The 57,671-nt window shown below is 52.5% G+C and carries 44 protein-coding genes and 1 tRNA gene (2 of these 45 running past the window's edge); 10 read left to right on the top strand and 35 right to left on the bottom strand.

Annotated elements, in window-relative coordinates:
- Together NQF89_RS04390 and NQF89_RS04385 are read left to right on the top strand one after the other, a co-directional pair.
- Positions 1-2,086 carry the 3' portion of a hypothetical protein gene (locus NQF89_RS04390; protein WP_266137604.1) on the top strand. It extends 863 nt beyond the left edge of the window, so only the last 2,086 of its 2,949 coding nucleotides appear in the window; its start codon lies off the left edge, out of view; the stop codon is at positions 2,084-2,086.
- The gene (locus tag NQF89_RS04385) at positions 2,086-4,752 is read left to right on the top strand and encodes a hypothetical protein (RefSeq protein WP_266137603.1); all 2,667 of its coding nucleotides are present in this window, start codon (positions 2,086-2,088) and stop codon (positions 4,750-4,752) included. The genes NQF89_RS04390 and NQF89_RS04385 overlap by 1 nt, the downstream gene beginning before the upstream one ends.
- Here NQF89_RS04385 and NQF89_RS04380 read toward each other — a convergent pair.
- The 5 genes from NQF89_RS04380 to NQF89_RS04360 all read right to left on the bottom strand — a co-directional run bounded on the left by NQF89_RS04380 (position 4,749) and on the right by NQF89_RS04360 (position 11,246).
- Positions 4,749-5,564 carry a nucleotidyltransferase domain-containing protein gene (locus NQF89_RS04380; protein WP_266137602.1) on the bottom strand — a complete coding sequence of 272 codons (816 nt, stop codon included), beginning with the start codon at positions 5,562-5,564 and terminating at the stop codon, positions 4,749-4,751. The two genes, NQF89_RS04385 and NQF89_RS04380, sit on opposite strands and share 4 nt — an antisense overlap.
- A 137-nt stretch (positions 5,565-5,701) precedes the next feature.
- Complete coding sequence (aspS, locus tag NQF89_RS04375) at positions 5,702-7,522, bottom strand: aspartate--tRNA ligase (RefSeq protein WP_266137601.1); 1,821 nt, start codon at positions 7,520-7,522, stop codon at positions 5,702-5,704.
- A 153-nt stretch (positions 7,523-7,675) separates the two neighbouring features.
- Complete coding sequence (locus tag NQF89_RS04370) at positions 7,676-8,626, bottom strand: GNAT family N-acetyltransferase (RefSeq protein ID WP_266137600.1); 951 nt, start codon at positions 8,624-8,626, stop codon at positions 7,676-7,678.
- A 149-nt stretch (positions 8,627-8,775) separates the two neighbouring features.
- A complete protein-coding gene (locus NQF89_RS04365) occupies positions 8,776-10,386 on the bottom strand; it encodes an FAD-dependent oxidoreductase (RefSeq protein WP_155579145.1) in 1,611 nt (536 codons plus the stop codon).
- A gap of 59 nt (positions 10,387-10,445) precedes the next feature.
- Positions 10,446-11,246, bottom strand: a complete 801-nt coding sequence (locus NQF89_RS04360; protein ID WP_155579144.1) for a DUF2076 domain-containing protein — start codon at positions 11,244-11,246, stop codon at positions 10,446-10,448.
- 183 nt (positions 11,247-11,429) lie between these two features.
- On the opposite strand from NQF89_RS04360, the gene NQF89_RS04355 reads away from it, so the two are divergent.
- Entirely contained in the window at positions 11,430-12,326 is an 897-nt protein-coding gene (locus NQF89_RS04355; protein ID WP_266137599.1) for a glycine--tRNA ligase subunit alpha, read from the top strand.
- Positions 12,319-14,421 carry a glycine--tRNA ligase subunit beta gene (gene glyS / locus NQF89_RS04350; protein WP_266137598.1) on the top strand — a complete coding sequence of 701 codons (2,103 nt, stop codon included), beginning with the start codon at positions 12,319-12,321 and terminating at the stop codon, positions 14,419-14,421. Before NQF89_RS04355 ends, glyS begins: the two co-directional genes overlap by 8 nt.
- Positions 14,422-14,505: 84 nt before the next feature.
- Here the strand turns inward: glyS and NQF89_RS04345 are convergent, their stop codons facing one another.
- The 9 genes from NQF89_RS04345 to NQF89_RS04305 all read right to left on the bottom strand — a co-directional run bounded on the left by NQF89_RS04345 (position 14,506) and on the right by NQF89_RS04305 (position 24,075).
- Positions 14,506-15,165, bottom strand: a complete 660-nt coding sequence (locus tag NQF89_RS04345; RefSeq protein WP_266137597.1) for a LysE family translocator — start codon at positions 15,163-15,165, stop codon at positions 14,506-14,508.
- 30 nt (positions 15,166-15,195) lie between these two features.
- Entirely contained in the window at positions 15,196-16,350 is a 1,155-nt protein-coding gene (gene rodA / locus NQF89_RS04340; protein ID WP_099026165.1) for a rod shape-determining protein RodA, read from the bottom strand.
- 9 nt (positions 16,351-16,359) lie between these two features.
- The gene (mrdA, locus tag NQF89_RS04335) at positions 16,360-18,294 is read right to left on the bottom strand and encodes a penicillin-binding protein 2 (protein ID WP_155579142.1); all 1,935 of its coding nucleotides are present in this window, start codon (positions 18,292-18,294) and stop codon (positions 16,360-16,362) included.
- A gap of 71 nt (positions 18,295-18,365) precedes the next feature.
- On the bottom strand, positions 18,366-18,926 hold the full coding sequence (locus tag NQF89_RS04330) for a hypothetical protein (protein ID WP_155579141.1): 561 nt from the start codon (positions 18,924-18,926) through the stop codon (positions 18,366-18,368).
- 51 nt (positions 18,927-18,977) lie between these two features.
- A complete protein-coding gene (gene mreC / locus NQF89_RS04325) occupies positions 18,978-19,913 on the bottom strand; it encodes a rod shape-determining protein MreC (protein WP_155572890.1) in 936 nt (311 codons plus the stop codon).
- An 82-nt stretch (positions 19,914-19,995) separates the two neighbouring features.
- Positions 19,996-21,042: a rod shape-determining protein gene (locus tag NQF89_RS04320; RefSeq protein WP_155572889.1), complete on the bottom strand. Its 1,047-nt coding sequence runs from the start codon at positions 21,040-21,042 to the stop codon at positions 19,996-19,998.
- A gap of 220 nt (positions 21,043-21,262) precedes the next feature.
- The gene (locus NQF89_RS04315; protein WP_266137596.1) at positions 21,263-22,834 is read right to left on the bottom strand and encodes a 2-isopropylmalate synthase; all 1,572 of its coding nucleotides are present in this window, start codon (positions 22,832-22,834) and stop codon (positions 21,263-21,265) included.
- Positions 22,835-23,027: 193 nt separating this feature from the next.
- On the bottom strand, positions 23,028-23,876 hold the full coding sequence (locus tag NQF89_RS04310; protein WP_155579139.1) for an N-acetylmuramoyl-L-alanine amidase family protein: 849 nt from the start codon (positions 23,874-23,876) through the stop codon (positions 23,028-23,030).
- 52 nt (positions 23,877-23,928) lie between these two features.
- Positions 23,929-24,075 (bottom strand): hypothetical protein, encoded by a 147-nt coding sequence (locus NQF89_RS04305; RefSeq protein ID WP_155572886.1) that lies wholly within the window; start codon positions 24,073-24,075, stop codon positions 23,929-23,931.
- A 334-nt stretch (positions 24,076-24,409) separates the two neighbouring features.
- On the opposite strand from NQF89_RS04305, the gene NQF89_RS04300 reads away from it, so the two are divergent.
- Positions 24,410-27,187 (top strand): Rne/Rng family ribonuclease, encoded by a 2,778-nt coding sequence (locus tag NQF89_RS04300; RefSeq protein ID WP_196424578.1) that lies wholly within the window; start codon positions 24,410-24,412, stop codon positions 27,185-27,187.
- Positions 27,188-27,294: 107 nt separating this feature from the next.
- Here NQF89_RS04300 and NQF89_RS04295 read toward each other — a convergent pair whose 3' ends face one another.
- Together NQF89_RS04295 and xseA are read right to left on the bottom strand one after the other, a co-directional pair.
- The gene (locus tag NQF89_RS04295; RefSeq protein WP_266137595.1) at positions 27,295-27,642 is read right to left on the bottom strand and encodes a hypothetical protein; all 348 of its coding nucleotides are present in this window, start codon (positions 27,640-27,642) and stop codon (positions 27,295-27,297) included.
- Positions 27,643-27,666: 24 nt separating this feature from the next.
- Positions 27,667-29,202, bottom strand: a complete 1,536-nt coding sequence (gene xseA / locus NQF89_RS04290; protein ID WP_407652348.1) for an exodeoxyribonuclease VII large subunit — start codon at positions 29,200-29,202, stop codon at positions 27,667-27,669.
- A gap of 75 nt (positions 29,203-29,277) precedes the next feature.
- Between xseA and purD the strand changes: the two genes are divergently transcribed.
- On the top strand, positions 29,278-30,516 hold the full coding sequence (gene purD / locus NQF89_RS04285; protein ID WP_266137594.1) for a phosphoribosylamine--glycine ligase: 1,239 nt from the start codon (positions 29,278-29,280) through the stop codon (positions 30,514-30,516).
- A 55-nt stretch (positions 30,517-30,571) separates the two neighbouring features.
- On the opposite strand, the gene NQF89_RS04280 is transcribed toward purD, so the two are convergent.
- Genes NQF89_RS04280 through polA form a run of 3 tightly spaced genes read right to left on the bottom strand, consistent with a single transcriptional unit; the run spans position 30,572 to position 34,751 of the window.
- Positions 30,572-31,246 (bottom strand): HAD family hydrolase, encoded by a 675-nt coding sequence (locus tag NQF89_RS04280; RefSeq protein WP_099026176.1) that lies wholly within the window; start codon positions 31,244-31,246, stop codon positions 30,572-30,574.
- An 11-nt stretch (positions 31,247-31,257) separates the two neighbouring features.
- The gene (locus NQF89_RS04275) at positions 31,258-31,923 is read right to left on the bottom strand and encodes an SCO family protein (RefSeq protein WP_266137593.1); all 666 of its coding nucleotides are present in this window, start codon (positions 31,921-31,923) and stop codon (positions 31,258-31,260) included.
- A 23-nt stretch (positions 31,924-31,946) separates the two neighbouring features.
- On the bottom strand, positions 31,947-34,751 hold the full coding sequence (gene polA, locus NQF89_RS04270) for a DNA polymerase I (protein WP_266137592.1): 2,805 nt from the start codon (positions 34,749-34,751) through the stop codon (positions 31,947-31,949).
- Between polA and NQF89_RS04265 the strand changes: the two genes are divergently transcribed.
- Positions 34,681-35,829, top strand: a complete 1,149-nt coding sequence (locus NQF89_RS04265) for an alpha/beta fold hydrolase (protein WP_266137591.1) — start codon at positions 34,681-34,683, stop codon at positions 35,827-35,829. The genes polA and NQF89_RS04265 overlap by 71 nt on opposite strands.
- A gap of 67 nt (positions 35,830-35,896) precedes the next feature.
- Positions 35,897-35,973, top strand: a tRNA-Arg gene (locus NQF89_RS04260).
- A gap of 74 nt (positions 35,974-36,047) precedes the next feature.
- On the opposite strand, the gene NQF89_RS04255 is transcribed toward NQF89_RS04260, so the two are convergent.
- Positions 36,048-41,309 carry a type ISP restriction/modification enzyme gene (locus NQF89_RS04255; protein ID WP_266137590.1) on the bottom strand — a complete coding sequence of 1,754 codons (5,262 nt, stop codon included), beginning with the start codon at positions 41,307-41,309 and terminating at the stop codon, positions 36,048-36,050.
- A gap of 325 nt (positions 41,310-41,634) precedes the next feature.
- On the opposite strand from NQF89_RS04255, the gene NQF89_RS04250 reads away from it, so the two are divergent.
- Positions 41,635-42,063, top strand: coding sequence for an EamA family transporter (locus NQF89_RS04250; protein ID WP_266137589.1), 429 nt, complete (start codon positions 41,635-41,637; stop codon positions 42,061-42,063).
- Positions 42,064-42,117: 54 nt separating this feature from the next.
- Here the strand turns inward: NQF89_RS04250 and NQF89_RS04245 are convergent, their stop codons facing one another.
- The 11 genes from NQF89_RS04245 to NQF89_RS04195 all read right to left on the bottom strand — a co-directional run bounded on the left by NQF89_RS04245 (position 42,118) and on the right by NQF89_RS04195 (position 53,072).
- The gene (locus NQF89_RS04245; protein ID WP_155572877.1) at positions 42,118-43,548 is read right to left on the bottom strand and encodes an amino acid permease; all 1,431 of its coding nucleotides are present in this window, start codon (positions 43,546-43,548) and stop codon (positions 42,118-42,120) included.
- Positions 43,549-43,678: 130 nt separating this feature from the next.
- Entirely contained in the window at positions 43,679-45,208 is a 1,530-nt protein-coding gene (locus tag NQF89_RS04240) for an alginate export family protein (RefSeq protein WP_266137588.1), read from the bottom strand.
- A 250-nt stretch (positions 45,209-45,458) separates the two neighbouring features.
- Positions 45,459-46,988 (bottom strand): alginate export family protein, encoded by a 1,530-nt coding sequence (locus NQF89_RS04235; RefSeq protein WP_230880580.1) that lies wholly within the window; start codon positions 46,986-46,988, stop codon positions 45,459-45,461.
- Between the two features lie 176 nt (positions 46,989-47,164).
- Positions 47,165-48,205 (bottom strand): SDR family oxidoreductase, encoded by a 1,041-nt coding sequence (locus NQF89_RS04230; RefSeq protein WP_323670731.1) that lies wholly within the window; start codon positions 48,203-48,205, stop codon positions 47,165-47,167.
- Positions 48,206-48,292: 87 nt separating this feature from the next.
- The gene (locus NQF89_RS04225; RefSeq protein WP_266137587.1) at positions 48,293-49,534 is read right to left on the bottom strand and encodes a glutamate-5-semialdehyde dehydrogenase; all 1,242 of its coding nucleotides are present in this window, start codon (positions 49,532-49,534) and stop codon (positions 48,293-48,295) included.
- Positions 49,535-49,559: 25 nt separating this feature from the next.
- Positions 49,560-50,210: an invasion associated locus B family protein gene (locus NQF89_RS04220; RefSeq protein WP_196424576.1), complete on the bottom strand. Its 651-nt coding sequence runs from the start codon at positions 50,208-50,210 to the stop codon at positions 49,560-49,562.
- A gap of 35 nt (positions 50,211-50,245) precedes the next feature.
- Positions 50,246-50,932, bottom strand: coding sequence for a hypothetical protein (locus NQF89_RS04215; RefSeq protein ID WP_266137586.1), 687 nt, complete (start codon positions 50,930-50,932; stop codon positions 50,246-50,248).
- Between the two features lie 116 nt (positions 50,933-51,048).
- Positions 51,049-51,408 carry an invasion associated locus B family protein gene (locus NQF89_RS04210; RefSeq protein WP_266137585.1) on the bottom strand — a complete coding sequence of 120 codons (360 nt, stop codon included), beginning with the start codon at positions 51,406-51,408 and terminating at the stop codon, positions 51,049-51,051.
- Between the two features lie 24 nt (positions 51,409-51,432).
- Positions 51,433-51,666 (bottom strand): hypothetical protein, encoded by a 234-nt coding sequence (locus tag NQF89_RS04205; protein ID WP_266137584.1) that lies wholly within the window; start codon positions 51,664-51,666, stop codon positions 51,433-51,435.
- 135 nt (positions 51,667-51,801) lie between these two features.
- Positions 51,802-52,395 carry an invasion associated locus B family protein gene (locus tag NQF89_RS04200; protein ID WP_266137583.1) on the bottom strand — a complete coding sequence of 198 codons (594 nt, stop codon included), beginning with the start codon at positions 52,393-52,395 and terminating at the stop codon, positions 51,802-51,804.
- Positions 52,396-52,532: 137 nt separating this feature from the next.
- Positions 52,533-53,072 (bottom strand): HdeD family acid-resistance protein, encoded by a 540-nt coding sequence (locus tag NQF89_RS04195; RefSeq protein ID WP_266137582.1) that lies wholly within the window; start codon positions 53,070-53,072, stop codon positions 52,533-52,535.
- 156 nt (positions 53,073-53,228) lie between these two features.
- On the opposite strand from NQF89_RS04195, the gene gpmA reads away from it, so the two are divergent.
- A complete protein-coding gene (gene gpmA, locus NQF89_RS04190; protein ID WP_266137581.1) occupies positions 53,229-53,936 on the top strand; it encodes a 2,3-diphosphoglycerate-dependent phosphoglycerate mutase in 708 nt (235 codons plus the stop codon).
- A gap of 12 nt (positions 53,937-53,948) precedes the next feature.
- On the opposite strand, the gene NQF89_RS04185 is transcribed toward gpmA, so the two are convergent.
- The 4 genes from NQF89_RS04185 to NQF89_RS04170 all read right to left on the bottom strand — a co-directional run.
- Positions 53,949-54,830, bottom strand: a complete 882-nt coding sequence (locus NQF89_RS04185; protein WP_155579122.1) for a GIY-YIG nuclease family protein — start codon at positions 54,828-54,830, stop codon at positions 53,949-53,951.
- Positions 54,831-54,999: 169 nt separating this feature from the next.
- On the bottom strand, positions 55,000-56,223 hold the full coding sequence (locus NQF89_RS04180) for an SMP-30/gluconolactonase/LRE family protein (protein ID WP_266137580.1): 1,224 nt from the start codon (positions 56,221-56,223) through the stop codon (positions 55,000-55,002).
- Between the two features lie 84 nt (positions 56,224-56,307).
- Complete coding sequence (locus NQF89_RS04175) at positions 56,308-57,372, bottom strand: asparaginase (RefSeq protein WP_230873245.1); 1,065 nt, start codon at positions 57,370-57,372, stop codon at positions 56,308-56,310.
- Positions 57,373-57,435: 63 nt separating this feature from the next.
- Positions 57,436-57,671, bottom strand: the end of a protein-coding gene (locus NQF89_RS04170; RefSeq protein ID WP_266137579.1) for an aspartate-alanine antiporter-like transporter. The gene runs 982 nt beyond the window's last position; the window shows 236 of its 1,218 coding nt (coding positions 983-1,218); the start codon falls outside the window, past its right edge; the stop codon is at positions 57,436-57,438.

The raw sequence follows: 57,671 nt of genomic DNA, 5'->3' as shown, positions 1-57,671 counted from the left end.
CGATAATAAGCTGATGGGCGGCAGCGCCACTAGCCTTTCCAGAGATGTATGGGAACTTGAGGAACAATATCTCCTGAAGATTATCCCCCCACAAAACCGTATTGCTATGCTGCCCCTCAGTGGTATCATCCAACAAACAAGAGACGGTAATAAAGACATTATTTGTATCAAAAATACTTACGACAGCACAAATGATGAAGATAAAAACAAGATAGATGAGTGGGTAAGTAAGCATATTAATCGCCTCCTTCTAAATGGACACGATACCACCCCTCATCCCTTTTTTGATATTATTTCCCGCGAGCATTTACGTATCGTTATTGATTACCTCTATGCCCTAGACAATGAAACAACCACCACGGCACGACAAGCGGTCCAAAAAGTATTTGAAGCCCGCCTACGGCATGCAGGGATAGACGTACAACACCTCGCCTATACAACAGCTGAGGACACACGCTTTACTGTGTTTCGCTGGCTTGCAGGGCAAGATGCCCCCGCAAGCTTAGGCTTGTTTGGGGTCCCTAATGATTCGAGAAAAGCAGTAATTGTACACTGCCTTGCCCTAGCCCTTGCGCAAGAGCTGGACCAATCACTTTACGCAGCTTTCAGGACTCTCTTGACCGTCAATCTCCCCATTCAAATGATGCAGCGTGGCGATTATACAATTCCCCTCGTTCGCACTGCCATGGTTGACTTCCTCTGGTCAGATACAGGCACGGATAGCAGCCTCTTCGAAATCATCGCTCGTATTGGTAGTATCAGTCGTCTAGAGAGTATTTCTAACAAACAAACCTCTATCGGCACAACAAAAGCTAGTTGCTTCGGCTCAGTCGGCATTTTAAAAAAACCCAGGGATAGGCTTAGCACGTTAGGCTTGATGTTTGGATTTACTGTTTCAGGTCAGGACGCCTCTCTAAGAAAGATTCATATTGGACATTTCCAGCCAGATAACACTGAATCCGGGAACAGCCCAAATAATACCAAACCAAATAATGGTGATAATCCACCCCCCGGCTTTAAGCTTAAAGATAACAATAAAAAAAATGGGCAGCCAATATACCTCTCTAGAAAATGGCTCTCTGATGTTGAAGCGGCTGCTCAGCCATTTACCAACAGAGCCATTGAGCGCGGCATAGCGTGGTTTACGATCGGCGACATCATTGCACGCAGTGGAAAATTCGGCGATATTCTGAAGCTTATTTATTATAAACGGTACGCCCTTGATGGCGCAGAATACGATTCTATTTCGGCATTTTCTCTCTTCGCCGCTATCGTAGAGCTTTTAAGGAATGACCTCTCACCTGATTCCTTCATGAATGAATTGTTCAAAAAAAGGAATCGTCTAGATACCGTACCCGCCTTTTCCATCAATGATAATAATGAAATAACCAATTCTACCTCTACCCCCCCTAATGAAGATGATGAGGACGATAAAGACGATGATACCTCTTCAGGTAATGCTGGGAATGACGCTTCCTTTAACAATTTTGTTGAAAAAATAAAAGAGTGGCGAGAATCATCGAAAGAATATTTCAACTGTTCAAGGAAAAAAGATGATTTTCATATCTCTCCCACCATGCTCGGAGAAATAGCGAATCAAATACACGCACAACTTATCTCCCTGGACGCGGAAGTCCGCGAGAACTGGCAAACTGGGCTTATCCTACAACGCCAAATCACAAATATTCTCCATGTCCTTATCACGGCCACATCCAATAGCCAGTACCGTGTCGAAGCTCCCAAACATACAGACAAGCCTCTGATTCGTGCTCTAAGTCGAACCACAAAAGAATCCCCTCTTCATCCCCTTGCAGCGTCCGTCCTCTCCTGCCCGCTCATATGGATTTTTTTACCACCAACCGTTCGAACAAGGAGTAGAACACCGTTATATAAAGCAGCCGAAAACGCCCTAATCATCAGTAATTTTCCAACAAAGGAGCATTCAATCGATGATTTCCTCACCCCACCCTCTTTCAATATTTTAATTGGCCGCATACATTCAAGAAGTAATAGCGATACCGTTGGACAAATAGGATTCTTCAAAATCCTCAATGTAGTGCCACGTTACTATCCTAGTTCAAAATAATGGATTACTACTCTCGAGATGCTCTTCTAGAAGACCACCTTATTGCTCTCGCCAAAGCAAGCTTTTCTCACACAAGCTTGCTTACTCGGCTGAATCAATTCAACGCCAAGGATTATGGTCCCAAGGTCCTAAATGCCTTTTGGAAGCAAAAAAATGAACGTAAGGACATAGAGAGGATCTTCCTAGAAGACCGCTTCTTGAACTTTCGACAATTATACTCGGCTCTCACGGATGAAGCCATTGAGAATAAAGTCGCTTGGCTTATCGAGGCGTTGGGCAAAAGCACCTTCCCCCTCAAAAAGGAGGAAATCAACAACCCTATTTCCTCTCTCCCTTTCCTCCTCCAAAAACTGGGGGACGTCTTTCTAGTCGAAGGTCATGATAAAACGCTACGGGTTCATTCCCATTTGCTCGAAAAATGGCAGGACCTTATCCTTGTCGTTCCGCCTCTTCTCATTATAGCAGGATGGCTGACCAGACATTGCCCTGCCCCCACCAAAGGCAGTGCGTCCTACAACTCTTTATGTGTTACATATTATACGCGTATACAGCATTTACTATGCGATAGTACCCTCCCCATTGATAATAACCCCTTTATGGACCATTTGTGCCGCGATATAGGGCTAGAAGAAACACACATGCACCTCAATGGAACTACTGAGGCTGAAAAAGTATGGGTCGATGGGCTGAAAAATCATCAAAAAATCATAGCCGGTCTCACTCATAACAGCTCCTCTGAGGGCGGCATATCTACCCCTATCGGCAATGGAGTCGCCCGTCTCTTAAAACAAGAAGAACACGCCCTAACCCCAAAAATACTCCATAATAGAATTATCCATGCGGCGGCTCTTAAAAGCTATCTATTAGAAACCTCTGAAAATAACTCTTTTAACGCACAAGAGGCTCTCTCTGAGGGGGATTTAGCGTGGTCAAGCCGCTATCTCAAAGCCATACGTACCCCTGCCTATTCTAACCTGCACATTACTGCGAGAGAGGCCATACGGCTGGCATCTATTATAGATCGCCTTACTTCTAAAGAATCATCCTCTTTTGAGGGCATCTGCTTCTTTTTTTATGTATTAGTCCGTGCCCAATTTTGTCGTCTTCTTGTCCAACAAAGCAATCAAAACGGTTTTGACCAATTCCAATATATTACAAATAATGATCTGCGCGAAGAAACAGAAAAAACATATACAGAGCGTTTCCGACAAATAGAACGTGGTACTCAAAAGTCTATCAGCTTCTTAGAAGGGCGTTTCGCCCCTAAAGTAACACCAGAAAAGAACGCTAATATTCTTTATCAGATTCTACGTGGCTATTCATATTTTTTAAATGAAACACCCCAAGGTAAATCCCGTGACAATCCCAAAAGGAACTTCTGTGGTGCTTCACAACCACCTATTTCTCTCAAAAATTATTTGGACATAACTAAAGACTTTGAAGCGGAAAGAAGTGAACGCCATACCCAACGCCGTCTAAGGTTAGGGCTTACCGCCCATTTTATAAAAAAGCAGGCTACAAACAAAAGAAAGGTTCCTACATTATGCAGAAATAGTAACGTCCGTTGTGATGCGGATCGTTCTGCCCGGGCTCTCCTCAAGATATTAGATCAAACACCTGGTCTCTACGACCTTATCTCAGGTATAGATGCTGCCAGCAATGAGCGTCACGCTAGCCCTGAGGCCTTTGCTCCTGTCTTTCGACGAATGTATCGTAAGGGCATTAAACGCAAGACGTATCATGTCGGCGAAGATTTCTGCCACCTTGCCGCCGGAATCCGGGCAATCAATGAAGCTGTCTTTTTTCTAGATCTTTCTTCAGGATGTCGCATCGGCCACGGTACCGCTGCCGGACTCAATCCCCAGCATTGGTGGGACGCTGTTGGTGGCCGCATCGTCCAACCCTGCGAAGACAGATTAGATGACCTCGTATTCGCTTGGGGTACTCTAAAAGAAAAAGCACTCCTCCTCGATAGACTTCCCCTTCTAGATGAAGAAATAAAAAGGCTAGCTAGCTATATCTGGAACGATACTACCTTAACACCAGATCTATTATACCGTGCCTGGAAACTACGTTACCTAGACCCACTTGTACAAGATTATCATTATGATGACCCTGCTATCAAATATGACCGTTATTATGATGTTGATAGTAATCTCCGCCAAGAAAAGTTACTGCACAAAAAAGCAATGAATGACTTCCCTGCATACCAACATTATCTAAAACGTCATCAGATAAATAAACTCAAAAAACAGGACTACGGCCCCCTGTCTCGTTCTCAAGAACTAATACCTATACGACAGGAAGATAATATCTTAACCACAGAAATATTATCCACATTACAGGAACTCACTATCAGCTTACTGCAAGAACGCCACATCGCCATCGAAACACTACCAAGCAGCAATATTAGAATTAGTATCCATAAAAATTATGCAGACCATCATATCACCAACTGGCTTGGCTATGGCCATCTCACACATTTACCCAATATCGTTGTTGGGTCTGATGACCCGGGGATTTTCGCCACAAGCCTCCGGATGGAATATGCCCATCTCTTTAGAGCATTAACGATGCTTCAGACAACACAACCGCTACCCCACATAAACGCCGAAGATATACTCAAACGACTTTGTGCTACTGCCCAACAATACCGCTTTTCCTAAAACGGCACCTTCATCATGGCTCGGAACAAAGCCTCGGCCTGCTTTTGCACGTCTTGCTTCGGTTTGGGGAAGGGGCGGGCCTCGGCATGGGCGAATTCGGCTTCGATAAGCTCATTCACCGCAGGGATGGAAGGGCCGCTCTGCTGCTCCCGGCTTCTGGATTTAAGAGGCAGCAACTCCCGGATAGGCCCCAATACGGAGCGTGGCACGTCACAGCCCTGACAAAGGGCTTGAAAGTTCATCGGAGGTTGGCCCTGCCCGTGCAGGCGCATCCAGCGTAACGCCATGGCCGGGCGTAGCGCGTAAAACAGCCGCTTATAACGTGTTGTTCCATCCTGTTGGAAGGCACGCTTCCAGCTATTACGCCCTAGATTTAGATAATGAAGTTGGCAGCTTAATCCCGCTTCAATCTGCTGGGCAAAGGCGGCAAGCTCATCAGCTTGTGCTTGCCATACATAACGCACCGGGCTGACTAACCATTCCAACAAAGTGGGATTAGGTTTCATCAATAGATTCAGGGCCTTGCGTATATCCCAGCCATTTACGTCCAAATCATCAGAGATAGGCATCTCAATCACATCCCGGCCTGGCGTTAAGGACAAATACCAATCCAACCGATGGCGATAGATAAAGCGCACATCATAATCACTATCTGGCGAGGGGAACCCCCATGCACGGCTGCCACTCTCCACAGCAAACAGGATCTCCACATCATGATCCTGCTCAATCTGTCGCAAGCTGGCCATGACCTCCGCCCGCACCGCTGGAGCAATTTCCGGCACGTAATCCGGCATCATCTCATCAAAACTCACGCGCCGCTCCTTCTTTCCCCTCCCCAGAATGGCCCAGACCATCACAAGAAGACATAGCCCCGCTACAAAAAAGCCGAGATGGACTTACCATCCCGGCCTTTATCTCACCACCTAAACCATCCACTCAAGGCTGTAACTCAGCCCTTCTTTTCCGCCGCGTTACCGCTGGAAGCAGAAGGTTTCGGCTTAGGCAAGTCCAGCTTGAGGGAAAGCTCCTTCAAGCGGGCTGGCTCGACCGGTGCAGGAGCTTCCATCATTAAATCCTCCCCGCTCTGATTCAGCGGGAAGAGAATGACCTCACGAATATTCGGCTCATCAGCGAGCAGCATGACGATGCGATCCACACCCGGTGCCGCACCACCATGCGGCGGAGCACCATAGCGGAAGGCATTGAGCATCCCACCAAAGCGCGCCTCCACAACATCAGGGCCATAACCTGCAATCTCAAACGCCCGTAACATCACCTCTGGCAGATGGTTACGCACCGCCCCGGAGGATAGCTCCACACCATTACAGACAATATCATACTGATAAGCCTTGATGCTCAACGGGTCCTGCGTATTCAGGGCCTCCAAGCCACCCTGCGGCATGGAGAACGGGTTGTGGGAGAAGTCAATCTCTCCTGTTTCCTCATTACGCTCATACATGGGGAAGTCCACCACCCAGCAGAAGCGGAAGGCATTTTGCTCAATCAGCTCTAGGTCTGTCCCGATCTTCGTCCGCACTACGCCAGAGAATTTGGCGACCTCATCACCCTTCCCTGCCACGAAGAACACAGCATCACCGGCCTTCAAGCCGCACATCTCACGGATTTTCGCAACGCGCTCGGCTTCCAGATTTTTGGCAATTGGGCCTTTCCCGCCTTCTTCATCAAAAATAATATAGCCAAGACCACCAGCCCCTTGGTCCCGCGCCCAATTATTAAGTTTATCGAAGAAGGCACGAGGACGGCTGCCCGCACCCGGCGCCGGGATCGCCCGCACCTGCCCACCAGAGGCAGCAATACGCGCAAATAACCCAAAGCCAGAGCCTGCAAATTGCTCCGTTACATCCTTAATAATCAACGGGTTACGCAAATCCGGCTTATCGGAGCCATAATCGCGCATCGCATCCGCATAGGGAATACGGGGGAAGGCCCCTTCGGTAATCTTCCATCCCTCTGGGGTAAACTCATTAAACACGCCCGCTAATACTGGCTCTAGCACTGCGAAAATATCTTCCTGCGTGGCGAAAGACATTTCAAAATCCAGCTGATAGAACTCGCCGGGACTGCGATCCGCACGGGAAGCCTCATCACGGAAACAGGGAGCGATCTGAAAGTAGCGGTCAAACCCCGCCACCATCGCCAACTGCTTAAATTGCTGCGGAGCCTGCGGCAACGCATAGAACTTACCCGGATGCAACCGTGCTGGCACGAGGAAGTCCCGCGCACCCTCTGGGGAGGAAGCTGTAAGAATAGGGGTTTGGAACTCAGTAAAGCCCTGCTCGACCATACGGCGGCGCAAGCTGGTGATAATCTGGCTCCGCAAGACGATGTTGCGGTGCATCTTCTCACGCCGGAGGTCGATATAACGATATTTCAGGCGTAAATCCTCAGGATAATGCTCCTGCCCCGCCACTTGGAAAGGCAGCACCTCCGCACGAGATTGCACATCAATCTCGCTGGCACGAACCTCCACATCCCCTGTTGGCAAGGCGGGGTTACGCTGCCCATCCTCACGCACCACGACCTCACCGGTGACGGTGATGACGCTCTCCACCCGCAAACGCTCGGCTTTTTCGAGCAATGCCCCCTCAGAAGGGATGACAATTTGCGTCATGCCGTAATTATCGCGTAGGTCGATAAAGAGCAGCCCGCCATGGTCCCGCTTGCTATGAACCCAGCCAGAGAGCCGTACGGTCTTGCCTGCATCATCAGCACGCAGGGCATTGCAAAGATGGGTACGGTACTGGTGCATGAATCTCAAACCTCGTTATTATCGTCTCTAACGGCATAAGGTGCCTTACGCCATCCTGACGCAGCATCCCTCTTCTCGCTGCTTCCTACCTGAAAAACTAAAAAAACGCCAATCTTAATCCGTCATTGCTCCTGCTATGGTAGAGAAAGAGATTCAATAAAAATCATAATTGCCATGTTTCTTGATGATGTATTTCTTAACCGTATCAATGATGTAACATTTTATATTATACGCCCATGTACCGAAGCGGATTTCCGGCCGGGAGACTGGCTTTTGCCCAAAGCTCGCTAACATTTTTGCTGTACGAACAGAGCCAAAACCGTCAAAATCAAAAATCAGATGCCGCTCTTTGGCTTGCTTCATCGCCTCCCAAATAAGCAACATCGTCATGCCCGGTACTCTAGAGCAATGACAGCGTGCCGATTGCCAAAAATAAAGCGTCTGCTCGTCCCATATTAATAATGCGGCAGAGACAAGCCTCTCTTGCTCATAAGCATAGAGGGCCATCGCCTGGTCACGTTGATAAGCAGCATCAAACAACGCCTTTAACAGGGGGAAATCATGATGATTATGCGGCAATTCTCGTTGTACTAGGCCAATAAATCTTTCACAATCTCCCGCCTGCTGAACAGAGAGCTTCTTCTCGGCTGTCCTAATAAGATTACGCGTTTTATGGTCACAATCATGCCAAACAGCCTCCAATGGCTTCTCCGGCATAATGCGAAAGGTAAAGTCATGCATGACCTTAAACCCCGCTAGACGAAAGGCCAGTAAGGACTCATTATCCGGGTCTACAAAAAATTGAACCCCATCATGCTTGGGTAAACGCGCGATTGTTTTTTCAACAACGTGCCGAATATTTTGTTCATGTCGAAATGGCTTAGAAGGCGGGAGCGATAAATGCGGGCCTAATATCCGCGTATATTTCGGCATCCTTATAACGGGAGAACCTAATTTCTTTTTTACAATGAATGGAAAATGAGACACAATTTTCCCACCCATCTCAATATCGATAGATGAAAATTGCCCACGGCTTGCTAGCTCCAACCACCAATCTTGATGAAAAATAGATAGCGGCTTTGATATTAAAGTAGCATCAACCATAAGAAACACTTTATTAATCATGTTTAAAGATAGGTAGAGTTGTAACATTAAATTGTAGTAAGTTATACTAATAATTATTTTAATTTCTTATAGTCTTAGGCTATGCGGCTCGGCTTTCATCCTCCTACTATCTCTATCTAAAGGGCCGTTTATACAATACGCGTCCTAACCTCTCGCGCCACAAATCCTTCAAAATCCACGGCAGCGCGTGCCATCGCTGCAGAACGGCCTGAGGAGACTAATGCAACAACTTTTTGACCCTTCATATAAGCGGCCATAAAATCAAACCCGCCGAGGTCACCCTCAATCAAAACATGATCAAAGCTCTCACCCCAACCTAAATATTCCAGCTTTTTGCCAAATTGCTGCGTCCAATACCACGGAACAGGCATAGGCTGGGGCGGGAGGCCTAAAATACTCCGTGCTGCTGCACGGCCCTCACATTGGGCAGGACGCCAATGCTCAATCCGACATAATGCTCCATTCCGCCGGAACGCAGCCACATCCCCAGCCGCATAAATACCGGGGCGTACCTGCATAGTATCATCTACGATAATACCCCCTACCACGCCCTCATCCTCAATATGAGAGGGCAAAAAATCCCGTGATGGCTTATTCCCAACGGATACAAGCACATGCGTGCAATTAAGCACCATACCATCACCCAGCTCCACCCCCGTGACGCGCTCTGTCCCGTGGATGCCCACAACGGCGGTATCTGTCACAAAGGCAACGCCATTATCCTCATGCAGACGGCGTAGAATCTGCCCAACTTCGCGCCCCCATTGCCCCTCCATAGGGAAAGGACGCTCTGTTGCAATGATGGTCACCCCAGCCCCTTTTTGCCGCAGAGCAGAAGCTGTCTCTAACGTTGTAAGCCCACAGCCTATGAGGATAACGGCTTGGTCTCCCGTAATCTCCTCGGCAATCTTCCACGCATCCCGTACCGTATGGAGGGACATCACCCCCTCAAGCTCTATCCCCGGTAATGGCGGCAAAATGGGCCGCCCCCCTGTGGTGATAAGGATGTGGTCAGCACTATACCGCTTGCCTTCCTCTAAAAGGACTTCCTTTTTCTCACAATCCAGCGCAACGACCTTGCCCCGCATACGGGCAATTTCATGCCGTGCATAAAAAGCTTCGCTCAAAAGAGGGGAGGGTTGAACTTTCTCCCCCCCACCGAGGAAGACCCCTTTGCTCAAAGCCGGACGTTCATAGGGCAAAAAACCCTCATCCCCAATCAAGGTAATGCGCCCTGCAAAACCTTCTTCCCGCAATGTATAAATCGCACTCGCCGCAGCTGCCCCAGCCCCTACGATGAGGACCCTCTCCTCCTCTCCGCTCTGTTCAACCGGTTTGCGAGACATCGGGTGCGCCCCTACAAGAACACGCCCCTCCACCTGCCGGACCGGGTAAACCGGCAAATGTGAAAAAGCGATAGGCTCTTTCAGCTTACCATCTCGTACCCCAAAGACAGCTTTATGCCATGGGCAAACAACCACATCCCCATGCACAGAGCTACGACAAGCCAAGTCTCCGCGAAATGTCGCACCCTTATGCGGGCATCGCCGCCCGATAGCGTGGATATCATCCCCCATCCGCACAAGCGCAATAGACTGCTCTTGTAGCGTAATGGGCAGGATGTCTCCTTCACGCACATCCTCTATCGCGGCGACATCATAAAGGGTTTGGTCCGGCACAGGAGAACCAGCCCCTCGCGTTCCTGCTTCCTGAACCACTTGAGGAGCTTTCTCCACCATCGCGCCCTAATCCCTTTTCATACCGCAACGCTACTATCGCCCTCTATTGATAAAGAAGCTTAGAAGAAATCGTCCCGGTCCGCATTATCATCAGAAAAATCTTGTGGGCCGAAATCTTGTGCGCCAAAGCCCCCAGCATCTGTCCCACTACCACCAAAAGGATCTGTCCCTTGTGGGCCGTTAAAATCCCCATTCGCACCATCGCCATAATAATTATTGACGATGGTTGTCTCATTACCAAAATCGGCCCCCGTCCCGGCGGCACCCTCATGGGCCCCATGCTCACCAGAGAACAGCCCCTCCAACGCATGTGCTGCCATCATACCACCAGCGACACCGGCTGCTGTTGTCAAAGCCGAACCTAAAAAGCCCGAACCAGAGCGTGCAAACATCCCCGGCTGATAGCCCGGCGGTGGGGCATAAGCCCGCCCCATTTCCGGCGCAGCCGCCCCAGAGGCTGGGCCCCAACCCGGTGGCAACGCTGCCCCACGCGGCGGCGGCGTAGCAGGACCACGGCCAAACAACCCGGAGAAGAATCCACCAGACTGCCCCCCTTGCGTACTCGATTGCGAGGCCGTTTGCTGCTGCAATAACGCTATCTCCCCTCGTGCTTGCTGGAGCTGCATCTCAAGCTCACGAATACGCGCTTGTGCTTGGGCTAATGCCGCCTCCTGCACAACAGCAAGCTGCGTGATGCGGTAGCGCGCCTCTGGGTAACGCTGAAAGGTCTCAGCAATATAGCGGTCCGCCTCTGGGTCAATAGGGGGCAAGCTAGCTGGCCCTTGACCATTTGGCAGCCCTACCCCGCCCCCAACACGAGCAACAAAGCGGCTTATGAGATCACGTTCTTCCGAATTCATGAATAAGCTATCCTTCATCAGGCAAGGGCTATAGCGGCTAGGAAGACCGCCCTTATTGCCCCATAAGATAGGATACTGTTCCCCACCCCTGCAAGGCCCCTCCTCCCCTCATGCCAAAATTGCCTTCTAGCTGCTAGCGATTATGCCGTTCATCCTATAGAGTAGGCGCAACGCTTTACGTTTATGGAGCCTCGTGAATTGTCCGCATCCCGGCCCCCTTGCTTTCAGGAACTTATCCTGCGTCTTCATCAATTCTGGTCTCAAAAGGGCTGTGCCATCCTTCAGCCTTACGATACCGAGCTTGGCGCAGGCACACTCTCGCCACATACTACATTGCGCGCTCTTGGCCGTAAGCCTTGGGCTGCGGCCTATGTGCAGCCATGCCGCCGCCCCTCTGATGGTCGCTATGGGGAAAACCCCAACCGCTTACAGCATTATTATCAATATCAAGTTCTGCTCAAACCCACACCGCAAGAGAGCCAGGACCTCCTGCTTGAGAGCTATCGCGCGATCGGGATCGACCCAGAGAAGCACGATATCCGCTTTGTTGAAGATGATTGGGAGAACCCCACAATCGGCGCGTGGGGCCTTGGTTGGGAAGTCTGGTGCGATGGGATGGAGGTGACGCAATTTACCTACTTCCAGCAGGTTGGCGGCATCCCAACGGTCATCCCCTCTACCGAGCTAACTTACGGGTTGGAGCGGCTAGCTATGTATGTGCAAGGGGTGGAGAATGTCTATGACCTCGACTTCAACGGTCGGGGCCTCACTTACGGCGATGTGTTCCTCCGGGCTGAGCGTGATTATTCCCGCCATAATTTCGAGCTTGCCGATACGGATATGCTCCTTGCCCAATTTAACGCTGCCGAGGCTGAATCCATCCGCCTCTCTGAAGCCGGTGTGGCCCAGCCAGCTTATGACCAATGCTTAAAAGCCTCCCATCTATTTAACCTCTTAGATGCGCGCGGGGTTATCTCCGTCTCCGAGCGTGCTTCTTATATTGGGCGTGTGCGTACATTAGCAAAAGCCGCCTGCGAAGCTTGGCTTGCTGGAGATGAGGAGGACACCACCCATGGCTGAATTGCTACTTGACCTTTTTTGTGAGGAAATCCCCTCCGGGATGCAAGCCCGCGCGGCAGAGGACCTTACCCGCTTGCTAGAGCAAGCCCTAGCCCCCCTCAACCCCCGCACTATACGCGGTTTTTACGGGGCACGTCATATTGCCGCTAGCCTAGAGGTGGATGAGAGCATCCCCGCGCGCACCCTCTCCGAGCGTGGACCGCGTGAGAACGCGCCAGAGAAAGCCCTCGCTGGTTTTTGCCGTAAACATGGTGTCTCCCCCGATGCTCTAACAAAAGAGAACGGCTTTTGGGTCCTCCATCGCACGCTCCCGCCCATCAATGCAGCAGCTCTCATCGCCGAGCAGCTACCAGAGCTATTATGGAAGTTCCCTTGGCCTAAGGCGATGCGTTGGGGCAATGGTTCGCTCTTTACATGGGTGCGCCCGCTTCATCATATTGCCTGTGTGTTGGATGGGCAGACCGTCCCCTTCAGCCTTGCGCGTCAGGATGATGATGCTCATGGCCTTACAAGCGGCAATGTGACAGAGGGTCACCGCATCCTCTCCCCCGGCACGTTCACCATCACCAATACGGCGCAATGGCTGCGGGATTTAGAGGCTCGACATGTCATCCTTGATGAACAAAAACGCGCTGATCTCATCCGCAATGGTGTGCATAAATTAGCCGAGGATAAAGGCTTAAAGCTCGTTGAGGATGAAGGGCTTGTCCAAGAAGTCAGCGGGTTGGTGGAATATCCCGTACCTTTGCTCGGCCGCATTGATGATGCCTTTATGGACCTTCCGCCAGAGGTGATGCAGGTCTCCATGCGGGTAAATCAACGCTATTTTGCCCTGCGTACGCAAGAAGGCAAAGCGGCTCCCTATTTTGCCTTTGTCGCCAATCAAAGCTTCACTGATGCAGGGGCCCTCTGCATCGCGGGGAATGAGCGCGTCCTACGCGCCCGCTTTGCTGATGCCCGGCATTTCTGGGACCTTGACCGCAAAACCAAACTCGCAGAGCGTGTCGCTGCGCTAGGGGCTGTGACCTTCCATGCTAAGCTTGGCACGCAAAAAGAACGTGCAGAGCGCATCGCCACTTTAGCGGGTCTCATCGCCACAGATATGGGCCTTAATGAGGAGCAGATAGCCCACGCTAAGCGGGCGGGCCTGCTCGCTAAAGCAGACCTAACAACGGGCATGGTGGGTGAGTTCCCTGAGCTTCAAGGCGTCATGGGGGGCTATTATGCGGCCCATGATGGTGAAGCCTCAGAGGTGGCACAAGCTGTTGCTGAGCATTACATGCCCCGCGGGTTGAACGACCAAACAGCTAATGCGCCCATCTCCATCGCCGTTGCTCTCGCTGATAGGCTGGATATGCTGGCAGGCTTCTTCACAATTGGGGAGACACCCAGTGGCTCTGGCGACCCTTACGGGTTGCGCCGCGCCGCTTTAGGCGTCATCCGCACCATTCGTGATAATGGCCTCCGCCTAGACCTTGGCCACCTGCTCTCCAAAGCGGCTATCCCTCATGCCAGCAAGGCTGGCAAGGATTCCGCTCTTGAGGATATGGATGGGTTCTTCATCGATAGGCTGCGCGTCCAACTGCGTAATGAGGGCCGCCGCCATGACGTGCTGGATGCCACATTGGCCGTCACGCAAGCCCTAGAGGGCACAACCCTCTTTACGCATTTAGATGGTGACCTCGTCCGCCTGCTCAACCGGGTGGAGGCTCTCTCTGCCATGATAGGCACAGAGGATGGGAAGAATCTTCTCGCCGCCTATCGCCGTGCCAATAACATCCTCCGTATTGAGGAGAAAAAAGACGGCCCCTACGCCCCCACGCCAGAAGCACATCTCTATGTGCAGGAGGAGGAGCGTGCGCTAGATGACGCCCTTAAAGAGGGTGGGCCTATTATTGATGCCCATTTAAAGGAGGAGGACTTCACCAGCGTTATGCAGCATCTTGCCGCTCTACGCCCGGTGATCGACCACTTCTTTGAGGCTGTCACGGTAAATGCAGACGACGCAGCACAACGCAGCAATCGCCTGCGCCTCTTAAAACGCTTTAGCCAAAGCGGGCGGCTCATTGCTGATTTTAGCAAGATTGAAGGCTAAACCACCCTTCATCACACTTTCAGCACATCATTATAAAGGCCGGTGGGGTTATGGCCCTAACCGGCCTTTTTATGTCCGTTCTTATCAAGGAGCGACAGGACTATGGGTGAGGAATATCTTCGCCCCAAACCCGATAAACACAAGCCCAGTAAGCCGATCAAGCCGCCGCACCACCACCGGCTTATTAAAAAACCGCGCTAAAGGCACAGTAAGAGCCACTAGCAGCCCTAGCCAAATAAATGTCAATAAGGCCTGAATCACCACCTGTACTAAGGTAAAAGCCACAATATTGGCATCTGGTGGGATGAATTGTGGGAAGAACGTCACCACAAAAATCCCCGCCTTAGGGTTTAGCAAGTCCGTCAACACCCCTCGGCGGAAACCGGACCAAAAATCGTGACGAGATGTAAGGGGGGGACGAAATGTCGTTGGCGGAGACGTTGTCAACGCGGCCCTGGGATGAAAGAGCTGAGAGCAGCCTATCCATAATAAATACAATGCCCCCACACATTTTACGATGAAGAAGGCTTTGCTAGAGGCAGCCAATAATGCCGTCAGCCCGAAAGCGGCCGCTAAGCCCCATATGGTTAGCCCGAGCGCGACGCCAAAAATGGCCCCTACCCCAGCGCGCCGCCCCTCTGCTGCGGCTGTCCGTAAAACCATGATGGAATCCAACCCTGGCGTAATGGTGAAAAGTGCGCCAGCGGTCGTAAACGCTAATAAGGGGAGAAGCCACGCATGCATAAAGACCGACTACCTCTCACGCTTATTGCTTTAATCAGGGTCATCCCGATGGACCCAGCTTGATAAAAGCAGGCCAAAACCAAACATCATTGTCAACATAGCCGACCCCCCATAGGAAATAAGCGGCAAAGGCACCCCACCGACAGGGATAACCCCCATCACCATAGAGAGATTTACAACACAATATAAGAAAAAATCCATCGAGATACCCAGCCCGACCAGCCGGCCAAACCGATTACGGCATCGCAGTGCAATTAACATCCCGCTCATTGTGATGAGAAAGAGCAGGCCAATCACCAACACACCGCCCGCATAGCCCCATTCCTCACCAATCATGGTGAAGATAAAATCCGTCTGCTTTTCTGGCAGGAAGCTAAGCTGGCCCTGCGTGCCATGCATATAGCCTTGCCCCCAGCGACCACCCGCCCCAAGGGCAATCCGCGATTGTAGGATATTATACCCGGCCCCTAACGGGTCATGCTCAGGGTGTAGAAACGTATCAATCCGCGCTTTTTGGTAATCATGCAGGTGGCTGTAAAGAAACGGCCCTAAGAACGGGATAGGCGCAGCCAGCAGGATGATTAACCACCAGCGCATCCCTGCGGCAAAAAAGAGCGAGGCCCCAATCACACCCACAATGGTTGCCGTGCCAAGGTTAGGCTCCTTTAACACCAACACGACAGGAATAGCCGTTAAAATCGCGGGGATAATCAAGCGCAGCGGATTTCCCATCCGCTCCCGCCCTATCCGGTAAAACCATGTTGAGAGCATCAACACCAGCGCGATTTTAGAAAACTCTGAAGGCTGAAACTGAAAGCCCCCCAAATTAATCCACCGCTCTGCCCCCTTACCCACATGGCCCATTTTCAACACCAGAGCCAAAAGCAAGATGGACAAACCATAAATCGGGATGGAGAGCATCCGCAAAACGCGCGGGCTAGCAAGGGCTACCCCCAACATCATCAAAAGCCCAAAGCCAAAGCGTATAATCTGCGGTTGAGCAAAGGCTTCCGCACGCCCGCCACCTGCTGAATATAAAGCGATATACCCAACACCAGCCAAGCAGCACACCAGCAGAACAAAAAACCAATTAATCTGCCATAAACGCGAGAACATGCGCAGGTTAGGCTCTGCTCGCAATAAACGCCGCGCTGTGCGAGGGACAGTAAAATCCTTGAGGGACATAAGCCTCCCCTACTCGCTTACATCATCAGCGCGTGCCACAACCCCGCGCGAGAGTGACGTCCGATTAGCAGGGTCTCTTACCAACGTATCGGTCATAATCTGCGCGGCCAGCGGGGCGGCCTCTGTCGCACCAGCATTACCATGCTCTACAACGACCGAAACCGCATAACGCGGGTTATCATAGGGTGCAAAACAGATGAACAACGCATGAGGGCGATACTGCCACGGCAGATTCATAGAGTTAAAATGCCCGCTCTCACGCAAAGCGCGGGGAACATTACGCACCTGTGCCGAGCCCGTTTTCCCCGCCATTTGTACACCGGGGAGGTTTAAACGCGCTTGGGGAGCCGTCCCTTGTGGCTCATTCACCACCGCGAACATCCCACTCCGCGCAGCTATGAGAGAATCCTTCGCAAAGGGCAGAGGAGGAATATCCTCCGGCACAAGCTTCTCACTCACCGTCCGAACAAGATGGGGTTGCACCATCCGCCCCGTAGCTAAGCGAGATGTATATGTGGCCAAAGCCAGAGGCGTTGTTTGCACCAAGCCTTGCCCAATCCCCGCATTAACGGTGTCACCGCCATTCCAATGATGCCCATGCTGCCGCCGCATCTCTGGCGTGGGGACAGAGCCCGCCCGCATATGGGGAAGCTCTATGGGTAAATGGCCACTTAGGCCTAAGCTAACAGCAGCCTCGTGAATCGCATCCATCCCACAACGGCGCGCTACTTGATAGAAATAAACGTCACACGAATATTTCAACGCCTGATGCAGGTTAATAGAGCCATGCCCATAACGGCTCCAACAATGGAAGCGCACCCCGCCCATGTCGTAATAACCCGGACATGTAAAACGCTCCGAAGGGGTAATGGCATGGGCCTTCAACGCCGCTAATGCTACGGCAGGCTTAAAGGTAGAGCCCGGCGGATAAAGACCGGACACAGCTTTATCCACCAACGGCGTAGCGGGGTCGGTAATTAAGCTATTCCATTGCGTACGGCTAATCCCGCCATCAAATAAAGTAGGGTCGAAAGAGGGCGTGCTGACCAGCCCCATCACCTCCCCATTGCGGCAATCCATCACAACCGCACTCGCCACACGCTCGCCAATGCGTTCTCTGATGCGTGTTTGCAGCACTGTATCTAGCGTCAAACCTAGCCGCGCACCGGGTTGGCCTTCTACACGTTCCAACTCGCCCATCACACGGCCATAGGCGTTGACTTCCATCTCCACCGTGCCGGGCTGGCCCCGCAGCGTAGCCTCTTGTGTTTGCTCTAACCCCCCACGGCCTATCTTCATCCCCGGCAGAGCCAATGCGGCGTTATGCTGCACATCAGTCTCATTCGGCGGGGCAACATAGCCGATAATATGAGACATCAGCTCTTTAAACGGATATTCACGCGTGGTGCCGACATCAATCAACACACCCGGCAAGCTCGGTGCGTTTAACCCCAAGCGTGCCACATCATCCCATGTGAGAAACTCTTTTAACGTCAGCGGCACATAACGGCGAATATGTTTGCGGTCCCGCTCTATACGAGCCCGATCCCGCTCATCTAGCGGCACAATGGTGGCAAACCGATCCACCACCGCCTGGAGGTCCGTTGTCTCCTCCACCATCACAAGAGCGCGCCAATTTGGCTTATTCCCCGCAACGAGCACACCACAACGGTCGTAAATCTCCCCACGTGCGGGCGATATTTGCCGCCGACTCGTCCGATTACGGCGTGCTTGCTCCTTTAACGTCTCACCGTCTACAACCTGCAACTTATAAAGATGATGCGCCAGAGTGCCCATAACGCCCGCCTGCACAGCTAATATCAACAGCGCGCGCCGCGTAAACATACCCCCCCCGACAACCTGTTCTTCTGTAAAAGATAGGTCGGCCGTAGGACTACTCCGCTTCCGAAATAGCGAGCCGGGGTCATTACGCCAGAGGGACATCCAGACTAAACACTTAAAGAAGGATTAAAAAAACAGAAATCAAGCTACTTAAGCTATATTTACACAGCCTATTATAATCTGTCATGCTTTTCCATAACGGAAAGGCCCCATAGATAAAGAATATGCAAAAAAGGGTAACTCCCCACTGCCAAAGCCTCTTGAAATACAATCGGATAGACCGAGAGTGCCCCCCGTACCCGGATGACCATTAACACCCAATTTGTCAAAGCTTCCCCAAGGACGATTAGCCCATAAAGACTCCACGCCAAAAGAAAACCCCGGCGCGATAAACCAACGCGACAACCATGAGCAACGCCATAGGCAACCAGCATCCAAAATAAGAGAACACCTGGCGGATTTACACTGAATAATTCCACCACCAAACCACCGCAGAACAACCCCACTAATGGCATAAAAGCAGGCCGATAAAGCGACCAAAACCACACCGTCCCCAGGACAAGAGCTACCTGCAACTCCATCTGCCCCAAAACCCTAAAGGGAGCAGAGAGAATAATCGCCAGTACCACCATAATGATACAAGGGAAGAGCTTTCGCCTTACCCGAACCATAAGCTTGCGCTGCCGTGCCCCCTCCAACGCGTCATGGTCTAGCCCGCTATGCTCAAACCGCATCACCACCCCCTTGCATCCCCTTAGCGCACCTTTTACACGCCCCTTGTCTCATCATCCATTTTGTAAGGATGAGAATGGCAAAAACCGGCGTAGATTCTGCCAGCTTGAAGGCGTGTTCCCATCATGTTGCTCTGGTAAAAGCGGCGGTTTCTCCCGCACACGGTCAGAGCTAATTGGCCCCTCCGGCATGAAATCACCATCAAAAATACGCACAAGGTCCAAATGCTCCAAAGCAGCATCTGGCACCACAACCGCCTGGCCCGGTGCAAGATAATGGACACGCCCTACTGCAATACCACCCGTTAACCCTGCTGTTTGTGCCCGCGTTACCAAATGCTCCCCCTCCTCGGGGTGAATATTTTGGTTATAATACATCAGACGTGGGTAAGGCGTATTATCACCTATCATCATCGCATCACCGCCGCTATTTTGCAGCGTAACGGGGATACGACTTGCCGCATCTTCAATGAGCAACACACGGACCACCTGCGGGCCGACTTCGCTCACCCGCCCGACAAGGCCAACCTCGTCTACGGCAAGGCTACCTGCTGTAACGTGATGCCCCCCGACACCCAGCAACACAGCGCGCAAATAAGGGCCGCTCTCATCACGCACGACCCAGCCACTTACATAATCCCGCGCGCCTTCTGCCCCCCAATGGAGGACAGATTTTAAACGGGTATTTTCTTGCTTGAGTGTTTGCGCCTCCCCATACCAGTAAGCGAGCTTACGGTTCTCTTTGCGTAAGCGGGCATTCTCCGCCAAGAGGTCGCCAACACCTTGTAATGTGAGCTGCCATTTATGAAATTGTCGCTGCGGAAATAATAACGCCTGATATACTGGCCCGACTTCCCGCACCGCAGCCATGCGCATCCGCGCCATTTTATCAGACCATATCTGCCCCGCTAGAATGATTCCCACAGCCACAAACACGAAGGCCGGTAGAACCAACCCCGATAAAAGCTGACGTGTATGGATGGAAATCATGAAAAAGCAGCTCCTCCCCTCTTACCCTCTTTGTAGCACAAAGTGAGCGGCAGGCTGAGCCTGCCCCAGCGAGGCCCTATTATCAATACATGCTGCTCAAAACGCTGCGGAGCTGCTGCATTTGTTCCAACGTCCGTCCTGTCCCCACAGCTACGCAAGAGAGCGCATTCTCTGCAACAAAAACTGGCAAACCTGTTGCGTTTCGCAACACATCATCAAGGCGGCGCAACAACGCCCCCCCGCCAGAGAGAACGATGCCCTTCTCAACAATATCCGCTGCTAGCTCCGGCGGTGTATGTTCCAGCACCGTAGCCACAGCATCAATAATATGGCCTACCGGTTCTTCCAACGCTTCAGCAATCTGCGCCTCACTGACGACAATCTCACGCGGGACGCCATTGAGCAAATCCCGCCCCTTTAAAGGCAGGGTCCGTTCCTCCCCTTGGGAGTTCGGATCAAAAGCCGCAGCCCCGAGGTCAATCTTAATCCGCTCAGCAGAGCTTTCACCAATCATCAGATTATAATTGCGGCGGATATAAGCCATAATGGCCTCATCCATTTGGTCCCCCCCAACACGGACAGAGCGTGCATACACAATGCCGCCGAGGGAAATCACGGCAACTTCTGTCGTGCCGCCACCAATATCAACAATCATGCTGCCGGAAGGCTCCGTCACAGCAAGGCCCGCACCGATAGCCGCCGCCATAGGCTCCTCAATCAAATATACCTTACGGGCCCCAGCACTCTCCGCACTCTCCTGAATCGCACGGCGTTCCACCGCAGTGGATCCAGAGGGCACACAAATTACAATCTGAGAGCTGAAAAAAGAACGGCGATTATGCACTTTGCGGATGAAATGCTTAATCATCTCCTCCGCACTCTCAAAATCGGCAATCACCCCATCACGGAGGGGACGGATGGCTTGAATATTTCCCGGCGTACGCCCCACCATCAACTTGGCCTCATTACCCACGGCCAAAACTTGTCTGCGCCCGCGTACCTCTGTGACAGCAACAACGGAAGGCTCACTCAACACAACACCACGCCCCTTGACGTATACCAAGGTATTGGCAGTGCCAAGATCGATCGCCATATCGGCGGAAATGAGCCCCAACAGACGAGAGAACATTCAAAACTCCTGGCAGGATGACCCCGCTTTTACGAGGATAAAGAAAATGGTCCGAATACCATTCACAGCATTCGCCGCGGATTATAAAGCTCCATGATAGTTCAGCAAGGCCATATTCCCGCTTCTGCATGTTTTTTTCGCAGAAAACCCGGCTCATTAATAAGCTGTTATATTCAGATGCCCTTTGACTTTACAAAAACGGGGGCCGTAGCCCTCGCCTTTAAGCAACTTCCTCAGTCGGCTCTCCACGCAGACGCTTCACCAACAGCTTATTGAGCGCATGGATATAAGCCCGTGTCGCAGAGACAACCGTATCGGCATCACTGCCTTGCCCATCCACAAGACGGCCCCCCTCCTGCAAACGCACCGTTGTACGTGCCTGAGCATCCGTCCCTTCGGTCACATTCGCTACCGAGAACAACGCCAAGGTCGCCTCATGCGGGAAGGCCTCACCTAACGCACGGAAAGCCGCATCCACCGGGCCATTCCCCGTTGCTGTGACGTGCCGCGTTTCCCCGTCAATCTCCAGCGTCATAACAACATGAGCGGCATGCTCCGTCCCGCCCTTCAGCTCCAAAGAGATGAGGCGCACACGCTCATGATCCCGACTCTCATCATCAACCAAGGCCCGCACATCATCATCAAAGACAATCTTTTTCTGATCTGCCAACGCCTTAAAGCGTTGGAATGCCGCGTTGATTGTCTCCTCTTTCAGGTCATCATAACCCAGAGCCTTCAATTTATCGCGGAAGGCAGCCCGACCAGAATGTTTACCTAACACCAAGGAGGTACTCGTCCAGCCCACGCTCTCCGGCGTCATAATCTCATATGTTCCAGCATGTTTAAGGATGCCATCTTGATGGATGCCACTCTCATGGGCAAAGGCGTTACGCCCCACAATGGCCTTATTGGGTTGGACATCAAAGCCTGTAATGGTCGCCAGCAAACGCGACATCCCTAACAGCCGTGGCGTCTCAATCCCCGTCTCCATACCGTAGCGATCATGCCGAGTCCGCAACGCCATGACGACTTCCTCTAGTGCTGCATTACCTGCGCGCTCGCCAATGCCGTTAATCGTACATTCAATCTGGCGGGCTCCCCCCTCAACAGAGGCCAGCGTATTGGCCACAGCCAAGCCTAAATCATTATGATTATGGGTGGAAAAAATCACCTGATCCGCCCCCGGGACACGCTCCTTCAACATCGTGAAGATGCGCTCCATCTCATCAGGGGTCGCAAAGCCGACTGTATCGGGGATGTTAATGGTCGTTGCCCCGTTCGCGATGGCTGTTTCCACACAACGGCACAGAAAATCCGGTTCCGTCCGGGAGCCATCCTCAGCTGACCATTCAACATCATCTGTATAGCGGCGGGATTCCTTATTGCCGAATGCTATCAGCTCCAACACGCGCTCCGGCTCCATCCGCAGCTTGTACTTCATATGCAGAGGCGAGGTGGAAATGAAGTTATGAATCCGCCCCCGGCGCGCACCTTTAATCGCCTTACCAGCGGCCTCAATATCCCGCGCAGCACTACGGGCTAACCCACAAATGACAGGCCCATCTACATGGTCAGCAATTTGTTTTACGCTTTCGAAATCACCTTCCGAAGCGGCGGGAAAGCCTGCCTCAATTACATCAACCCCCAGCGTAGCCAAAGCATGGGCCATACGCAGCTTCTCATCCAGATTCATGGAAAAGCCGGGAGACTGCTCGCCATCGCGCAAAGTGGTATCGAAAATAATGATACGTTTATCGTCAATACGGCCAAAGGAAGGATGCTGAAAAGACATGATGTCGTCCCTATTTCTACGTTTACTGATAGATTATTTAAGAGAAACCCCCTGAACGCGACAGGCCATCTGCCTGCCTATACGGCATTCAGGGGGTTATAAGTCGTAGAAAGAGGAGGGTACGAAACTTTATCATTACCGCGGTAGCCTATCCTCTCTGTTACAAAAACACAAGAGGGCAACGCGGCATCTTTCACAACGTAGCGTTTGTACGGCTTTGAAAGTAATGATCGATGGCCTGCTTCATCGCTTGGGCTACTTGTGTTCTATGCGCAGCGCGGCGCAATGCTTGCTCATCTAAATGGTTGGACATAAAGCCCATCTCTACCAACACTGAGGGAATATCGCCCGACTTCAACACCCGAAAGGCCGCATGGCGCGAGGGGTGATGCAGCAACTGCACCCGATTCTGAAACGCCTGAATCACACTCGCGGCCATATGAGCCGAGCCACGCCGTGTTTCCTCATGAATCAGGCTATTCAAAATCGCTTCAACCTCAGCTGGCACACCCCCTATCCCTGCATGACCTGCAAAACGGTCCGCACTATTTTCCGTCTCGGCTAATGCGGCTGTTTGTTTGTCCGAGGCATTGCCGGATAATGTATAAACACTCGCCCCGCGCACCTGTGGTTGATGCAATGCATCGGCATGCATAGAGATAAAAAGGGCTGCCTTATGTTTATGCGCAAGCTCTACACGCCCTGCTAAGGGGATAAAATGGTCATCACTGCGGCTCAACACGACCTGATATTGCCCTGAGGCCAGCAACATGCGCCGTAGCTCTGTCGCGGCGGCGATGGCGATATGTTTCTCATACGTTCCAGAAACACCAATCGCACCGGGGTCTTTGCCCCCATGGCCGGGATCCAACATGATGACAGGCTTGGGCGGGGGAGCATGGCGTAAAATAGCCGGAGCGTGTAAAGGGTGCCGCCCTGCTGCCTGCACTCTGTGTATGCAAGAAGACGCCCCAGCAAGGGCTGTAACAACCCCACCTCGCGCGGCCTTCAGCATAAAATAGCGGCGTGTCAGCTCACTCATGCCCGTCTCTTTGCCCTTCACGATGCGCCGCCTCCTCTTAACTATGCGGCGATTATAGCCCATAACGAACAATACAGACTATAACTCCCCTCTTGCCAGAGGCGATAATTTGCGCCATGCTCACCAAGCGGATGCCGATTAGCATAATGCGCCCCTTCCGTTTGAGACGCTGGGCAGCATTATAGTGAGAGCGGCTCACGCTGCAAAAATGCGCTTCATACCGTTTGGTGTCGAAAGCCTGAGGCAGTTGCCCTCAGTACGCTCACACCCTGGTGGAGGGTCCGCATCTATAATTAAGCGCAATCGGCCCGGAGGCATCACATCTCGCAGGCAGGTTGCATGATAATCCCGGTGGCAGTGTCTGCTACCAGCATGTTTACCAGAGGCTGCAATGCTGTTCTGTGTTCTTTATCACGGTGTGCCGCGTTATACTAAGCCTAACGCCACAAACCAGACAGGATGCTGCCCTCTGTTGACCCAGACAATCGGCGCAAGCAGGGCAATGACCCGTGCGCCACGGAGTCCCATCCTTCATGACTAAGCAAATGCTCATCGATGCCACACACGCAGAGGAAACCCGCGTGGTGGTTATGAATGGTAAGCGCGTTGAAGATTATGATGTTGAAACATCAGCGCGCCGCCAGCTTAAAGGCAATATTTACCTTGCTAAAGTTATCCGTGTAGAGCCAAGCTTGCAGGCTGCTTTTGTGGATTATGGCGGTAATCGCCATGGCTTCCTCGCTTTTAGCGAAATCCACCCTGATTATTTTCAAATCCCTGTTGCTGATCGCGAAAAGCTCCTCGCCCTCCAAGAGGAGGAATATAACGCAGAGCAACGCGAACAGGATGACCCCCTCGCAGAGGACGACCGTACAGAAGACACCCTCGCTGAAGATAACGGCGATGATGATAATGACAGTGACGATGTAAGCCCGGAAATTGTCAGCGGCGAGCATGATACTGGTGATGAACATAGTGCCAGCCGCCGCATGGCGCGTTTTCTACGCAATTACCGCATCCAAGAAGTCATCCGCCGCCGGCAAGTAATCCTTGTTCAGGTTGTAAAGGAGGAGCGTGGTAATAAAGGAGCTGCTTTAACGACCTATCTCTCCCTTGCGGGGCGTTATGGTGTGCTCATGCCCAATACCCTCCGCGGGGGCGGTGTGTCGCGTAAAATTACCTCCGAAACAGACCGGCGGCGTTTACGCAGCATTGTAAACATGCTGGATCTCCCCCCCACAATGGCGATGATTATCCGCACCGCCGGGGCAGGCCGCCCGGAGACGGAGATTACGCGGGATTGTGAATATCTCCTCCAACTCTGGGAAGATATTCGCACTCATGCGCTTACCTCTATTGCCCCTGCTTTAATTTATGAGGAAGCAAGCCTCATTAAGCGGGCTATTCGTGACCTCTTTACCCGCGATATTGAGACCGTATTGGTTGATGGAGAGGAGGCGTGGAAAAATACGCGGGAGTTTACACGCCTGCTGATGCCCCATAACGCCAATCGCATCCGCCTTTGGCAGAATAGAGGGCAAAATCTCTTCGCTCATTATCAGGTAGAAAGCCACCTTGATGCGATGTTCTCCCCCACTGTGCGGTTGGAATCTGGGGGCTATCTCGTCATCAATCAAACCGAAGCCCTTGTCGCTATTGATGTCAATTCCGGTAAATCCACCTCCCAGCGCAATATTGAGGAAACCGCCCTCCGCACAAATCTGGAAGCCGCTGAGGAAGTCGCCCGCCAACTCCGCCTGCGTGACCTTGCCGGGCTGATTGTCATCGACTTCATCGATATGGAAAGCCGCCGCCATAATAATCAGGTGGAAAAACGCCTCAAAGATGCCTTACGGTTGGATAGAGCGCGGATTCAGATAGGCCGTATCTCTCATTTCGGCCTTTTGGAGATGTCGCGCCAACGCCTGCGCCCCTCCATTGCTGAGAGTATGCTCAGCCCCTGCCCGCATTGCCAAGGCACTGGCTCCATCCGCGGGGTGGAGAGCATGGCCCTGCAAGTACTACGCAATATAGAAGATGAAGCCAGCCGCCGCCGTGCTTCGGAAATTGTCGTGCATGTTAGCCCGAATATCGTCCTTTACATGCTTAATAGCAAAAGGGCGGCTATTAGCGGGATGGAGCAACATCACGACATGACCATCCGTTTTGAGAATGATAGCAGCCTCCCCGCAGGGGAGCTCCGTATTGAGCGTGTTGCCCCACGCCATAATCATCACAAAGCCACACGCAGTGATAATCCAGTCACGACAGTGCGCACGATTGACATTGCTCATGAGCCCCCGGCTTCTCACACTACAGCATCTGATGAGACACCCTCTCCTGAAGCTGAAAGCGATAATCAGGAAGGGACCTCCCGCCGCCGCCGGCGCAGACGGGGGGGCCGCCGCCGTGAGGAGGATGCCCAAGACGCTCTCAACTCCATAAATGAGGAGACAGCTATGCCTAACCCGGCAGAAAGTGACGACCGTACAGACAGTGACCGTGCCCTTATGCCCGGACGCCGGCGCACGAGAACACGGCGTGTCACCACGAATATAGAGGGCCAAGCTCCACAACAAGACGCGCAGGAGCGGCCTGACCGCCGTGGGCATGCAGCCTCTCGCCGCCGCCCTACACGCCAGCGCGATGAGCAGCCCTTCCAAGAAGAACCATCTGCTTATCAAGGACCAACGCCGGCTAATCCCTTCCATAATGCAGGGATTGATATTTTCGATATGATGGAGCAGCAAGAGGCACGTCATACGGCCCCGGCTCATCCTCAAGAGGAGCCTGCGGAAGACCCCGCCCCAACCACACGCCACCGCAGGCGCGCTCCATCACGGGATGAAACCAACGGAGTAGAAGACGAGACAACCTCTCGCCGGCCTCATACACCTCGCCGTCCCCCAACACGCAGCCGTATTGTTACGGACCAAGAGGCAGAGGATGAGGAGAATCACGTTGTAAAAATCTCCGCTCGTCCCGCCACTGCTGATGAGGATGGGGAGACGGCACCGCGCCCACGCCGCCCACGGCCCCCTCGCCGCACGGCAGCAGCGCGCACCACAACAGCGAAGGAGCCTGTAACAGAGGAAGCATCACCCGCGTCCCTTGATGAGGCCCCTGCGGAGAACACCACCCCACCGCGCAAACGCCGCCCTACCCGGCGGAAGAAGGCTGATGAGGCCCCTCCCTCTGCACCAGAGCCAGTGGAAGCCACCTCCTCTGCCGAAAATATCACCGCACCGCAGCCGGTGAATATTGATGAATCCAAGCCGAAGAAACGACGTGTGGGGTGGTGGCGGCGTTAAGTCGCTACATCCCCCAAAAGATACGAGGCTTTTAAATAAAAAGACGGCTGGGGTTCTCCTATGCCGTCTTTTTTAGGCTGTTATTACGATGCACGCGCACCTATTCTTTAGCGGCAAACGCTATTCGTGCCATTTTCCGCGATGAAGGTTCCTGTCAATGGCTGAAAACAGGCATTACGCGTACAGTTATTGCCTGTCCCAAGGCTGCTCGTATAAATCGCTCCGCCTATGGCGGCTTGCTCATGCAGGGCCGTGCCACATAGCGGGGTCGTCACTGCTGCGGAGGGCAGATTCATCTTCACCCGGTTGGATGCAGGATTAGAGGGGCCTGTTGGGGCCCCTGCAAAACTCTGAATCTTAGGACGCTCTGCCGCCGCCCGCTCCTGTTGGGAGGGCTGGCTCGCACAGCTTGTGAGTAAAAGACCTATCCCCACTATAGCTCCATAATAACGCATCGGCCCCTCCTTCATATCACTTCATTATAATCCAAGTTCACCTTGCGTGTCTTCCCATTGGGCTGATGCTATGGTGGTCTTCTCGCGCGTGCTCGGCACAATGCCACTACGCCCTGCTCCACCCTCATTAGGCTCTAGCTTAGCTTGTCTTGCACCGTCTGCAAACGCAAGCTGCACTGCACCCCCTTGAGGTAAAGCCGCCGCGTGCGTCACTGGTCGTCCCTTTGCATCCTGCACCAGCACATAACCACGCTCCAACACCGCACGGGGAGAGACAGCCTCTAAATGCCGCGCTACCCCAACAAGCCGCTCTCGTTGTACAGCACACTGCCCTTGAATCACCCTAATTTGCAACGGCATCCGCATAAGACGCATCTGGCAGCCCTGCCAAAAACGCTCCCACCCTGCCTGCAACCGCCCCGCCTGCCCCTCCAGCAAACGATGACGCTGACCAAGAACCGTCTCCATTGCCGGGAGGTGAAATGCCGCCTCCCCCAAGCGTGCACGCGCACGCATCACAAAGCCCGGTAAGGCAAGCTCCAACCTTTGAGCGCGGTCATCCAAACGCATACGTGCCGTATCAAGCAGACTAGGCAAGTCCGGCATACGCGCGGCCATTGCTTGCAACTGCAAGCTCTGCTTTTGCAAAATACCCACTAACCCGCTTGAAAGGCGCGCTGCCCGATGGGCAAGGTCTGCCACAAGCTCCGAGCGCACAGGCACGGCCATCTCCGCCGCGGCAGTCGGTGTCGGGGCCCGGCGGTCGGCTGCATAATCTACGAGGGTTGTATCGGTCTCATGCCCCACGGCGGAAATAACCGGCAAGGGGCACGCCGCCACGGCCCGTACCACGGCTTCATCATTAAAGGCCATGAGGTCCTCTAACGAGCCACCCCCACGCGCCACAATCAACACATCTGGCGGGTGGGGAAGCTGCCCCATCGCCTTAACAGCATGAGCAATTTGCTGTGCTGCTCCCTCCCCCTGCACGGCAACGGGCCAGAGCAGAATCTCACGAGGGAAACGGCGGGCAATAGTAGTGCAAATATCATGCAAGACCGCACCAGAGCGTGAGGTAATCACCCCAACACGATGCGGCAGAGAGGGGATAGGCTTCTTCCGCTCCGGCGCAAAAAGCCCTTCATCTCGCAGGCGCACCCTTAGGGCCTCTATTCGCGCGAGCATGGCCCCTTCCCCGGCAAACTCCATCCGCTCAATAATCAGTTGATAGCTCGACCGCTCCCCATAAGAGGAGATGCGCCCAGTGGCGATAACCTCTGTCCCATTTTCTGGCACCATACCAAGGCGAGAGGCATTGCCCCGCCAAATCACCCCAGCAATCTTCCCCCCCTCATCTTTGAGGGAAAGATAAATATGCCCAGAGGCATAACGCTTCATCTCCGTGATTTCCCCACGGACGCGCACACGGCCAAAGCTTCCCTCCAGCACGCGCTTAATGGCGGAAGAAATCGCCCCAACAGAATATTCGGGGATGTTACTCCCCGCCGAAGTAGCATTTTGCGGCTCTTGGGCAGAAAAAAGAAGGTCTCGTTCCATCATCCTGCTATTCTATGCTAAATGAGGGGCAACGTAAAAGCGGCTATCAACACCGCAGGCTCATATAAAGGAAACAGGATGCGCGTACTTCTTGTTGGTTCTGGCGGGCGGGAACATGCCCTCGCTACCGCCATTGCCCGGTCCCCTCAGCTCAAAGCCCTCTTTGCCGCCCCCGGTAATCCCGGCATAGCAGAATGCGCCCGTTGTGTCCCTATTGCAGCTGATGATATTGCAGGCCTTGTAGAGTTCGCCAAAAAAGAAGCGATCGACTTGGTCGTCCCCGGGCCGGAAGTCTCCCTCGTGGCGGGGTTAGCCGATGCATGTAAAGAGGCTGGCATTGCCTGCGCTGGTCCTTCCAAAGCGGCAGCGGCCTTAGAGGGCAGCAAGGCCTTTACAAAAGAAGTGGCCGATGCTGCGGGCATCCCCACCGCACGCTGGCAGCGTTTTGATGCTAATAGCAGCATAGACGCCGCCAAAGCCTATGTGCGTGAGCAAGGTGCGCCGATTGTCATCAAGGCCGATGGCCTCGCTGCGGGCAAAGGCGTTGTTGTGGCACAAAGCGTTGATGAAGCCCTCGCCGCCATCGATCATCTCGGCCTCCCCCTCGTCATTGAGGAATGTCTTACAGGGCGGGAAGTATCCCTCTTTGCCTTTTGTGCAGATGATAAAGCCAGCCTGATTGGTGCCGCACGGGACCATAAGCGCGTTGGCGATGGCGATACTGGCCCTAACACAGGCGGGATGGGAGCCATCTGCCCCCCACCGGATTTTGACCGCGCCGCACAAGAGGCCGCATTAGACCTCACTGTCCGTCCCATGTTGGCTGAGATGCTCCGCCGGGGCACGCCCTTCCGTGGTGTCATCTTCGCAGGCTTGATGCTGACAGAAGAAGGACCAAAGCTCATAGAATATAATGTCCGCTTTGGTGACCCAGAGGCCCAAGCCCTGCTCATCCGCTTAGAGAGCGACCTCCTCCCCGCCCTCAAAGCCCTCGCAGAAGGCACCCTCTCTGAGGAGAGCATCCGCTTTACAGACCAGCCCTCCCTCTCCCTCGTGCTCGCGGCTAAAGGCTATCCTGATGCTCCGGTAAAAGGGGGTGTCATTTCTGGCTTAGACCGCACCGCACAACTCCCCGGCGTTTCCATATTCCACGCAGGGACAAAGCTAGAGGGCGATAAATTGGTGGCGAATGGGGGGCGCGTGCTGACCATCTGCGCCACAGCCCCCACAGCAGCCAAGGCGCGCTCTCGCGCTTATGAGGCCGCAGCGACTATTCAATGGGCTGATAAAATGCTCCGCAGCGATATTGGGCTCTAAAGCGGCATAATAGGTGATACCCCCCCACCCCCTTACCGGCGGGCGGGGGCCTCCCTTAGCTCTCCGTCTTTGCTAACAGGGTCGGAAGCTCCCACAAACTATCAATATGATATGTAGGCTTTAACGCCTTACAGACCTCTGCCACACCATGGCCGTAGCTGGCCCAGCAGACATCCATACCGAGTGTTTGGGCAAAGCCGATATCGGCCGTTGTATCCCCCACCATGAGGAACCCCGCTGCGGGGACGGAAGGAAATAGCGGGGCCAGACGATGCTGAAACACCTCTTGCTCTGGCTTACGCGGTAGCCCTTCTTCTGCACCGAGGGTGACCTCAAAAAACCCATCAAGCTGGAACCGTGCCAAACTATGACGCAAGGTTGGCCCATGCTTGTTACTAAGGGCCACCAACCGATAGCCACGCTGCTTTAAAATAGGCAAGACCTCATGCACCCCATCATACAGGAAGGTCTCCTCCGCATCCGCTTGGGCATAACGCTTCCGATAGGCTGCGACATAACGCTCGGCTTCTTCGGGGGAGCTATCATTGACTAACCCCTTATAAAACCCTTGGAGCGCATCGCCCTTACCTAACCGCTCTGCCAGCTCCGCAGCGGAGGGCGGGGTACGGCCAATGTCCTCAAAAGCTTCGCGCAAGCTCCTAATAATAGCCGGGCGTGTTTCAGCCAATGTGCCATCATAATCAAGTAAAAGAACAGGATAACGTAACATAGCGGCGGTCCTTATTGGCTCTTTTGCTGAGGGTGAGCCATGAGGTGCTCTAACCCAGCCGTCAACGCCGTTGAATCATGCGTAACAGGGAGCATCCCAACATAATGGCCCTCTGGGTCCATGACCACAAAGGACGGCGCAGGCTTATAATATCCAGTCCCCCGCTCCTGCTCATAAGGGGCATGGAACAAGCGCGTCATCGCTTGGGTCATGTTCTGGGTCGCAAAAACGGGGAAGATATGCGGGGCCACCCCCATGACATAATCCTTCAACCCATCAGAATCCTCCGCCTTTGCATCTAAGGATACAACAAGGGGGAGGACCTTCCGGCCCTGTGCCTTCATGCTCATAAGGGTGGCATCCAAAGCCTTTAAAGGCGGCTGGCATTGGGCAGCAGGGCAACGCGGGTCTACAAACCACACCACCATCCACGCCCCGCGGAAGTCCCCTTCCGTCACCATTCCCCCCCCAAGGGAAAAGACACGGAAAGAGCCACCAACCTCATTACCCTGTTTATGGAGCCGCGCCCCTTCATCATGACCAGTGGAGAGATAATACCCCCCCAAACCTAACAACCCCGCGACCAGCAGCAAACCCGCTATAACCGCCCCAATCTTCCAACCTAGATATTTTTTTGGCTCCACCCCGCCCGTACCGTCACTCTGCACGTCCATCATGCTCCTTACTATGACCTCAAACCTCAATGAGCCTCAGCCCAATTATCCCCAAGCCCCGTCTCCACCACCAAGGCTACATCCTTTAACGAGGCCGCTTGTTCCATCACACGCTTTACCAAAGCGGCTGTTGCCTCAGCGTCCTCATCGGGGACTTCGAACAATAATTCGTCATGCACTTGCAACAACATACGCGCTTTTAACCCGGCCTCAGCCAAAGCACGCGGTACCTGCACCATCGCTTTTTTGATGATATCCGCCGCCCCGCCCTGCAAAGGCGCGTTAATCGCCTGCCGCTCCGCATAGGACCGCTGCGCTGCCTGCCGCGCTTGCATCCCCGGCACATAACAACGCCGCCCAAAGGGGGTCAGGACATAACCCTTCTCGCGCGCTTCTTCCTTCATCGCCTCCATATAGGTACGGATGCCGGGATAACGCTCAAAATACGCCTCAATATAACGTTTGGCCTCCCCTTGGGGCACCTGCAACTGACGCGCCAACCCAAAGGCTGAAATACCGTAAATAATACCGAAGTTAATCGCCTTCGCCCGCCGTCTCGTCAACGCATCCATCCCTTCTAAGGGGATATTAAACACCTCGGACGCTGTACGGGCATGAATATCCTGCCCATGACGAAACGCATCTAATAATGGGTCAATCTGCGCTACCTGAGCCAATAAACGCAGCTCAATTTGACTATAATCCGCAGAGAGCAGCTTATGCCCCGGTGCTGCCACAAAAGCCTGCCGAATACGCGCCCCTTCCTCCGTGCGGATGGGAATATTCTGCAAATTCGGCTCATTGGAGGAAAGCCGCCCTGTTGTGGTTGTCGTCATCTGGAAGGTCGTATGCACACGCTGGGTCTTCGGCTCCATCAGCTTAAGCAGCGCATCCGCATAGGTGGATTTCAGCTTTGCCAAACGCCGCCAATTTAGGATAGCCGTTGGTAAATCGTGCCCTTGTACAGCAAGCTCCTCCAACACGCGGGAATCTGTCCCCCATGCGCCGGTTTTCGTCCGCTTGCCCCCCGGCAGACCCATCTCATCAAACAGGATTTCCCCTAATTGTTTAGGCGAGCCAATATTAAAGGGCCGCCCGGCGCGGTCATAAATCCCCTCCTCCATCTCCGCCATGCGTGTTGCGAAATCTTCCGAGAGACGGCGCAATTCCTCCGCATCCACACGGATGCCAGCATCCTCCATCCCCTCCAATACGGTGATGAGGGGGCGTTCCATCTCCTCATACAAGGCGGTGGCTTTCTGCCGTGGTAAGGTCAGGCGCAATATCTTCCACAAACGCAATGTTACATCCGCATCTTCCGCCGCATAAGCGGTTGCTTTATCCAACGGAACTTGCGTAAAGGCGATGCGATTCCGCCCCGTGCCCGTAACATCATCATACGAGATGGGCGTATGGTCTAAATGCAGGCGGGAGAGCTCATCCATCCCCTGCCCATGCGCCCCAGCAGACTGCGCGTAAGACAGCAGCATCGTATCATCCAGCGGCGTAATGACCTCCAATCCCGCACGGCGCAAAATCGTGAGGTCATATTTCGCGTTTTGGAAAATCTTCAACACCGCCTCATCAGCCATCAATGGGGCAAGCAGGGCGAGTGCCTCTTTTACAGCGAGCTGCTCCCCAACAGGAGCCTCCAACGTGCCTTCATGACGGAACGGCACATAGCACGCCTTCCCCGGTGCAATAGCGAGAGACAAACCCACAATCTCCGCCGTGCGTGCATTCAGGCCCGTTGTTTCCGTATCCACCGCAACAAACCCAGCCTTATAAGCAGCCTCCACCCATTGTTGAAGTGCCTCCTGCGTTGTCACCGTCTCATAAGGGCCAAAGGGAGCCTCACTGCGAGGCACCATATCGCCCTCCACCTCAGCCTCGCCACTAGAGGCTGGGCTCACATCAGGCTTATGCCGCGCTGGCGAGCGGGCCTTGCCCCCAAAACCCATGCGTTGAAGAATGGAGGAGAAGCCCATGCTCTCCAGCCAATGCCGCAACGTCTCGGCATCAGGTTCGCAGGGACGTAGCTCATCAACCGGGGTCGGCACAGCGACATCATCCGCTAATAAAACCAACTGGCGGGAAATACGGGCCCCCTCGGCGTGGTCAATTAGGTTCTGCCGCCTTTTAGAAGGCTTCATCCCCGGTGCGGCCTCCAACACCGCCTCTAGCGAGCCATATTCATTAATCAACTGTGCAGCCCCTTTTGGGCCAATGCCCGGCACACCCGGCACATTATCGGTAGAATCCCCCATGAGGGCTTGCACATCCACCACTTTATCAGGCGTTACACCGAACTTCGCTTCAACCTCCGCTAAGCCGATGGGCTTTTGCTTCATCGGGTCCTTCAGCATCACCCCCTCACGCACAAGCTGCATGAGGTCTTTATCGGAGGAAATGATGGTGCAATTCCCGCCTTGCTCCACCACCAACCGCGCATAAGTTGCTAGGAGGTCATCCGCCTCCCAGCCGGGTAGCTCAATCGCAGGGATGCCGAATTGGTCCGTCGCTTGGCGAATGAGGTCGAATTGCGGGCGTAAATCCTCCGGCGGCTCTGGCCGATGGGCTTTATATTCAGGATAAATATCGTTACGGAATGTTTTGCGCCCTGCATCGAAGATGACAGCCATAGGCTGGCCCTCATGCTCCTTAATGAGGCGTGAGAGCATATTGGTAAAGCCATAAACGGCATTAACAGGCACACCCTCCGGGTTGGTCATCGGGGGGATGGCAAAAAAGGCACGGAAGATGAAGCCAGAACCATCCACCAAAACCAGATGTGTGTTTTTTGATGTCACGCCGTCCCTCTCCCTTGCCATATTGGGCACGTTACTTTTGCTCTATAGGCTCTCTCTAGCGGATTTCCGCCGCTTTAAAAACGCCTCACATGCCGATAAGGCTGTATTTCTCCCTCTCATGCTCTGTTATGCGCTATGTCTCACAGGGTGCAGCACGGGGCCGCGCCCGGAAACATGGCCTCACAGCCCTACAGAATCCGCCTTCATCCTCGCGAGCCTCTCCCTCCCGCTCTCCGATGGTAAGAGTGCGCCCATACGGCTTTACACGCCACCCCAAAACAAGCCCCTACGCGGGGTGATTCTGGCCTTTCACGGCTTTGGGGATAGCCGCGATGCGTGGGAGGTTATGGCACCACCCTTAACGCAGGCTGGGTTCCTCATCGTTGCCCCTGATATACGCGGCTTTGGGGCCTTCCCCACATCACGGACATGGAGCAACACCCAACGCCTCATTGCTGATAGCCTAGCAGAGGCCCAATGGTGCCAGCAACAATGGCCCAAGCAACCGCTTTACCTAATGGGCGAGAGCATGGGGGGTGCTATTGCCCTCCTCACCAGCACTGCACTGCATGCCCCCCACCCCGCCGGGTTAATCCTCCTCGCCCCAGCCATCATGACATTAGGCCAGCCATGGCAAAGCCTTTTGGAGGGCTGGAATCTCATCACCCCTCAAGCTCGCCTAACAGGGGCCCATATGCCGGGCCACCATATTGCAACGCGCAATATCAAAGCCCTCCGTCGCATGTTTTTCGACCCTCTCACCCGCCATGGCACAACCGTCCACGCCCTCCGGGGACTAACGCATCTGATGAGCCATGCCACCCAAGAGACCCCAAAACTACACACACCCACCTTGCTGATATGGGGTGATCGCGACCAATTTGTCCCCGCCTCTGCCACGCGCCACCTTATCCAGAGATCACCCCAAGGCCTCCTCCGGCTAGATGAACTCCCCCATGGCTATCACCTCATCTCCCGCGAGCCGCAGAACCGCCCTGCCCGAGACATTCTCTCATGGCTTGAGCAGCCGGGGCATTTCCTCCCCTCTGGCGGGGATAATGCTGCCACCATGTGGCTTTGGCTGAAAGAAACACGCTGATATAGATGAAAAAAGAGGCCACAAGGGCTAGGCAAACACATCTCTTACCGTTAAAAGAACGGCCAGCGGACCCGTAGCTCAGCTGGATAGAGCGTTGCCCTCCGAAGGCAAAGGTCGCGCGTTCGAATCGCGCCGGGTCCACCATCCAACAGTCCTAAAAGCAAAGACGTTAGGGGCGTATTTCAGCCCCTTGCTAGCCTCTTACCGTTGTCTTTCTCTCACAACGCCATCTTAGGCAACGTGGCTAGCACCTCTCTCGTCTCTAATGCCACATGCAGCACTTTTAAAAAGAGCAAGAGGGGCCATTTAGGGTCTTGAGCTTCGGCAAGAGCCCAATCGTTCGGATCATTGGTGATGGTGGAGCGTTTATCAATCTTGACCTGCTGACGATCCATCACCCACTCAAGAGCAGATTTGCCATTGACCTGATATTCATAGGCTTCCAGCGGAATACCTGTAATCTCGATGTGATTATTATAAATCAGATGGGTTTTGTCAGGGATGCGCTTGCCATCCTCACCACGGGTTTTGGCAAAGGCCATCTTCTCGACACGATAAAGCTGCTCCTCCGTAAGGCCCGCTTTGGTTTTGATATGCACATGCGTAGCATCATCCAGCGCGAAATAAGGCACCGCCGCCTCATACCCCAAATGAAGCTCCGCAAGCGCCCGCCCTGCTTTGGAAAACGCCCAGAAGTCATCCTCCGCCTTTACGCAAGGGATACGGGGGAGTTCCTTGGAGAGACTGGTGGCGTAATGGCTGCGATAATCCGGGGTATGAAGCAGACCATAGATGTAATAAAATACATCTTCTCCATCAAACTGCGCCTTGGGCCATGCTTTACGGAAATAGGCCATGCCCTCTGGCGTGATAGCACTTTTCTTTTTGTAACGAGCCGCGCTTGGCTCCTCCATCCCCCCAAACATATCCCCTTCAGGCTGCGCAGTTTTTATGGGTTCATAATGATAGAGAGGGAAGCATTGTCCATTAAACATTACCTGTAAATCAGGAATTACATTTGAAATGAAAAAAGAAGGGTTCGTATTACCTACACCTGTTACACAAATCACCTTATTCTCCATCCCCACTTCTGGGAAGATTTTGGGAAGTTGATAGACTCTTTCATTCAGCCTGCGACTAAAGAAAAGGACTTCCTTCGTAAAAGGACGGTACATGCCAACACGCATCTCCCCATCGGAAATGGATAATGGCTTATCTGCTACTACTGTATCCTGTAAACCACTTGTCCAGCTCAGTGCCGTTGTTGCAAAGTCAGGAGAGCGTTTCAATTCGTTCAGCCGAGCCTCTTTCTTACCATGAGGCAAAAGCTCATTGAGCCGTTCCCGCTCAGCTTCGTAAGTCGCAACTTGTTGCTCTATACTCTGTTGGATACGCTCTTGAGAGAAGTTCCAAACCCAGGCATCACGAGCAGTAGCCAAACCTAAAGAATATAAGCCAAAAATACTGTGCTCACCTTTTTTGCTGCCCATCGTCATAAAGACCGAGAAGCTGTCATCTCTCTGGTTTAACCAGTCGCCATGCTCATCAGGTGTCAATGTCTGCCAGCGGCGGAACGTGCCATCAGGGTTGGTTTCTTGCCCCGCATCTGAGGCTTCGCTCGGGATAGCTGCGATAGACCCAAAGCGATGCAGCCAATGGAACTTATCTGTCTCTGGGGCGTTGCTCAGCTCTGCCCCGGCGCGGGCATATATCTCCTGCGCTGTAAGATAGTCACCAATATCGCAGAAATGGATTTGGCCTTTGCCTGTATGAGTCTTTTTGCGGGCTAGAATGGTGATGGCAATGGCTGCTGAACTACCCATGCCAAAAATTTGGCCTCCCTCCTTCTTTGCTCGGTCACCTGCTGTCTTCTGTCCACGCAAACCTCTTAGGTGGAAAATCCAGATTTCGGAAAATTCACTTTCCAAAGCGTTACGGAGACCTGAACCAAGTGCACTTTCTAAGAATCCTGCATTAGATACAAATCCTACGACCCCCTGCTCTCCTATACGATCAGAAGCCCAGCGAATGGCACGAATATAACTATCGTATAACTGCCTTATACTTGTTGCTTTAACCCCTGCAGCGTAGGTTTCCGCAATCCGTTTATCGAGATATTCATATTTATCATTCTGGGCCTGTCCGGCTTTACTAGCCCCCGCAGAATAAGGCGGGTTGCCCATAATCACCCGGATGGGGGCACTCTCTTGTGCGAGGATGCGCTCGCTATTGCCTTTTAGGTAGCCCCCCATGCTGTCATGCAGGGTCTTATCTGTCTGCACATGTTCTGTCAGATTGAAGGTGTCTGTTAGGCAGAGGCCACCAAAGGGTGCTTGTTTGCCTGTACGGGCGGTATAAGAGGTCGCGATATTAATACCCGCTACGTAATAAGCGAGCAGGACAAGCTCATTGGCCCAAAGGCCGGGCTTGCCAAGGATGGCATCTTCTTTCCCGGCGGCCTCATATTTGGCAGCCAGTTTTTCGGTAGGGATGATGTAGTCTCCCTCACTACCATCGGCCTGACGTTGTCGTAGGTCAATCAACCGGGCGATAAAGCTGCCAGTACCGGTAAAGGGGTCCAAAACCGAGACGTTCTCATCCCCCATGCCACAGCCAAACTGCGTCTGAAGCACATGCTCAACAGAGCGGATGATAAAATCCACCACGGGGACCGGTGTAAAGACAATGCCCAGCTTATCAGCTTGTTTTTTGAAGGCCTCTCGGAAGAAGTCATCATAAAGCTGGATGGTCAGGGCCTGTCGGCTCTCCGGGCTGGCATCCTTCAGGCGGGCACGGATGCTGTCATAAAAGCTCTCCAGCCCTTGCTGTTCCTTCGTCAAGCCGTTGGCGTAAAGCTCCTGCGTGACGGCATCAAGAGCTTGTGTCATGGGGTTGGAGCTATGACCACCATTTTCCCCAAAAAGAGCATCAAAAACCGGGCCTGTCACAAGGTGCTGGCCTAGCATCTCGATGATTTCACTATCCGGGACGTTCGGGTTGATAGAGGCGTGGATTTCCGCCTTTAGCTTGTCAAAGACCTTCCGGGCCCGGGCGGATGCGTCTTGCAGGGTACGTTCTGCATCATGCTCGGCCCCAAGGGGGAGCTGACCATCCAAAAGGCGGGTAATACTAATAATATGCCGGTCCACAATGCGTTTGACGTCTTTAGACCACCGAGCAAAGGGATTACGATTGCCAACCTTCTGCACAATACGAGCATAAAGCGCATCAGCCAGCTTTTCCCGCTGGCCATATTGCATGACAAGCTGCTGGCCGTAATCAGTAATCTCCTCCTCAGAGGCACGTTCATCCGCACCCTGACCATTGAGATGTTTATTCACACTATTGGCGGCGGATTCAGCTTTGCCCTTTTTCTTTTTAGCTGGAATACGAGCTGAGACGCATACGACTTCCATCTTCGTATAGTCCAGCTGGCCACCAAGATTCACACGGTCTAGCTCATCATCCAAAGAAGAATCATGCGCCCGGAGGGCCTGAAGAACCATCCAAACCGTACGAAAGCCTGATGACCCTTTAGCGAAATATTCATCAGCCGTATAACCATGCGGCACCACAACGGGAATAATGATATAGCCACGTTTCTTACCCGGCGCACGGCGCATCACCCGCCCTACGGACTGAACAACATCCACCTCGCTGCTACTTGGGGCTAAAAACACCACGGCATCCAATGCGGGGACATCCACCCCCTCAGACAAGCAACGCACATTAGAGAGGATACGACAGACCTCCCGTTCTTTCCCATCTTCATCAATAAAGGGTGGGGCATCATCCTTTAGCCAGTCCAGCCGTGCGCTTTTTTCGGCAGCGTTCATCCCGCCATCAACATGCCTAATCTCGCAATAAGCCCCAGGCTTTTCCTTCTTGGCTGCCTCTTCTGGTAGCTTACTCTTGCGCTTACGGTACTCCTCCACAACATCGGAGAACCCCTTCTCAATCACACGGGAGGCAACATTGCCGCTACGTTTTTTAGACGGATCAATCGTAGAGCAAAAAGCCACCGCCCTATGCATCGGGCGGGTCTCATCCTCACCTCGCATATCATCACGGGAGAGGCCCTTCCATGCGCCAATAATACGCGAGGCGACATCCAACGTGATGTTATTATCTTTATCAGACAAGGTACTAGGGACGAACTCCGCCACATCGCTCTCTGACACACCGAGAACGACAATCTTATAGGGGCAGAGACGCTCCTTCTTCACCGCCTCAGCAAAAGAGATTTCATGAATAATGGGGCCATATAGCTCCTCATCATCCATGGAATACAAGGTTGTATCGGCATCCTTGGCCTTCTCCAACGCATCGGATGAGAAGATACGCGGCGTTGCCGTCATAAAAAAAGTGCGCGCCCGTTTTATGCCGTCCGGCTGATGAATGAACTGGAAGGCCTTTGTCTCTTCATCTCGCCTTTTAGCACCGCTCGTACGGTGCGCCTCATCGCATATGACGAGGTCCAAAGCAGGCAAACCAAGCTTCTGCGCCTCCCCAATAACAGGCGAAGAATGATAGGTCGAAAAGATGACGATCATCCGCTCATCAGCATCTTTAGCAGAACGCGCTTTGGTAAGGGCGTTTGTCAGGCCGAGGGCATCGGTAGTGGCGGGGTAATCCAAGTCATTTTCCACCCGTCCAACATCATCACGTTTTTTACCCACTTCGCTATCTGAGCAAACGGCAAAGCAGGACAACTTAATAGCAGATTGCTGCGTCCATTCCGTCAATGTCTGAGACACAAGATGAAGCGATGGCGCTAAAAACAGAACAACCTTCCCTTTGCCTGCGAGATTTTCCGCAATTTTGAGGGATGTAAAGGTCTTGCCCGTTCCACAAGCCATAAGAAGGCGACCTTTAGTAGGATGTTCTATAGTCCCCCCCTTCAAGGTTGAGACGGTTTTTACGATGGCTTCCTGCTGTTCTTCACGAGGTGTTTTGCGGGGTAGTAATGTCGGTTCACCCGTCTTGAGATACTGGCTCCAATCTATGGCCGCATTTTCAAGGTCGGAAAGCGTTGTTAAATGGATGAGCGGCTCGACCATCTGCATGGTAGCCTTAGCGTTATCACCCCACTTGCCCGTTGTAGCGATGATCCGACGACTGATGAAGTCCGCACGATTGCTTGCCGCGATGAAGCTATCCAATTCCTTTTTGGAGATTGTATGGTCCGGGCTATAAAATTTGGCCTGAATGGCCTCAAAGCCGGAGCCATCCTGCATAACACCAACAAGATCAACCCCCGTATCACGCGCCGAACCACCGGGGATGTATTTTTTAACCCAATCTGCGAAGGTCAAAACCTCCGAGAATAATTCCTGAAATTTCGGCTCATTTTGAAGATAAATTTGGGCCAGTTTTTCAAACCCCGTGCCCCGGTCCCGCTGGCCTGTCTTATGCCCCTGCCCATCCTCATCAAAACTCGCTAGAAGTGTGCGAAAAGCAGTGCCTTGTGAATTGGACATGGGTGGTCTCCGGTTCATAATAGTGTTTTCACACTACACAGTGAAGCAAGGAACGCCAAGCAGGACGGCTCTCATCCTAACTAGCTTATGATCTTTCCTTTTGCTCTACCTCTCTGCTCACGCTGGGAGCATACCCCCCTGCTGAATATGAGAACTGACACAAACAGTCAGAAGAAACTGTAATTCAAAAAATTACAAAAGATATTACCACCAAAAAGCCCATTAAATAGAACGTTGGAGACCCGAACCGTTAACCCTGGCAAGCCCCCTTTTCAGACCATCTTCCATATTTTAGAAAAAGATCAGCATAATATGAGGAGGTATAATGCCCTCTACCTCATGGCTCTTTTGGGCCTTACTTTCCGCAGGCTTTGCGGCATTAACGGCTCTGTGCGCTAAGGTCGGTGTTAATGAGATAGATTCCGACCTTGCAACATTCATCCGTACAATCGTTATTCTTGCTATTCTGGCCGCTTTATTGCTGGCGACAGGAAAGTTTCATAATACCGCAGGCTTTACGCCACGGGCGTGCTTTTTCCTGCTGCTCTCTGGTTTGGCGACGGGGGCCTCATGGCTTTGTTATTTCCGCGCCCTCAAGCTGGGGGATGCGGCCCGTGTTGCACCAGTCGATAAACTCAGCGTTGTGTTTGTCGCCTTACTAAGCGTCACATTCTTAGGTGAGCAGCTATCACTTAAAGGCTGGATGGGGATTCTTTTTATAGGGCTGGGGGCTATCCTCGTCTCTGTAGGTTAACCCGCCCATAGGGATGGAAGGAAGCCCCCTCCATCCCTATTCCTTATGCCTAACTTAGGCGTTACCGTCTTTAGACTCTTCGTCCTTTGTCTCTTCCTCCGTCACCACAGGCTCGGAGATAGCGACAGGGGCCAAACGGCTCGCAAAGTTACATGCCATGAGATAGCACACCACGGCTGTACCAAGGGAGGCAAAAGCCGTTTCCCGCTCGCCGGGATTAATCAACATGGCGACAAACACCAAGATGATAGCAATCAACGAGGCAATGCTCAGATACGGATAGAGCATCATGGTGAAATGCTCACTCGTCCCAGCACGCTTACTACGCCCACGCAGAACAATATAAGATGTGGCAATAAGCGCGTAGGTTAAGAGGATTAACCCACCACTACAGTTCAGCAAGAAGCCGAAAATCTCACTCGGTGCGAAGATGGAGGAGAACGCCACCAACAACCCAGCAATAGAGCTGATCGTAATCGCCATACGCGGGGCTTTATCTGGTGCAGAGCGCACAAGGAAAGCCGGGGCGTCACCCTGAATCGCCAACTCTGTCAGGATACGAGAGGTGATGTACATGCTGGAGTTCAAGCAGGACAGAACGGCACTCAAGATAGCAATCTGCATAATGAGCGCAGCACCCGGCACACCCATAACCTTCAACACAGCCACGAAGGGGGATTTACCCGGATAAAGGCTCCACCACGGCACGATCATTGTAATCAAGCAGATGGAGGAGACATAGAACATCATAATCCGCAAGCCGAGTGTCCGTGTCACGCGGGAGACGTTCTCGCCCGGATCGGATGTTTCAGCCGCCGCAACGGTGGAAATCTCAGACCCCATCATGGTGAACAACACCGTTGGCACAAGGGCAAGCAGCGGCACAATACCATTAGGGAACAAACCACGGCGACCAAAGAGATTCTCATGCACGGACACACCATGACCAAAAACATGCAGGACATAAAGCAATGCCAGCAAGATAAAGGCCACAATGGTGAACACTTTGATGCTGGAAAGCCAGAACTCACATTCACCAAAAATCTTTGGCGCAAAGAAGTTCACCAGCTTCATGCTGATGATGAGCAGGACAGACAACACCCAGACAGGCAGATGGATCCAATCCCGCAGCATCATGGCCCCAGCGATAGCCTCCGAGCCAATCACCACCACCCAGAAAAACCAGTAAAGCCAGCCAGAGGCAAAGCCGATCCGATCCCCATGGGCAAGACGAATATATTCCACAAAGGAGCCACGGCCCGGGTCACTCACGACAATCTCGCCCAGCATGCGCATGATCGCCATGATTAAGAAGCCCACAGCAACGAAAACGAGCGCAATGCCCGGTCCCGCCTTTGCTATAGCCGCACTACTCCCGACAAAAAGTCCCGCGCCAATCACACCGCCCAGGGCAATCATCGCGATATGACGACTCGAAAGTCCTTTATCCTCGGACACGGTTTGATCGCTAGTTGGTTCCTTCATGAAAAGGTCCTTATGATAGTTGGCTGTACGGGGCACCCAGTAAAAAAGATGAACACTCCGCTACGGTAACCCATTTTGTGACATCTCCCGACAAAATGGAAGGCAGAACAGAAGAAAAGCCCGTATTGCCCTAAAAATGCCGGTAAAAATAAAGTTCCAGAACGCCTGATGTCCCATGCATGGGCGGAACATTCATCCCACTAGGGATCCCTGCTTTTGCAAGGGCCTTACCCCCAGGACCTGCAAATGCGGCCCCTCCTGTAATGGCTCCAGATGTATTGGCATCAAACGAATATTCAGCAGAAAGATCAACCTCATCCGACATATGCCGCCCTACCGTACTCGGCAGGCCAGAGCCACTGGGATAGAGAAAAGAAAGGTCATAGAAATGCAGACCCAACTTTAATTCATCGCCTTTGCGTAATAAATGGATTGGGGGCACGCCTGTCAAGTCCACCTGATGAATTTCCATATTCGAGAGCGGAGCAAGATACATGCCTGTAATCTCTCCCGGCCAATATCCGCCATAAGTATAGCGGCGACCATCATAAAGAAAATATGTATCATAATTATGTTTTGTCCGGCTATGAGGGTTCTTCCCTCCACTAAAGCGCGTATAGCGGTAGAATATATGGGGCTTCCATGGCAGAGATGTAAACGTATATCCCGGCTCTATATAGGTTGCATAGGCGCTAACACCCTTATAACCATTACCTGCATGGCTATTTTGTTCAGAAACAAACGTCCCATATAGGGAGAAATGCTTGTCAATGCCCCATGTTTTTACAGGAATGAACGTCCCACCCCAACTGAGCTGCGTAACATTCATCCCCTGCCGGTCCGCACGGTTTGCGTAGTCATAAGCGGCCCCAATATTCGCCTTACGCACATGAAAATACGCTAACGTAATATAGGCCGCTCTATCCTCATAAACTGCACCACCGTTACCACCCTCTTTGCTGCGAAAAAGGGTAACATCAAACCCCTCAAACTTCGTCTCCGGGCGATCATTATTGCGAGTCTGATTGTTATTAGTGTTATTCTCCAGCATAAACGCATCGGCACGGATATGCTTACCTTGATATTTAATCACCCCAGGTCCTGCAAAAGCAAAACGCGGCGCATACCACCACGCCCCGCGGTCCCCAGAGCTATAAGCCCCCTTCCCCACAAGAAAACCATCATCAATCTGGAACTTTTGTCGCCCCCCTTCGATGATCAACTTCTGGTCTTTATTAAACGGCAAATCGACCCCCAAATTAGCTTCCTCCAACGTAATCGCCCGCGGCGTACGCGTGGTTTGGGAGAGGCTTTCTGCATCCCCATCGCCTAAGGTTGTCGAGCCAATCGCCGATGCTTGACCAAAGACCGTAAAGCCCCACGGGGTCTTCCATTGCCCTGAGAGAATTGGCTTGCCATAGAGCTCCGCATAGGTCGTATCTTGAATCAACGCATAACCGCCTGAGCGGCGTTGCCTATAAGAACCCGCACCGTAATTCGTATTGGGTAGAAAAAACGCATCCCCGCCAATATCCAACCCGGCTTTAATCGTAACATTCTTACTCTCAATAAGTGTCTGATCTGCATAAGCGTCAGAAACTGCATAGACATTGCCTAATGCGGCCAGAGAGATAAGCAATCTCCGCAATTTTGATGCCATATTCAAACCTTTTTGGGGTACTTTGTCGCTCTTTTATTACAGGATAATCTAACTCTGTCTATATCATGACATAATTAGTTATTAACTAAACCTATACTTTCTCATCTATATATAAAGTTATTCTTTTATTATTGTAGAATGTAGATTTTTGTTTATCAGCCGTTAATGCCCTGTTCTCCGTGCCTTTTCCTCTCTTTGAAAGCACTATGGGGACGGCCTTTCCCGTATGAAAATTACCTCTCAAAAAATCTCAAAAATGTTTATAAAAATATAACTCCACCACGCCAGACGCCCCGTGTACCCCCGGCATCGTCTGCCCAGCAGGCACACCAGCACGCACTAAAGCTCGCCCTGCTGGACCAGAAAAAGCCGCCCCCGCAGCAATCGCACCTGATGTATTAGCGTCCAACGCATATTCGGCAGAGATATTCACCTCATCAGACATACGCCGTTTTGTCCCCGCTGGCAGCCCTGCCCCGGTAGGATAAAGATAAGCGAGGTCATAAAAATGCAGGCCAAGCTTTAGCTCGTCATCCTTCTTCCATAAATGAACAGGCGGCACACCTGTAATATCAAATTGCTGAATCTCCATATTAGATAAAGGCGAGAGATTATTACCTACAATCTCACCCGGCCAATAGCCGCCATAAGTATAGCGCGCGCCATCATATAAAAAGAAAGTATCGTAATTATGCTTTGTCCGGCTATGTAAATCCCTGCCGCCACTAAAGCGTGTATAACGGTAGAATATATGAGGCCGCCAAGGTGCATTTGCAAATGTATAGCCGGGCTCTACATATACAGCATAAGCACTTACACCCTTATAGCCATTGCCTGCATGGCTATTCTGCTCCGAGACAAAATTGCCGTAAAATGTGATATTCTTTGTAAAAGGATGAGCCTTCATCGCAAAGGGTGTCCCGCCCCAGCTAAGAGCTACGACATTCATCCCCTGCCTATCTGCCCTATTGGAGTAATCATAGGCCGCACCTTTATCCGCATGACGCACATAAAAATAGGTCAGCGTAATATAGGCGGCTCTATCACCATAAGTAGAGGCCCCATCGCCCCCCGGCTTACTGCGGAATAACGTAACATCAAACCCAACAAACTTTGTTTCTGGCTTATCATTTCCATAAGTCTGGCGGTTATTACTATTATTCTCCAACATAAATACATCAGAGCGTAAAGATTTCCCCTCATATTTAATGACCCCCGGGCCAGAAAAAGCAAAACGTGGCGCATACCACCACGCCCCTCTCTCACCGGAGCTATAGGCCCCCTTCCCCATCAAGAACCCATCATCAATTTGGAACTTCTGCCGCCCGCCCTCAATAATCAGCCGCTTTGTTTTCGTGAGAGGGATTTTGACACCAAGATTTGCATCCTCAAGATTCACCTGCCGTGGTGTGCCAGAGGTTTGGCTCACACTCTCTGCATCACCATCGCCAAGGGTGGTAGAGCCAATGGCTGAAACTAGCCCAAAAACTGAAAATCCCCACGGTGTCTTCCATGTGCCAGAAAGCATAGGCTGGCCATAAAGCTCCCCAAGGGTGACATTCTTCGTGCGTGTATAGTACCCCCCTTTATGCGGCGCGTAAGAACCTGTCGCAAAATTAGCATTAGGGAAATAAAACGCATCGCCACCAATATCTAATGCAGCATTGATGGTGATATCTTTACGGGAAAACAGCGTGAGATCAGCATAAGCTTTGGGAAAAGGGATGATCGTGACCGCCATAAACGCTGCATAAAGCAGTTCCCGCGTTTTTACCGCCATGACTATCCTTCTCTCGGTCTCCTTGGCGGCTCTATTACAGCATGTTCGCTCGACAATCCAGAGAATGTTACAGAAGCGAAAAAATATCTCGCTCTATCCTCCTCTCACCCCAAAGCTCCCCTGCAAGGGGGGCAACCATGCAGGCTGCCACCACATTGCATAAGCGGCATCACACCTTACCCCGGTACGCCATCACCACCGGTAATGCCCCAGACTTGCCCCGTCACATAGCTGCTCTCTTGAGACGCCAGCGTGACATAAACCGGGGCAATCTCCACCGGCTGACCGGGGCGGTGGTAAGGCGTCTCCTCCCCAAAATGTTGTACAACTGATTGCGGCTGTGCCCCACATACTTGGAGAGGCGTCCAAAATGGTCCCGGTGCCACAGCATTCACCCGGATGCCACGTGGGAGAAGCTGCCGGGCCAAGCTATGGGTCATATTGGCTATACCGGCCTTCGTCATCGCATAATCAACCAGAATAGGGTTAGGCTGATACGCATTGCGGGAGGTCGTATTAATAATCGCACTACCTTTTGGCATATGCGGTATGGCCGCTTTTACAAGCCAAAAGAGTGCGTAAAGATTCGTCTTGACTGTCCAGTCAAACTCCTCAGTCGTAAGCTCAAGAATATCCTCACAATAATGCTGCCGCCCTGCATTATTAACCAGAATATCCAACCCACCCAGCGCATCGACCGCTTTATGTATGATTGTCTGGCAGGTTGCTTCCTTACGAATATCACCCGGCAATAACACGGCTTTTCGCCCTGCTTGACGGATAAGAGCCTCAACCTCACGCGCATCACTTTCCTCTTGCGGCAAGTAGCTGATAGCAACATCGGCCCCCTCGCGCGCATAAGCAATCGCCACGGCCCGCCCAATGCCGGAATCCCCACCAGTGATCAACGCCTTACGTCCCGCAAGCCGACCGGAGCCTTGATAATGCGCCTCCCCACAATCAGGGCGAGGGGTCATCGCACTTTGCAGGCCGGGCCAATTCTGCGGTTGTTGCGCAAAAGGGGGAGCGGGATAACGCGTCACAGGGTCCAATAACCCCCCTGCCTCGTGCGTCTGCATAACAGACGGCCCCGCCGCAGCTTGAGCGGATGAAAATAAGGAAAGTGACCCAAAAGCGGCAACCCCAGAGACAAAACTCCGCCTATCAACAGCCCGTTGATGCTCGGTTTGGCGGGCATCTTTTACAATGCGTGACATAGAGGCTCCTTCCTCAACGAACGTTTCTAAAACACCCCCTACCCTCTTCTTTCCTCAAGGGGAAGTCAAGCAGCCCTTATCTCATCATTATGGCCGTATATGCCCCGCCCCATGCACCTCATAACGATAACTCGTTAGTTGAAAAGGCCCAATCGGCCCGCGTGGTATGGCACGCTCTGCCACAATCGCCACCTCTCCCCCAAGGCCGAACTCCCCACCATCGCTAAACTGGGTCGAGCTATTCCACATCACAATAGCACTCGGAATACGCGCCATAAAATAACGCGCTACGGCTTCATCCTCTGTCAAAATCGCTTCAGTATGGTGGGAGGAAAAACGTGCAATATGCGCTAGGGCCTCGTCAATATTGGCCACAACAGCGATATTAAGCACTTTATCCAACCATTCTGTCGCGAAATCCTCCTCTGTTGCCGCAGGCAAGGTTGGCAGAAGGGCACAGGCGGCCTCATTCGCGCGAAAGCTACAGCCCTCTGCGCCGAGGTCTGCTACAATCAACGGGAGAAGCTGCGGTGCAATGGCAGCATCTATTAAGAGCGTTTCTGTCGCCCCACATATGCCGGGACTACGCAGCTTGGCATTACGCAGCACACGCCTTGCCATCATAGGCTCTGCCGCAGCATGAATATAGCTATGGCACAACCCCGCCGCATGCGCCAAAACCGGCACGCGTGATTCCCGCTTGATACGCTCTGTCAAAGCGCGATCGCCACGGGGAATGATGAAATCAACCAACCCAACAGCCTGCAATAAGGCCGCACGCTGTGCCGCATCCCCATGTGGAATGAGAAGAACGGCATCTTCTGGCAAGCCCGCCTGTCGCAAGCCACGCTGAATCACTTCATGAAGGGCCTGCATACTATGGGCACTCTCCGCCCCACCGCAAAGCAGTATCGCATTGCCTGACCAAAGACTTTGTAATGCCGCATCCCAGCCTATCACCAAGCGATGCTCGAAGATTAGGCCTAACACCCCCAACGCTATGGCAACACGGCGGATTTTTAAGCCATTGGGCCGTTCCCATTCCCCTAGAACCTGCCCAACAGGGTCCTCCATCTCCGCAAGAGCCTCGGCCTTACGGGCCATTCCTTCCAAACGCTCATCTGTTAATGTTAATCGCGCTTGTAAAGAAGGGCTAAGAGCAGACCCACCTATATCATGCTGGTTCGCTGCCAGCACAGCCGCCTTATCCGCCCGCAATGCAGCAGCTATATGGTACAGGGCGTCTTGACGCTGTTTTGTCGGGCTTAGAGCCACACTCTGAGCCGCTATACGCGCACGCTGTGCGAGATGTTGCACCGTCATAGGCATGACCTATCTCCCTCCCTACCCTACATTAGGGGGCCAAGGCTCCTTGAGCGGCCCAGCTCTCAATCTCCCTCATCCCAAGCTGAATATCCGCTAAGGAAAAGCTGTAGGACCACGCCTCACCCTGCTTTGTTTGCGCGCTTAAATACCCCATTTGCCCCGTTGCTAGGGCCTGAAGCTGCTCAGCCGTCAAAGCCTGCTGCACCATGCAGCCCGTACCATCGCATGATTGTATCGTCAGCGGGATAGTCGTCCCTTGGTCAATACGGAGAGACGGCGCAGCCTGCATCCCAAATGGCAAGCGCGTGGGTAAGTTAAAGCTTATCTCCCATGGCTGTTGTGCCAAAGGGGCTGTCTTCATATTCGGTGTGGTGTGTGTAAAGAGGAGAAAACCGCTATCAATCGTTGTGCCGCTCATATGCTCAAGCTGAATAATGCAAAATTGCGTCACTTGTGGGCTGCCTTTGGCAGGATACGCACAGCCATAACGCCACGGCCCTGCAAAAGCGGACCGCGCAGCAACACCCGGATGCTCTGCGGCCATAATCTCCGGCATGCCCCCACCTTTTTGCGTGACAGACGCAACAAGAGCCGCCTCATCCGCCCATGCTGGTACCGGCATAAAAAATACGAGCAATGCAGCAAGCACACCCCCAAACATATAACCATCATGCCGCATTTTCATTCCTTCCCACACCGCTCTCATACCCCCCCTTATGGCCCTGCTGCTTTTGGGACCTCACAGGACTGACATTCCGGCTGCGTCTCAGTAAATCTGGTCACATTATCAAGCATGAACCGAAAGTTCATAAAGCCCAGATTGTAGAACCATTTTGTGCCATTCTTCAACGTCACTGTCAGATGGGCATGTTTTGCTTGTTTAAGAGATTGTACAAACGCGTTTGATACCTCGGGGCGAAACGCCGCTTTGCATTTCTTACCGTAACACACATCCCACCCTATTGCCATTGGTGGGCCGTGGTCCACCACAAGCTGTAGAGGGCTGCTCTGGTCTGCCTCTACCATATCTGGGAAGATAACCAGCACAAACCATGGATGCTGCGACGATGGGGCTTCCTCACGCGCTAAGAATATCTCGCCACCTGATAAAAAATTATCTGTTACTGTCCCTCCCATAAAAGGACGACTAACCCAACATTTGTTAACGTTATTATGCCACTCTGGCGTCCCGGGGAGGCATCCCAACCCCCAGCTCCACCAGTTCCGCGCCAAACTCGTCCTTACCGCGCCTCTCACCTGCTCAGTACCTGTATCAAAAGGCAGATGAGGATTCCCCCAATCCACGCGCGCAAAAGCGTTACTGCCCCAACATAAGAGGCAAGCCAAGAGGCCGCTCTTTACCAACGGCATTACCCTCTTTTGCAGAACAAAACGTACCATGATAGCCCCTTACAAAAACGCCCAGCCTTATAATGAAGGCTGGGTATCTCTATTTACGAGAGCATAGCCCCCAAATAATATGGGAGTTCGCAACCCACTCCATCATAATCCACATATTAGGGGATTAATTCACCATGCTCAATCCAGCTATCAACCTGTGTTAGACCTGTATTTACAACATCCAAAGAAAAGTCATAAGAATAGACTGTGCCGTTCTTCTGCTTTGCAGTGAAATGCGCCTGTTTTTTAGTCTTCAAAGCCTGAATAACAGCCTCCGGTATAGCCGGAATCCGTACGCTGCATCCTAAATCTGTACAAGACCGCCAATTAATAGACAAAGTCGGACCTTGCTCAATAACTAACTGAGCAGGCACGCTTTGGTCCACCGCCACAGATGCCGGGAAAACGACGGAAACCCCCCAAGGCTGCTGCGCAATGGGTCGAGCCTTCATATCCGTTGTTTGACGTAAAAACATCACCATCCCATTTTTGCTAGTTTGCTAGGGGGTCTTACCTATGGCAAAAGCACGGCCTACCATACATACCGTAGCACTTGCTGGACTAGCCTTACCCGGATAGACACACCCATACCCCCATGGACCCATTGTCATCGCTTTTTTCACAAAGCCGGGACTTGCTGGTACAGCATCAGGGGAGGTTCCTGCATGAGCATAAGAGCTACCAGCAAGACACACAGCCAGCGCGCATAGGCCGCCTTTTACAAAACGCATCATTCTTATCTTTATCCTTATCATAGGCATATTTTGCAACGGACGCTAACGCATTTACCCCGCAAAGCCAGCACTACACGCCCAATGCCTCTGCCTATATTCCTTAAAAACTCTGTTAGTTAATGCCTTAATGCACGATTAAGGGGTTAACTCACCATGCTCAATCCACTGGTTAATCTGTGTAATGCCCGTATTCACCCCATCCAGGGTAAAATCGTAAGACCATAGCGTGCCATCTTTCTGCTTCGCTATAAAACGCGCCTGCTTTCCCGCCTTCATTATCTGGAGAAAATCCTCATAGAGAACCCTAGCAATAGTCTGACATCCTAAAAAGCTACAAAACGCCCATGGAATTAAAACTTTATGCGTCTGATCTACCACAAGTTGCGCTGGCACTGTTTGGTCAACTGCCACAGCTCTGGGAAATATTACAAGAACCCCCCAAAATTGTTGGGCGATCGGCTTCTGCGCCACATCAGACGTTACGCGCAAAAAGATTGCAGACCCACCCATAGCCCCCGCCAACACACCTGAACGAAAAGGCCCACCAACCCCACAACTAATTATATGAGCTTTGCCCGTTTTATCAGGGTACGCACAACCATACCCCCACGTCCCAATACGCGCTGACTTTGTAAGCAAACCGGCACGAACAGGTATTGGGGCCGGAGAGGCCGCATCCTCAGCATAAGCAGCATGCCCCCCAATATAGCCAACAAGAAGAATGACCACAGCCCACATGCCATTCTTTATAGAGAGAGAACATTCCCCCGTTTTCACTCATCCGTCTCATACCCCTATATAAAGATACCCAGCCACTATGCGAGGCCGGGCATCTTTATACTTATGGTATGCCATCATCAACGCATTTAGAGCAAATGCTTCAGTAACGCGCTCCGGTAAATCAAAGAAAAACCCCAGAAAATCAAACTAATCGCTACATAAAAGCCTAAAGCAGCCTGTGCGGTGATGGGGTTTAAGCACAGCAGCATCACACCGAGAACGATATTCACTAACGCATCAATCGCCATAAAACCACGGCCATAGGGAGAGGCCCCCATACCTGCAAGCTCCATCACACCACGGACGATGAACCAAGCGGCGATCCACACCGTTAAACCAATCGCGGCACCAATCGGATTAAAGAAAATCAGACCCGCTAGGACGATAAAACATATCCCCAAAAGCCCATCAAGCATTTTGCGCTCCATGGCATTACGGCGGAAGACATCAACCAATGTACAAATCCCTGCCACGAACAATAAAGCAGCGATCAACGCTGTGAGGGAGATGAAGGTCAATACCGGCGTTATGGCCATTACAAGGCCTGCAATGACAATCAATATCCCCATAATCAAGCCGGAATTACCTTCCTGCTGTAGTAACGAGCCTTCTTTCTTTTCCACCATGGACGACCTCCTTCTACAATCACTCTTTCTGCATGGCGCATCCTTAACCATCTGGCAAGTATGGGAAGCCATGCATGATAGGCGGGGCATTCTCTCTTGGCGTCCTTTATAATCCTCTTGTAGCGTTACAGCCCTAACCATTAAGAGGGAGGCCCCATGACCCATGCAAGACTCGTGCTCATGCGCCACGGGCAAAGCCTTGGTAATCATGCTAATCTCTTCACCGGATGGTATGATTTAGACCTCTCCCCCGCAGGTCATGAAGAAGCCAGAAGAGCAGGCCGCCTGATGCGCGCGCATGGCTTCCAGTTCCATGCAGCTCATTGCTCTATGCTCAAACGCACCATCCATACTTTATGGCATTGCTTGGATGAGCTGAACCAAACATGGCTCCCCGAACATAAAAGCTGGCGGCTAAATGAACGTCATTACGGTGCCCTACAAGGGCTGGAGAAAAACGACATTATTGCCCGCTATGGGGCTGAGCAGGTCCAGCAATGGCGGCGCGGCTTTGCCATTACCCCACCGGAAGTTGAGGAAAACAGCCCCCATTATCCCGGCCATGACCCGCGCTATGGCAGCCTCCCCCGCGCTGACCTCCCCAAAGGAGAGAGCCTCGCTACGACCATAAAGCGCGTCCTTCCTTATTGGCAAAACACACTCCGCCCCAGCTTACAGGCGGGGCAATCCCTACTTGTCATCACCCATGGGACGGTTATGCGCGCGCTCATCAGTCAACTAAACAGCCTCAGCCCGGCAGAAACCTGCACGCTAGAACTCCCCACCGGCACCCCGCTCGTCTATGAGTTTAAAGCCGATGGTAAAATAGAACGCGCTTATTACTTAAAGGCGCAAGACGAATAATGCACCTTCACTTTACTCCCTGACACATTCCGACAATGTGTGCCCTGTCTCATCCTTCCATTCTATCCATCCATTTGCTGCACGCCCCAATAAAAAACTAGCGGCAGGGGATGGATTTGTAAAAACTCTATCTTGCATTAACCGTAATTTCTGCCCCTCCCACTTCAATATCCCTTCCTTAATAGCCCTCTCTCGTTGTGCGACACAGCTCGGGGAATAAGCCCTCAAACCCTTTGATTCTACTCGCCCGTAAGAGCCTTTAAGAACGACCATCCCCTCTTCCGTATAAATACCGCACCCTTCCACGCCATCTCCTCGGCAGAAAAATAATTTCTCTACCTCAGAAAGCTTCTCATCCTCTCTCACCTGCCCTTTAGCGACACTCCTTTTCAATTTTAGTTCAAAAAGAGGATACCCTAGGGTTGTCAATAAAATATCAATCGTTCCAAATAACTCTACACATTCGGCTTTTATAGAAGGATGAACTTGCGGCAAAATACCCGTATTACCGTTGCTCAATATGTACCGTTCCACCTCTTTTGTTTTTTGTATCGCCATTGCTTCCAGAAAGCGACCATGTGCTACATTCAAGCTCTCCGCACGCGATACAACCACCACTGCTTTATTCCAAAAATCCTTACTCCTATTATGCTCTTTTAATCGCTCACCTAGCCGCTCTGTTTGCCCTATATAAACTTGGGGATGTTCTGTTTGTTCATCTTCACCAAACAAAAAATAAAGCCCCACAGCTTGAGCTTCTGACATCCTCATAAAACGATCCAGCTGCGCCCTTGGAATCTCAATGACATTTACAAGGCGGGTCGTCACCCAGGCCACACGAAGACTTTGCGGATTACCAAATGGCAAAAAGACCTGAATTGTTTGAGGGTGCATTATTGTCACTCCCTATCCTCTCTAAGAAGTAACGTCATGTACAGAGTATGACACATATGCTTCTCCCCACCTATCCACAGCCTCATCCCCACATCATCCACCATTTCATCCGCCAAAATTGTGAGTAACTCCGTTGGAGCGTGGGACACATGGGGCATGGGAAAAAGCATTAGCAATACCCTGCCCCTTGAGTTGCCGTCACGAGGCTAAAGAGGGCCGTGCCACAGCACATATATAGGATATTCCGTTTCGGCCCACCAAAAGTGAGGTTGGAGCAGCCAATGGGCAAACGAATACGGCCTATCATCTTTCCTTCTGGGTTATAAATCAGCACACCGCACAGCCCTAACGGCCCCCATGCCCCGCACCAAAGATTACCCTCCACATCGGCACGGAGACCATCAGGGCGCATCGGATGGCCTGCTACGGTGAAATCCGTAAAAATCCGTCCATTTACCGGGCGGCCCTGCTTTATATCGAACACATGGATGCTGTGGTCTGGCAAGGGCGGTTGCGCACCCAAAGCAACACCTGATGAAACCACATAAAGCTTTGTGCCATCAGGTGAGAAGCAAAGCCCATTAGGGCCAGCAACATCCTTTTGGGATAGTACAGCCTCTATCTTGCCTGTCTGCCCATCAATGCGGAATGTATGGTCCTCCTGCCGCTGCAACCCGCCATATTGGCTTGTCAGCTCAGCATCCAAATAAGGATTCAGATGCCGATGAGGGTTTGCTGGCCCCTCCGCATCAGCATGGCCTTCTACCACACCATCCCCATAGCCGGGGTCGGTAAACCAGATGCTCCCATCAGGGGCTACAACAACATCATTAGGAGAGTTAAGCGGCTTACCGCGATACCGGTCGGCCAAGACGCTTGCTCTGCCATCATGCTCCCAACGGATAACACGGCGCATCCCATGCTCGCAGGTAATTAACCGGCCTTCTTCATCAAATGTATTGCCATTAGCATTATAGCTCTCCCGGCGATACACGCTGATATGCCCTTGCGGCCCATCCTCTGGATCATACCGATATTGCCGGCTTGCAAGCGTATCACTAAGTAGGAGGAACCGCCCAACCGTACACCATGCTGGCCCCTCCAACCAGCCAGCCCCTTGCCATACACGCTGTAAAGGGGCGTTGCCGTAATTCACCTGCCCAAAGGCGGGGTCCAAAACTAATATATCGGGGTCAGGCAGATTAACCGGCGGAGCCTCTGCCCCCCACGGGCGCGGGGGCATGCTCGTCACACTCAGCCCAGAGGCAATCGGCCCGATGGCCCGCCCTGCAATGGGGGTAGCCGCTAAACCCACAAGGCCACTCAACACACCACGCCGGGTTAAGCACATATGCCGCGCCCTCCTTTGTGACACCTTTGCTTTGATGCTCATGCCCTGCCCTCCTCATCTAAAATATTCGCCACCCTACCGCGGAAGGCTCCGGCTTATAAACTGATGAAGATGCAGGGCTGCTTCTCAATACCCGAAAGCAAAAGCCTGTTGCACATCTCCAACATCCCGCACATCTGCCGCTAAGAGAAGTTGGAGCAATATCCGAGCCTTTTGGGGGTTTAGGTCATATGATGCCACAAAATGATGCGCATTATCATCAACCTCTACATTCCGGTTAACAAACCCATCCCCCACATGGCTAGAGCGCACAACCACAAGCCCCGCTGCTACGGCACGGTCCAGTGCTTTCATAGCCGAGGCAGAGACATTGCCATCGCCCATCCCGGCAATCACAAGCCCTTTTACCCCTGCACGAATGGATTCATCAATCTGCCGTCCATCCATATCCGCATGAGCGTAAATCACATCAACAGCTGGCAAGCTCTGCTCTTTGGGGAGTGCCATCGCCAAACGCGAGCGCGGTGGGGCAAAAAAACGCACCGCTGCCGGGTCCACAATCCCAACAGGCCCTGCATGACGGGAGGTAAAGGTTTGCAACGCTGTGCTATCAGCCTTACTCACCCAATGGGCCGCATGGATTGTATCATTCAGCACCACCAACACACCCCGCCCACGTGCGTGGGGATGGGTAGCGACCTGCACAGCCTCGTAAATATTCGCCGGACCATCCGCACTAATGGCTGAGCCAGGACGCATAGAACCTGTCATCACCACAGCTTGCTCATGATGCAACACAGTATCGAGGAAGAAGGCCGTCTCCTCCATCGTATCCGTGCCGTGGGTGATAACCACCGCATCCGCCTCATGATGAGCAAAGGCGGCATTAATCCGCTCTGCGAGACGGAACCAGACCGTATGATTCATATCCTGCGAGGGAATATTAGCAATTTGCTCCACCTGAAGATGCGCAAGCTTGTCCAGCCCCGGCACGTTCGCGATGAGTTGCTGGCCTGTTGCCGTCCCGGCATCATAACCAATGGCCGAGCGTGGGTCAGCCTTGCCCGCAATCGTGCCCCCTGTGGCTAAGATAAGAACACGCGGTAAGGGCCCCTGCCCTGTGCTTCCCCCGCCAGACGCAGGAGCGGCCGCCATAAGGCTTGTCCCCCAAGGTAACATCGTCAACACCATAAAAACTGCCCTTATGTAAGCTTTCATCCCCATAGCCCCCTTCATCATCAACACGCACCTCCCCTACACAAGGGCCACGATGAGCGGGCCCAGCAATGTGAGTAATACATTGGCAAGTGCATATGTAATCGCAAACGGAATTGTAGGGCTACTATGACCCGCTTTGGCTAAAATCTCCCCAAAAGCAGGGTTAGAACTACGCGTCCCCGCTAAAGCCCCGGCAAAGAGAGCCACATTGCGATAGCCTAATACAAAATAGCCAATCAATGCCGTAATCATGAGGGGGATAAGCGTTACCA

It is taken from the genome of Bombella pollinis (genome assembly GCF_026385485.1).
GTDB lineage: Bacteria > Pseudomonadota > Alphaproteobacteria > Acetobacterales > Acetobacteraceae > Bombella > Bombella pollinis.
The sequence above is the reverse complement of the archived record's forward strand: the minus strand, read 5'-3'. Positions and strand labels throughout refer to the sequence as shown.

Coding starts and splice junctions, on each gene's coding strand:
- NQF89_RS04330 (WP_155579141.1), bottom strand. CDS start 18,926: ATGCGGTTTGAGCATAGCGGGCTAGACCATGACGCGTTGGAGGGGGCA.
- glyS (WP_266137598.1), top strand. CDS start 12,319: ATGGCTGAATTGCTACTTGACCTTTTTTGTGAGGAAATCCCCTCCGGG.
- xseA (WP_407652348.1), bottom strand. CDS start 29,202: ATGATGGAACGAGACCTTCTTTTTTCTGCCCAAGAGCCGCAAAATGCT.
- NQF89_RS04225 (WP_266137587.1), bottom strand. CDS start 49,534: ATGCCTATGACGGTGCAACATCTCGCACAGCGTGCGCGTATAGCGGCT.
- NQF89_RS04280 (WP_099026176.1), bottom strand. CDS start 31,246: ATGTTACGTTATCCTGTTCTTTTACTTGATTATGATGGCACATTGGCT.
- NQF89_RS04255 (WP_266137590.1), bottom strand. CDS start 41,309: ATGTCCAATTCACAAGGCACTGCTTTTCGCACACTTCTAGCGAGTTTT.
- aspS (WP_266137601.1), bottom strand. CDS start 7,522: ATGCACCAGTACCGTACCCATCTTTGCAATGCCCTGCGTGCTGATGAT.
- NQF89_RS04320 (WP_155572889.1), bottom strand. CDS start 21,042: ATGTTCTCTCGTCTGTTGGGGCTCATTTCCGCCGATATGGCGATCGAT.
- NQF89_RS04210 (WP_266137585.1), bottom strand. CDS start 51,408: ATGTTTTTACGTCAAACAACGGATATGAAGGCTCGACCCATTGCGCAG.
- NQF89_RS04265 (WP_266137591.1), top strand. CDS start 34,681: ATGAAGCCAGAACCATCCACCAAAACCAGATGTGTGTTTTTTGATGTC.
- NQF89_RS04370 (WP_266137600.1), bottom strand. CDS start 8,626: ATGGTTGATGCTACTTTAATATCAAAGCCGCTATCTATTTTTCATCAA.
- NQF89_RS04250 (WP_266137589.1), top strand. CDS start 41,635: ATGCCCTCTACCTCATGGCTCTTTTGGGCCTTACTTTCCGCAGGCTTT.
- gpmA (WP_266137581.1), top strand. CDS start 53,229: ATGACCCATGCAAGACTCGTGCTCATGCGCCACGGGCAAAGCCTTGGT.
- NQF89_RS04355 (WP_266137599.1), top strand. CDS start 11,430: ATGGAGCCTCGTGAATTGTCCGCATCCCGGCCCCCTTGCTTTCAGGAA.
- NQF89_RS04345 (WP_266137597.1), bottom strand. CDS start 15,165: ATGCATGCGTGGCTTCTCCCCTTATTAGCGTTTACGACCGCTGGCGCA.
- rodA (WP_099026165.1), bottom strand. CDS start 16,350: ATGTCCCTCAAGGATTTTACTGTCCCTCGCACAGCGCGGCGTTTATTG.
- NQF89_RS04365 (WP_155579145.1), bottom strand. CDS start 10,386: ATGGTGGAGAAAGCTCCTCAAGTGGTTCAGGAAGCAGGAACGCGAGGG.
- NQF89_RS04185 (WP_155579122.1), bottom strand. CDS start 54,830: ATGCACCCTCAAACAATTCAGGTCTTTTTGCCATTTGGTAATCCGCAA.
- NQF89_RS04295 (WP_266137595.1), bottom strand. CDS start 27,642: ATGCGTTATTATGGAGCTATAGTGGGGATAGGTCTTTTACTCACAAGC.
- NQF89_RS04180 (WP_266137580.1), bottom strand. CDS start 56,223: ATGAGCATCAAAGCAAAGGTGTCACAAAGGAGGGCGCGGCATATGTGC.
- NQF89_RS04220 (WP_196424576.1), bottom strand. CDS start 50,210: ATGCGGCATGATGGTTATATGTTTGGGGGTGTGCTTGCTGCATTGCTC.
- polA (WP_266137592.1), bottom strand. CDS start 34,751: ATGGCAAGGGAGAGGGACGGCGTGACATCAAAAAACACACATCTGGTT.
- NQF89_RS04245 (WP_155572877.1), bottom strand. CDS start 43,548: ATGAAGGAACCAACTAGCGATCAAACCGTGTCCGAGGATAAAGGACTT.
- NQF89_RS04360 (WP_155579144.1), bottom strand. CDS start 11,246: ATGAATTCGGAAGAACGTGATCTCATAAGCCGCTTTGTTGCTCGTGTT.
- NQF89_RS04300 (WP_196424578.1), top strand. CDS start 24,410: ATGACTAAGCAAATGCTCATCGATGCCACACACGCAGAGGAAACCCGC.
- NQF89_RS04205 (WP_266137584.1), bottom strand. CDS start 51,666: ATGATGCGTTTTGTAAAAGGCGGCCTATGCGCGCTGGCTGTGTGTCTT.
- purD (WP_266137594.1), top strand. CDS start 29,278: ATGCGCGTACTTCTTGTTGGTTCTGGCGGGCGGGAACATGCCCTCGCT.
- NQF89_RS04175 (WP_230873245.1), bottom strand. CDS start 57,372: ATGGTGTTGACGATGTTACCTTGGGGGACAAGCCTTATGGCGGCCGCT.
- NQF89_RS04275 (WP_266137593.1), bottom strand. CDS start 31,923: ATGATGGACGTGCAGAGTGACGGTACGGGCGGGGTGGAGCCAAAAAAA.
- NQF89_RS04315 (WP_266137596.1), bottom strand. CDS start 22,834: ATGTCTTTTCAGCATCCTTCCTTTGGCCGTATTGACGATAAACGTATC.
- mreC (WP_155572890.1), bottom strand. CDS start 19,913: ATGATTTCCATCCATACACGTCAGCTTTTATCGGGGTTGGTTCTACCG.
- mrdA (WP_155579142.1), bottom strand. CDS start 18,294: ATGTCCCTCTGGCGTAATGACCCCGGCTCGCTATTTCGGAAGCGGAGT.
- NQF89_RS04385 (WP_266137603.1), top strand. CDS start 2,086: ATGGATTACTACTCTCGAGATGCTCTTCTAGAAGACCACCTTATTGCT.
- NQF89_RS04195 (WP_266137582.1), bottom strand. CDS start 53,072: ATGGTGGAAAAGAAAGAAGGCTCGTTACTACAGCAGGAAGGTAATTCC.
- NQF89_RS04230 (WP_323670731.1), bottom strand. CDS start 48,205: ATGTCACGCATTGTAAAAGATGCCCGCCAAACCGAGCATCAACGGGCT.
- NQF89_RS04235 (WP_230880580.1), bottom strand. CDS start 46,988: ATGGCGGTAAAAACGCGGGAACTGCTTTATGCAGCGTTTATGGCGGTC.
- NQF89_RS04310 (WP_155579139.1), bottom strand. CDS start 23,876: ATGAGTGAGCTGACACGCCGCTATTTTATGCTGAAGGCCGCGCGAGGT.
- NQF89_RS04215 (WP_266137586.1), bottom strand. CDS start 50,932: ATGGTACGTTTTGTTCTGCAAAAGAGGGTAATGCCGTTGGTAAAGAGC.
- NQF89_RS04240 (WP_266137588.1), bottom strand. CDS start 45,208: ATGGCATCAAAATTGCGGAGATTGCTTATCTCTCTGGCCGCATTAGGC.